General features: G+C 74.0%; 47 protein-coding genes and 1 pseudogene. 20 read left to right on the top strand and 28 right to left on the bottom strand.

The genetic code is table 11. The features are described 5' to 3' along the window. Both ABT006_RS06415 and ABT006_RS06410 read right to left on the bottom strand, forming a co-directional pair. Positions 1–1005: pseudogene (locus tag ABT006_RS06415) on the bottom strand (transposase); the annotation flags it as partial. A gap of 40 nt (positions 1006–1045) precedes the next feature. Beyond that, positions 1046–1984 (bottom strand): SatS C-terminal domain-containing protein, encoded by a 939-nt coding sequence (locus ABT006_RS06410; RefSeq protein WP_350703545.1) that lies wholly within the window; start codon positions 1982–1984, stop codon positions 1046–1048. A gap of 117 nt (positions 1985–2101) precedes the next feature. Between ABT006_RS06410 and ABT006_RS06405 the strand changes: the two genes are divergently transcribed. After that, entirely contained in the window at positions 2102–2443 is a 342-nt protein-coding gene (locus ABT006_RS06405; RefSeq protein WP_350703543.1) for a PadR family transcriptional regulator, read from the top strand. A 74-nt stretch (positions 2444–2517) separates the two neighbouring features. On the opposite strand, the gene ABT006_RS06400 is transcribed toward ABT006_RS06405, so the two are convergent. From ABT006_RS06400 to deoC, 10 genes are all read right to left on the bottom strand, one after another. Then, positions 2518–3186 (bottom strand): permease prefix domain 1-containing protein, encoded by a 669-nt coding sequence (locus ABT006_RS06400; protein WP_350703541.1) that lies wholly within the window; start codon positions 3184–3186, stop codon positions 2518–2520. A gap of 91 nt (positions 3187–3277) precedes the next feature. Continuing rightward, the gene (gene cydC / locus ABT006_RS06395; RefSeq protein WP_350703539.1) at positions 3278–5059 is read right to left on the bottom strand and encodes a thiol reductant ABC exporter subunit CydC; all 1782 of its coding nucleotides are present in this window, start codon (positions 5057–5059) and stop codon (positions 3278–3280) included. Then, positions 5056–6735 carry a thiol reductant ABC exporter subunit CydD gene (gene cydD, locus ABT006_RS06390; protein WP_350703537.1) on the bottom strand — a complete coding sequence of 560 codons (1680 nt, stop codon included), beginning with the start codon at positions 6733–6735 and terminating at the stop codon, positions 5056–5058. Before cydD ends, cydC begins: the two co-directional genes overlap by 4 nt. After that, positions 6732–7739: a cytochrome d ubiquinol oxidase subunit II gene (cydB, locus tag ABT006_RS06385; protein WP_350703535.1), complete on the bottom strand. Its 1008-nt coding sequence runs from the start codon at positions 7737–7739 to the stop codon at positions 6732–6734. Before cydB ends, cydD begins: the two co-directional genes overlap by 4 nt. Before the next feature lie 9 nt (positions 7740–7748). Beyond that, complete coding sequence (locus ABT006_RS06380) at positions 7749–8999, bottom strand: cytochrome ubiquinol oxidase subunit I (protein WP_350703534.1); 1251 nt, start codon at positions 8997–8999, stop codon at positions 7749–7751. A 136-nt stretch (positions 9000–9135) separates the two neighbouring features. Beyond that, positions 9136–10038: a M56 family metallopeptidase gene (locus ABT006_RS06375; RefSeq protein WP_350703532.1), complete on the bottom strand. Its 903-nt coding sequence runs from the start codon at positions 10036–10038 to the stop codon at positions 9136–9138. A 10-nt stretch (positions 10039–10048) separates the two neighbouring features. Beyond that, on the bottom strand, positions 10049–10513 hold the full coding sequence (locus tag ABT006_RS06370; protein ID WP_350703530.1) for a BlaI/MecI/CopY family transcriptional regulator: 465 nt from the start codon (positions 10511–10513) through the stop codon (positions 10049–10051). A gap of 202 nt (positions 10514–10715) precedes the next feature. Next, positions 10716–11540, bottom strand: coding sequence for an aldehyde dehydrogenase family protein (locus tag ABT006_RS06365; RefSeq protein WP_350703529.1), 825 nt, complete (start codon positions 11538–11540; stop codon positions 10716–10718). Beyond that, entirely contained in the window at positions 11533–12963 is a 1431-nt protein-coding gene (locus ABT006_RS06360) for an aldehyde dehydrogenase family protein (protein WP_350703527.1), read from the bottom strand. Before ABT006_RS06360 ends, ABT006_RS06365 begins: the two co-directional genes overlap by 8 nt. Positions 12964–12969: 6 nt before the next feature. Then, a complete protein-coding gene (gene deoC / locus ABT006_RS06355; protein ID WP_350703525.1) occupies positions 12970–13929 on the bottom strand; it encodes a deoxyribose-phosphate aldolase in 960 nt (319 codons plus the stop codon). Between the two features lie 134 nt (positions 13930–14063). On the opposite strand from deoC, the gene upp reads away from it, so the two are divergent. The 4 genes from upp (at position 14064) to ABT006_RS06335 (ending at position 17332) form a co-directional block, all read left to right on the top strand. Then, complete coding sequence (gene upp, locus ABT006_RS06350) at positions 14064–14696, top strand: uracil phosphoribosyltransferase (protein ID WP_334558303.1); 633 nt, start codon at positions 14064–14066, stop codon at positions 14694–14696. Positions 14697–14924: 228 nt separating this feature from the next. Continuing rightward, positions 14925–15455 (top strand): RNA polymerase sigma factor, encoded by a 531-nt coding sequence (locus ABT006_RS06345; protein WP_350703523.1) that lies wholly within the window; start codon positions 14925–14927, stop codon positions 15453–15455. Next, complete coding sequence (locus tag ABT006_RS06340) at positions 15448–16509, top strand: CU044_5270 family protein (RefSeq protein ID WP_350703521.1); 1062 nt, start codon at positions 15448–15450, stop codon at positions 16507–16509. The genes ABT006_RS06345 and ABT006_RS06340 overlap by 8 nt, the downstream gene beginning before the upstream one ends. A gap of 145 nt (positions 16510–16654) precedes the next feature. Then, complete coding sequence (locus ABT006_RS06335; RefSeq protein WP_350703520.1) at positions 16655–17332, top strand: GOLPH3/VPS74 family protein; 678 nt, start codon at positions 16655–16657, stop codon at positions 17330–17332. A 174-nt stretch (positions 17333–17506) separates the two neighbouring features. On the opposite strand, the gene ABT006_RS06330 is transcribed toward ABT006_RS06335, so the two are convergent. Next, the gene (locus ABT006_RS06330; protein WP_350703518.1) at positions 17507–19231 is read right to left on the bottom strand and encodes a phospho-sugar mutase; all 1725 of its coding nucleotides are present in this window, start codon (positions 19229–19231) and stop codon (positions 17507–17509) included. A 47-nt stretch (positions 19232–19278) separates the two neighbouring features. Beyond that, positions 19279–21432, bottom strand: a complete 2154-nt coding sequence (locus ABT006_RS06325; protein ID WP_350703516.1) for a serine/threonine-protein kinase — start codon at positions 21430–21432, stop codon at positions 19279–19281. Between the two features lie 206 nt (positions 21433–21638). Between ABT006_RS06325 and ABT006_RS06320 the strand changes: the two genes are divergently transcribed. Together ABT006_RS06320 and ABT006_RS06315 are read left to right on the top strand one after the other, a co-directional pair. Continuing rightward, positions 21639–23222, top strand: coding sequence for an acyl-CoA mutase large subunit family protein (locus tag ABT006_RS06320; protein ID WP_350685901.1), 1584 nt, complete (start codon positions 21639–21641; stop codon positions 23220–23222). Positions 23223–23861: 639 nt separating this feature from the next. Continuing rightward, positions 23862–25121 (top strand): amidohydrolase, encoded by a 1260-nt coding sequence (locus tag ABT006_RS06315; RefSeq protein WP_350685899.1) that lies wholly within the window; start codon positions 23862–23864, stop codon positions 25119–25121. On the opposite strand, the gene ABT006_RS06310 is transcribed toward ABT006_RS06315, so the two are convergent. Then, positions 25078–26055 carry a DUF4349 domain-containing protein gene (locus ABT006_RS06310; RefSeq protein ID WP_350703515.1) on the bottom strand — a complete coding sequence of 326 codons (978 nt, stop codon included), beginning with the start codon at positions 26053–26055 and terminating at the stop codon, positions 25078–25080. The genes ABT006_RS06315 and ABT006_RS06310 overlap by 44 nt on opposite strands. A 117-nt stretch (positions 26056–26172) precedes the next feature. Between ABT006_RS06310 and ABT006_RS06305 the strand changes: the two genes are divergently transcribed. From ABT006_RS06305 to ABT006_RS06290, 4 genes are all read left to right on the top strand, one after another. Further along, positions 26173–26802 (top strand): MBL fold metallo-hydrolase, encoded by a 630-nt coding sequence (locus ABT006_RS06305; RefSeq protein WP_350703514.1) that lies wholly within the window; start codon positions 26173–26175, stop codon positions 26800–26802. Positions 26803–26807: 5 nt separating this feature from the next. Beyond that, positions 26808–27758: a hypothetical protein gene (locus ABT006_RS06300; protein WP_350703513.1), complete on the top strand. Its 951-nt coding sequence runs from the start codon at positions 26808–26810 to the stop codon at positions 27756–27758. Between the two features lie 37 nt (positions 27759–27795). After that, positions 27796–28539 carry an SCO6745 family protein gene (locus ABT006_RS06295; RefSeq protein ID WP_350703511.1) on the top strand — a complete coding sequence of 248 codons (744 nt, stop codon included), beginning with the start codon at positions 27796–27798 and terminating at the stop codon, positions 28537–28539. A gap of 119 nt (positions 28540–28658) precedes the next feature. Continuing rightward, positions 28659–29621 (top strand): GNAT family N-acetyltransferase, encoded by a 963-nt coding sequence (locus ABT006_RS06290; RefSeq protein WP_350703509.1) that lies wholly within the window; start codon positions 28659–28661, stop codon positions 29619–29621. Between the two features lie 91 nt (positions 29622–29712). On the opposite strand, the gene ABT006_RS06285 is transcribed toward ABT006_RS06290, so the two are convergent. Continuing rightward, positions 29713–30168 (bottom strand): gamma-glutamylcyclotransferase, encoded by a 456-nt coding sequence (locus ABT006_RS06285; RefSeq protein ID WP_350703507.1) that lies wholly within the window; start codon positions 30166–30168, stop codon positions 29713–29715. Between the two features lie 106 nt (positions 30169–30274). On the opposite strand from ABT006_RS06285, the gene ABT006_RS06280 reads away from it, so the two are divergent. Next, positions 30275–31678, top strand: coding sequence for an NAD(P)H-quinone dehydrogenase (locus tag ABT006_RS06280; protein WP_350703505.1), 1404 nt, complete (start codon positions 30275–30277; stop codon positions 31676–31678). On the opposite strand, the gene ABT006_RS06275 is transcribed toward ABT006_RS06280, so the two are convergent. After that, positions 31656–32303, bottom strand: coding sequence for a DUF998 domain-containing protein (locus tag ABT006_RS06275; RefSeq protein WP_350703503.1), 648 nt, complete (start codon positions 32301–32303; stop codon positions 31656–31658). The two genes, ABT006_RS06280 and ABT006_RS06275, sit on opposite strands and share 23 nt — an antisense overlap. A 90-nt stretch (positions 32304–32393) precedes the next feature. Then, a complete protein-coding gene (locus ABT006_RS06270) occupies positions 32394–33044 on the bottom strand; it encodes a DedA family protein (RefSeq protein ID WP_350703501.1) in 651 nt (216 codons plus the stop codon). Positions 33045–33591: 547 nt separating this feature from the next. Between ABT006_RS06270 and thrS the strand changes: the two genes are divergently transcribed. After that, on the top strand, positions 33592–34809 hold the full coding sequence (gene thrS, locus ABT006_RS06265; protein ID WP_350703499.1) for a threonine--tRNA ligase: 1218 nt from the start codon (positions 33592–33594) through the stop codon (positions 34807–34809). Between the two features lie 74 nt (positions 34810–34883). On the opposite strand, the gene ABT006_RS06260 is transcribed toward thrS, so the two are convergent. From ABT006_RS06260 to ABT006_RS06245, 4 genes are all read right to left on the bottom strand, one after another. Then, entirely contained in the window at positions 34884–36788 is a 1905-nt protein-coding gene (locus ABT006_RS06260; protein ID WP_466021987.1) for an ABC transporter ATP-binding protein, read from the bottom strand. A gap of 169 nt (positions 36789–36957) precedes the next feature. Next, entirely contained in the window at positions 36958–38691 is a 1734-nt protein-coding gene (locus ABT006_RS06255; protein ID WP_350703495.1) for an ABC transporter ATP-binding protein, read from the bottom strand. After that, a complete protein-coding gene (locus ABT006_RS06250) occupies positions 38685–39149 on the bottom strand; it encodes a MarR family winged helix-turn-helix transcriptional regulator (RefSeq protein WP_350703493.1) in 465 nt (154 codons plus the stop codon). Before ABT006_RS06250 ends, ABT006_RS06255 begins: the two co-directional genes overlap by 7 nt. Positions 39150–39174: 25 nt before the next feature. Then, entirely contained in the window at positions 39175–39621 is a 447-nt protein-coding gene (locus ABT006_RS06245; RefSeq protein WP_350703491.1) for a DoxX family protein, read from the bottom strand. An 86-nt stretch (positions 39622–39707) separates the two neighbouring features. On the opposite strand from ABT006_RS06245, the gene ABT006_RS06240 reads away from it, so the two are divergent. Continuing rightward, a complete protein-coding gene (locus ABT006_RS06240) occupies positions 39708–40274 on the top strand; it encodes a TetR/AcrR family transcriptional regulator (protein WP_350703490.1) in 567 nt (188 codons plus the stop codon). A gap of 18 nt (positions 40275–40292) precedes the next feature. On the opposite strand, the gene ABT006_RS06235 is transcribed toward ABT006_RS06240, so the two are convergent. Together ABT006_RS06235 and ABT006_RS06230 are read right to left on the bottom strand one after the other, a co-directional pair. Then, positions 40293–41732 (bottom strand): GuaB1 family IMP dehydrogenase-related protein, encoded by a 1440-nt coding sequence (locus ABT006_RS06235; RefSeq protein WP_350703488.1) that lies wholly within the window; start codon positions 41730–41732, stop codon positions 40293–40295. 126 nt (positions 41733–41858) lie between these two features. Continuing rightward, positions 41859–42455, bottom strand: a complete 597-nt coding sequence (locus tag ABT006_RS06230) for a LysE/ArgO family amino acid transporter (protein ID WP_350703566.1) — start codon at positions 42453–42455, stop codon at positions 41859–41861. A gap of 96 nt (positions 42456–42551) precedes the next feature. Here ABT006_RS06230 and ABT006_RS06225 point away from each other — a divergent pair, with 96 nt between their 5' ends. Next, a complete protein-coding gene (locus ABT006_RS06225) occupies positions 42552–43442 on the top strand; it encodes a LysR family transcriptional regulator ArgP (protein WP_350703486.1) in 891 nt (296 codons plus the stop codon). 197 nt (positions 43443–43639) lie between these two features. Here the strand turns inward: ABT006_RS06225 and ABT006_RS06220 are convergent, their stop codons facing one another. Further along, the gene (locus tag ABT006_RS06220) at positions 43640–45391 is read right to left on the bottom strand and encodes an acetyl/propionyl/methylcrotonyl-CoA carboxylase subunit alpha (protein ID WP_350703484.1); all 1752 of its coding nucleotides are present in this window, start codon (positions 45389–45391) and stop codon (positions 43640–43642) included. Between the two features lie 132 nt (positions 45392–45523). On the opposite strand from ABT006_RS06220, the gene ABT006_RS06215 reads away from it, so the two are divergent. From ABT006_RS06215 to ABT006_RS06200, 4 genes are all read left to right on the top strand, one after another. Then, entirely contained in the window at positions 45524–46150 is a 627-nt protein-coding gene (locus tag ABT006_RS06215; RefSeq protein ID WP_350703482.1) for a PadR family transcriptional regulator, read from the top strand. Between the two features lie 132 nt (positions 46151–46282). Next, positions 46283–47242, top strand: coding sequence for an ATP-binding cassette domain-containing protein (locus ABT006_RS06210; protein ID WP_350703480.1), 960 nt, complete (start codon positions 46283–46285; stop codon positions 47240–47242). 20 nt (positions 47243–47262) lie between these two features. Then, positions 47263–48018, top strand: a complete 756-nt coding sequence (locus tag ABT006_RS06205) for an ABC transporter permease (protein ID WP_350703478.1) — start codon at positions 47263–47265, stop codon at positions 48016–48018. A gap of 89 nt (positions 48019–48107) precedes the next feature. Beyond that, positions 48108–49364 carry an MFS transporter gene (locus tag ABT006_RS06200; protein WP_350703476.1) on the top strand — a complete coding sequence of 419 codons (1257 nt, stop codon included), beginning with the start codon at positions 48108–48110 and terminating at the stop codon, positions 49362–49364. Between the two features lie 69 nt (positions 49365–49433). On the opposite strand, the gene ABT006_RS06195 is transcribed toward ABT006_RS06200, so the two are convergent. Both ABT006_RS06195 and ABT006_RS06190 read right to left on the bottom strand, forming a co-directional pair. Further along, entirely contained in the window at positions 49434–50087 is a 654-nt protein-coding gene (locus tag ABT006_RS06195) for an O-methyltransferase (RefSeq protein ID WP_350703474.1), read from the bottom strand. A 10-nt stretch (positions 50088–50097) separates the two neighbouring features. Continuing rightward, a complete protein-coding gene (locus ABT006_RS06190) occupies positions 50098–50742 on the bottom strand; it encodes a Maf family protein (RefSeq protein WP_502890868.1) in 645 nt (214 codons plus the stop codon). 111 nt (positions 50743–50853) lie between these two features. Between ABT006_RS06190 and ABT006_RS06185 the strand changes: the two genes are divergently transcribed. Then, positions 50854–51255 (top strand): hypothetical protein, encoded by a 402-nt coding sequence (locus ABT006_RS06185; protein WP_350703470.1) that lies wholly within the window; start codon positions 50854–50856, stop codon positions 51253–51255. Positions 51256–51299: 44 nt separating this feature from the next. On the opposite strand, the gene mycP is transcribed toward ABT006_RS06185, so the two are convergent. Next, entirely contained in the window at positions 51300–52445 is a 1146-nt protein-coding gene (gene mycP, locus ABT006_RS06180) for a type VII secretion-associated serine protease mycosin (RefSeq protein ID WP_502890867.1), read from the bottom strand. Positions 52446–53187: the final 742 nt, after the last annotated feature.

Raw genomic sequence — 53187 nt, 5'->3', positions numbered from 1 at the left:
CCCCGGGGGCCCCGGGGCCCCGGGGGGGGGGGGGGGGGGGGGGCGCCGCCCCCCCCCCCCCCCGCCCCCCCGCCCCCCCCCCCCACGTCCGGGGGCCGCCGCGGCGGGCGTGCCCGTGCGGGCGTTGAGCGCGCCGACCAGGGCCTCGCAGCCGGCGTCGCACGCCCGGACGGAGGCGACGGCCTGCCGCACGGTCTCCGCCACGGCGGAGGTGAGGACGCGGTTGACCGTGGCGCGCCGCGGCGTCTCGCTGATGGCGACCCGCAGGGCGGTCACAGCGTCGGTGAGCTCCTCGGCGCCCGCGACCCCGTCGGCCGCGAGCCGCGCCGCGATCGCGTCGGCAGCGACCGGAACCTCGCGGCCGCTGAGCATGCCCGGCTCGGGCAGCGCGTCCAGGACGGCCAGCGAGACCGGCTCGGCCGGGTCCGGGTACGCGCGTAACGCGGCCGGGTAGAGCTCGCGGAGCACCTCGCGCAGCGCGACGGCGGCGGAGTGCCGCCCGCTGGCCAGCGCGGCGTGCGCGGCGAGCACCTGCTTGTATCCGGCGAGGTCCCGGGGGGTCGGGAGGGTGACGGCGGAGAGCGCGCCGGCCTGCAGGGCGCGGGCCAGGCCGACGGCGCGCCGCTCGGCCGGGGGCGACTGCATCTCCTCCAGGGAGTCGTCGTCGGCGAACCGCTCGGCGAAGTCGTCGACGGAGTCGTCGTCGGCGATCGCCAGGGGGCGACCCGCGGCGCTGAGCAGCGAGGTGACCGTGTGGTCGTCGCTGTCGGCGGCGATCGCCGCACCGCTCGGCCCGCCCGACCGCTCCACGAGCAGCGCGACCAGCTGGGCGTAGCCAGCCGGGTCGTCGCCGATCTCGCAGACATGCAGCAGACGGCCTGCGTCGTCGACCACAGCGGACGTCAGCGCCGATCCGGCCGAAGCCGGTCGGTCGGCCGGATCCGCCGAGGCCAGACCGCAGTACACGCGCACGAGCGCCACGGCGTCGTCCTCCTCCCGGGACACAAGGCTTTCTCTGCCAGAGACTGATGCTCCCCGTAAAGGGTCAGTCGCGCCAGTCCACGACCGCAGAGATCTTGCCGACAATGGTGCGCCAACCCAGACTTGCGGTTTGTGCCCCGATTTTCTTCAGCCGCCGACGGCCGAAGAACCCACCGACGCCGCCGTCGACCGTGGCGCGCAGCGCCTCGTCCAGGTCGTCCAGGCTGGAACCGGCGGAGAGCATGTCCAGCACCGCGGGCAGGCGCAGCGCGTACGCCAGGTCACGGGCCACCTCGCCGGCCTCGATGAGCAGCGTCGGGTCCCAGGTGTCGTGCCCGCCGCGGAGGTTCTCCACCACCAGGTCGAGCTCGTAGATGTCCTCGTCCAGCGGCGCGATGTCGGCCGGCTCCACCCGTTCGGACAGCTCGCCCCAACTGTCCAGTTGGGACAGGTCGTTGGGCGCGCCGGAACGGATGAAACTGACCAGCGACTCGGGCGTCTTGAACAGCAGCAGCTTGCCGCGGTGGCTGAGGAAGACCGGGACCTCCTCGTCGCCCGCCTCGTCCTCGGCCTCGGCGGCCGCCTCGGCGTCCTCGTCGTCGGCCGTGTCGCGGCGGGCCTTGCCGTCCTCCTCGTCGCTCTCGGCGAACTCCTGGGCGACCTCCTCGTCGAGGATGACGACCGTCTCGTCGTCCTCGTCCTCCTCGACGACCTGGCGGCGGGCCAGGAACGGGTCGTCCTGGTCGCGCTCGGCGACATCGGTGGGGGTCAGTTCCCGCGCCGGCCGGTACGCCCGGAGCGTGTAGCCGGTGCCGGCGGGCAGCGCGATCTCCACCGGGTCGATCCGCAGCTCGTCCCAGAGGGCGCGGGCGGCCTCGGCCGAGACGGTTGCGGTGTCGGACTCGGCCGTGTCGTCCACGTCGTCGAGCTCGGGCTCGTCGGCGTCGGGCCGTTGGGGCGACTGGCGGGCCACGCTGACCTCCGTGTGCTTCGGGTTGCCCACCCGCCGGCGTGCGCCGCCGACGAGTGACTCTGGGCACATACCCTAGTGGGCGACTCCGGGTGACCGTGGCCGCACCCCGGTGGCGGAGCGGCCCGCCAACAAGTAGCCTCTCTACGCATGAAGGCCCAGGCGCTGCACGGACACCTCGACGCGCTGCTGCTCGCCGTGCTGGAGCAGGGCTCGATGCACGGCTACGCGATCATCGAGGCGCTGCGGAACCGCAGCGACGGCCAGCTCGACCTGCCCACCGGCACCATCTACCCGGCGCTGCGCCGTCTGGAGCGGGCCGGCCACGTGGCCAGCACCTGGAGCACCGTCAACGGGCGCGAGCGGCGGACCTACCAGCTCACCGACGCGGGGCGGCGGGCGCTGGCCGGGGAGCGGTCCGGGTGGCGCGAGTTCAGCAGCACCGTCGGCCGGTTCCTCGACACCGACGCCCCACCCACCGCGCCCGCCTGACGACGCCCCGCCCGGCCCGCCGACGGCCGGCACCGCGATCGTGGGCACCTCTGCGGGGCGGCCGGCCCGCGGGGTCAGCGGGCGGCGAGCAGCCAGGTGCGGGCGGCCCGGCCGAGCCACACGTAGCCGGCGGCGGCCGCCACGGCCCCGACGAGCATCGGCGGCCAGGTGAGCGCGCCCTCCCACAGCCCGATCGACCACGCGAAGAGGGCCGCGCCGGCCAGCACGCCGAGGGCGAGGACCCCGGTCAGCGCCGCGCCCACCGCCCGGCCGATCGCGCCGTTGCCGCGCAGCGCCCACCGGCCGGCCCCGGCCAGCAGCAGCCCGACCGCCGCCAGCACGAACGCGGCGGCCCAGATCCAGTTCACCGAGGCCGACAGCAACTGGTAGCCGGCCGGCGGGCGGGGCCCGTCGCTCCAGCTCGCCCCCCGCCAGGTGAGGTCGCCGGCGACGAACGCGAGCGCGGCCAGCCCGAGCACCCGCAGCGACAGCCCGCGCAGCGCGCCCACCGCCAGCTCCGCCTGGTAGGCCGGGGCGAGCAGCGCCGCGGAGCCGAACTCGGCCACCGCCCGGCGCTGGGCCTCCGCCGCCGGCAGCCCGTCCTCCCGGTACGCGTCGACGGCGTCCAGCAGGCCGTGCCGCGCCTCGGTCAGCAGGCCGGACTTCAGCCGGCGCGGCCCGCGCAGGCGCGCGTCCAGCTCCCGCAGCCGCTCCTCCACCATGGTCGCGTCGTCGCACCGCATGGCACCACCCTGCCACGGATGGCCGCCGGGCGGCGTCCGGGGCAACCCTGGCCCGACCCGGAGGTGGGAGCGGGGGAGGAGCGGGCCGGGCTCAGGGGCGCAGCGCCAGGTACCCGCGTTCGGCGGCCTCCTGGAGCAGCCACTGGTCCCGGTACCAGCCGGGGGCCGCGACGAGATCCGCGTGCCGGCCGCGCTGGGCCACCCGGCCGGCGTCCAGCACCACGATCTCGTCGAGGTCGGCCAGCCCGCTGAGCCGGTGGCTGATCAGCAGCACGGAGTGCCCGGCCGGGGTGGCCGCCAGCGCGGAGGCGAGCACCGCGTCGGCGGCGGCGGGGTCGAGCCCCTCGGTCGGCTCGTCGAGCACCAGCACGCCCGGCGCGGCGAGCAGCGCCCGGGCCAGCGCGAGCCGCTGCCGTTGGCCGCCGGAGAGCTGACCGCCCTCCTCGCCGACCACGGTGTCCCAGCCGTCCGGCTGCGCGCGGACCCAGTCCAGCAGCCCGGCCGCCGCCGTCGCCGCCGCCAGTTCGTCCTCGTCGGCGCCGGGCCGCCCGAGCAGCAGGTTGTCCCGCACGGTGGCGTGGAAGACGTACGCCTCGGCGAGCAGCCCGCCGACCGCGCGGGGCAGCTCCCCGGCCCGGTACGTCGACAGGTCCCGCCCGTCCAGGGTGACCCGCCCGCGCTCGGGGCGTACGGAGCCGGTGAGGACGGCGGCGAGGGTGCTCTTGCCGGCGCCGCTCGGCCCGACCACGGCCACCCGGCGGCCGGGCGGCAGCTCCAGGTCGAGCCCGTCCAGGGCGGGCGCGGCGCCCTCCCGGTAGCGCACGGTCAGCTCCTCGAACCGCACGTCGTACGGCCCGGGGCCGACCGGCGCCCCGTCGGACGTGGGCGCCTCGTCCGCCTGCTCCAGCAGGGCGGCCACCCGGGTCAGGCCGGTGCGGAGCTGGGTCCACTGCCGGGCGGCCCCGACCAGCGCCAGCGCGATCTCGACGGCGGCGAGCGTGCCGACCGCCAGTACGCCGACCAGCACCCCGTCCACGTCCGCGGCCAAGGCGGCGAGCACCACCGCGCCGGCGGTCAGCCCGGCCACCAGCACCCCGGCCGCGTCGACGGCGAACCCGGTGGCGGCGAGCCGCCGCTCCAGCCGGGCCAGGCGCCGCGCGCGTTCCCCGGCCGCGTCCAGCGCGTGCCCGGTGGCGCCGAACGCGGCCAGGTCGGCGGCGCCGTGGGTGAGGTCGACCGCGTCGGTGGCGAGCGCGCCGCGCAGCGGCGCCAGTTCGGCGCCGGCGCGCCGGGTCAGCGCGGTGGCCAGGGCGGGCAGCGCGACCCCGGCGACCAGCAGCCCGACGGCGAGCGCCCCGGCGGCGGCCGGCGAGACGAGCGCCGCCCCGCCGACCGCGACCAGGCTGACCAGGGCCGCCGCCGAGGCCGGCACCAGCACCCGCAGCAGCAGGTCCTGAACCGCCTCCACGTCCGAGACGAGCCGGCTCAGGGCGTCGCCCGAGCGCTGCCGGAGCGTCGGCCGGGCGGCGAGGCTGGCGAACACCCGGGCGCGGACGTCGGTGATCAGCCGTAGCGCGGCGTCGTGCCCGGCGAGCCGCTCGGTGTAGCGGAGCACCCCCCGGCCGACCGCCAGCGCCCGGACCGCGACGATCGCCACGGTGAGGCGGTCCAGTGGGGGCCGGCCGGCGGCGCTCATCAGGAGCCAGGTCGCGGTGGCCATCAGGGCGAGGCCGGCGAATTCGGTGGCGGCGGCGAGCAGCCCCGCGCCGAGCAGCCGGTTCAGGTACGGCCGGGCCAGTCGCAGCACGGTCCGCTCGGGGGAGCGGGCGCGGGTCTCGGCGGAGTCGCCGGGCGGCATCGGCTCGTCGGTCATCGGGTCGCCTCCCCGGCCGCCGCCGGGGTCAGCTCCGTGACCCGGCCGTCCTCGATCCGCAGGATCCGGTCCGCGTCGGCGAGCAGCGCCGGCCGGTGCGCCACCAGCAGGGCCGTCCGCCCGGCCACCAGCCGACGGGTGGCGTCGAGGACGACGGCCTCGCTCGCGGTGTCCAGCCGGGCGGTCGGCTCGTCGAGCAGCACCACCGGGGCGTCCCGCAGGAACGCGCGGGCCAGCGCGACCCGCTGCCGCTGCCCGCTGGACAGGCCGTGTCCGCGCTCGCCGAGCACGGTGGCGAGCCCGTCGGGCAGCCCGGCGACCACGTCGTCCAGGGCGGCGTCGCGCACGGCGGTGGCGAGGGCCGCGTCCGGGGTGTCGGGGGCGCCGAGCCGGATGTTGTCGGCCAGCGAGGCGGCGAAGAGGTGGGCCCGCTGCGGCACCCAGGCGACCTGGCGGCGCCAGGCGTCCAGGTCCGTGCCGGCCAGGTCCACGCCGCCGACGGTGACCCGGCCGGCGGTCGGGGCCACGAAGCCGAGCAACAGGCCGAGCAGCGTGCTCTTGCCGGCGCCGCTCGGGCCGACGACCGCGACGCGTTCGCCCGGCCGGATGGTCAGCGTGACGTCGCGCAGCGCGGTGGTCCGCTCGTACGCGACGGTCACCGACTCGAACCGGATCTCGCCCCGGCCGTCCGGCGTCGCCGCGCCCCCGCCGGGTGCGACCGGCGAGGGGGCGGCGGCCGAGAGGGTGAGTGCCTCGTCCAGCGCGGTCAGGCCCTCCATGCTGGCGTGGAACCGGCTGCCGGCCGCCCGCAGCGGCAGGTACGCCTCCGGCGTGAGCAGCAGCACCAGCAGCGCGGTCTGCAGGGTCAGGCCGCCGCCGAGCAGGCGTACGCCCACCGGCACGGCGACCAGCGCCACCGAGAGGGTGGCGACCAGTTCCAGCACCAGGGCGGAGAGGAACGCGATCCGCAGCGTCTTCATGGTCGCCACCCGGTGCCCGTCGGCCATCCGGCGGACGGCGTCGGTCTGCGCCCGGGCCCGGCCGAACGCGCGCAGCGTGGGCAGCCCGGCGACCATGTCGAGGAAGTGCCCGCCGAGCAGGGAGAGCCGCCGCCACTGCCGCTCGGTGGCGGCCTGCGCCTGCCAGCCGAGCAGCGCGCCGAAGATCGGGATCAGTGGCAGGGTGGCCGCGATGATCAGCGCCGAGCTCCAGTCGGCGACGAAGACCCGCACCAGCACGGCGACCGGCACGGTGACGCTCAGCACGAGCTGCGGCAGGTAGCCGGTGAAGTAGGCGTCCAGCGCGTCCAGCCCGCGCCCGGCCAGCGTGGCGAGCTGCCCGGCGCGCTGGCCGGCGACCCAGCCGGGGCCCTGCCGCCCGACCGCCCCCAGCAGCTCCTCGCGCAGCGCTGCCTTGACCGTCGCCGCGACCCGCGCCGACACCGTGCCCTGCGCCCAGACCAGCAGCGAGCGGGCGGCCACCGCGGCGACGAAGCCGGCCAGGGCGGGCCGGTCCAGCCGCCCGTCGAACCCGGTCGCCAGCAGGGCGGCCAGCGCGGTGGCCTGCGCTACGACCAGCCCCGCGGCCAGCACGCCGAGCAGCGCGAGCACGGCGAGGTCGCGCCGGGCCGCGGGGACCCGGCGCAGCAGACGCGGGTCGAACGGGCGGCGGTTCACCAGTACACCGGTGCCCTGCCGTCGGTCCGTCCCCGGAAAACCCACCAGCACATCGCCTGAAAGCCTAGTAGGGCCGGCAGGAGCGGCACCGTCAGCCAGCCCAGCAGCCGCAGCGTGGGCGCGCTCGCCGCCGCATCGGCCACCGTCAGGGACGCGCCGGGGTCGACCGTGGAGACCAGCGCGTAGGGCCAGAGGGTCGCGCCGACCAGCGCCACCGGCAGCGCCAGGGCCGCCCCGGTGGCGGCGAAGGCGAGCCCGGGCCGCCGCCGGCCGAGCGCCACCCGGGCCGCCAGCACCGCCGCCACCAGCAGCAACGGCAGCAGTACGCCCACCGCGGGCTGCCGCGCGGCGGCGCGTACGTCGGCGGAGAGCAGGCCGAGCGCGGTGGCCGCGCCGACGGCGACGAGCGCCACCGGGACGAGCCGGCGGGCCAGCCGCCCGACCGGCGCGGCCTCGGCGGCCGGCAGCCGGAGGGTGAGGAAGGTCGCACCGTGCAGGGCGACCAGTGCGACGACGGCGAGGCCGGTGGCGGCCACGAACGGGGTGAACAGGTGGGTCACGCCGGCGACGTGCCCGTCGGCGTGCAGCGGCACGCCCTGGAGCAGCCCGGCCAGCAGGGCGCCCCAGCCGAGCGCGGCGAGCAGGCTGCCGACGACCACGATCCGGTCCCAGCCGGCGCGGGCCCGTGGGCCGGCCGGGCGGCTGCGCAGTTGCACGCCGACGGTAACGAGGATCACCCCGGCCAGCGCGCCGACCACGGCCGGGTAGAAGCCGGAGAGCAGTTCCCCCTCCAGCACGGGGAAGGCGCCGAACAGGATGCCGACGGCGGCCACCAGCCAGACCTCGTTGCCGAGGAAGAACGGGCCGACGGCGTTCAGGGCGGCGCGGCGGCGGGCCGGGTCGGCGCCCCGGGCGAGCAGCAGGCCGACGCCGTAGTCGTAGCCGCCGAGCACCAGGTAGGTGGCGAAGAAGAGGCCGAGCAGGGCGTACCAGGCGAGTTCCACGTCGTCTCCTCAGGCGAAGGCGGGCTCGGGGCGGGGGTCGGCCGGCGGCTGCTGCGGCGGGCGGCCCAGGGCGGGGTCGTGCGCGCCCCGGGCGGCGTGCCGGGCCAGCAGGACCCAGTTGGTGACGGCGAGGGCGCCGAGCAGCAGGCTGAATCCGATCAGCGAGGCGAGCATCAGCCACGGGTCGACCGGCGACACCGCCCGGTCCACCGGCAGCAGCCCGTACGCGACCCAGGGCTGGCGGCCGACCTCGCGGGAGATCCAGCCGAGGATTACCGCGACGAACGGCAGCGGCAGGGCGAGCAGGATGATCCAGAGCGGGAAGCGCAGCCGCACGGCCCAGTCCCGCCAGAGCAGGGGGAGCAGCAACCAGAGCAGGCCGAGACCGAAGCCGATCAGGATCATGAAGCCGAGGCCGACGCTGGCCAGCACGGGCGGGCTGTAGTCGCCGGGGCCGAACCGCGCGGTCCAGTCGGCGACCAGCGCGTCCGCCGCGGGGCCCCCGCCGAACTTCGTGGGCTGCACCTGCCCGACCGGGCCGAACTGGGCGAAGCCGAAGCTCTGCACCATGCTGATCGACAGCGCCGCGGTGACCAGGCCGATCCGCAGCGAGGTGCGGAACAGCACGTAGTCCGGGGTGCGCCGGATCAGGTGCCAGGCGCTGACCGCGGCCATCAGCATCCCGCCGACCAGCAGCGCGGCGGAGACCACGTGGGCGAAGGCCATGCCGAGGCTGGGGTTGGTCAGCAGCGCGGTGAAGTCGGTGAGGTGGGCGACGCCGTCGCGCACCTCGTAGCCGACCGGGTTCTGGAGCCAGGAGTTGGCCACCATGATCCAGAACGCCGAGGCGTACGCGGTGAGCGCGACGCCCCAGAGCAGGGCGAGGTGGACGCCCTTGCGCAGCCGGTGCCAGCCGAAGATCCACATGCCGAGGAACGTCGACTCCAGGAAGAACGCGACCAGCGTCTCGATGGCCAGCGGCGCCCCGAAGACGTTGCCGACGTAGCGCGACAGGCCGCTCCAGTTCAGCCCGAACTGGAACTCCATCACGATGCCGGTGGCGATGCCGAGCACGTAGTTGATCACGTAGAGCTGGCCCCAGAAGCGGGTCAGCCGTTCGTAGACCGGCTTGCCGGTCAGCACGGCGGTGGTCTGCAACCCCACGAGCAGGGTGACCAGGCCGAGGGTGACCACCACGAACAGGAAGTGGATCGAGGTGGTGGTGGCGAACTGCAGGCGGGCGAGGAGCAGCGTGTCCATGGCCGGCTCTCCGTACTGTCGGCTCACTTGTCGTAGTGAGCCTACACGTAGGTTGCCTACGCATGACTACTACGCATTGTCGTAGAGAAGAGTGCGACAATGCGTAGTAGTTGAGGGGCGCGTCGGACGCGCCGGGTCAGCTGAGGAAGAGCGAGATCGGCAGGACGGCCAGCGTGGTGGCCACCGACAGGGCGACGGCGCCGAGCACCCGGGGCGGCCGGTCGGCGACCAGCAGGCGCTGCACCCGGACGTCCAGGTCACGGTCGCCGAGACCGAGGGCGCCGGCCGGAGTGATCCGACTTCCGGCTGCGGCGAACCGGCGCAGCGCGCGGCCCAGCGCCTCGGGGTGCGCCTCCCGGGCCTTGTCGTCGGCGCGCATCTCGACCAGCAGCGCGACCCGCTCGTGGATCCCGCGCACCCAGCCGAACCAGGGCAGCGCCCGGCAGAGCGCGGTGAACGGGAGCAGCACCAGATCGTGCCGTTCCTGGGCGTGGGCCCGCTCGTGGCTGAGCACCGCCGCCAGCTCGGCGCGGTCCAGCAGGCTGAGCGCCCCGGCGCTGACCACCACCTGCGGTTTCACCCCCGGCAGGCAGTACGCCGCCGCGCTCGGGTGGTCGAGCACGAGCGCGCCGGGCGCCGCCGGATCGTTCCGGGCCACCAGGGCGAGCAGGTCCCGGTGCCGGCGCTGGGCGCGCACCGTGTGGAGCAGGGTGCGTACGGTCGCGGTCAGCAGCACGGCGCCGATGCCGAAGCCGAAGGCGACCAGGCTCAGCTGGACGGCCCCGAGCCCGGGCGGCAGGGTGCCGTGCACCAGATCGCCGCCCAGGGCCAGCAGCGCGCTCCCGGTCGGCCGGTCGTACGGAGCCAGACCCACCGCGATCGGCAGGCCCACCTCGGAGAGGCCGAGCGCCAGCCCGATCGCCTGCCAGCAGATGATCGCGACCCGGGGGCTGCGCCACGGCCAGGTGGAGCGGGCCAGCACCTGCGCGGTCAGCAGGCAGGCCAGCATCGACGCGGCGAAGTGCAGAGCGTACGCCACGGCCGTCGCCCTACCGGTCCGCGACCTCGTCGGCGACGGGCGGGCGGACGACCCGGTCGGTCGGCGCCTCGACCCGGTCGGTCAGCTCACCCGGAGCAGCCGGCATGCCGCCGGCGGCCTCGGCGGCCAGCGCGGCGCGCAGCACCTCGGCCTCGGTGCCGGTCACCGAGTGGGCGAAGCGCACCAGCGCGGCGTCCCGGCTGCCGCCGAGGTCCAGGGCGTCGAGCATGAGCTGGGCGATGTGCGCCTCGCGGCTGGCGGCGGCCCGGTAGCGCCAGGCCCGCCCCTCCCGCTCGCGCTGCACCATGCCCTTGCCGGCCAGCCGGTCCAGCACGGTCATCACCGTGGTGTACGCCAGCTCGCGGCCGTCCAGCGCGTCGGCCACCTCGCGCACGGTGATCCCGTCCGACGTGACGGGGACCGAGTCCCACAGCACGTCCATCACCGCACGTTCGAGATCACCAAGCCGAGTCACGCCGCAATCCTACCCCTGGTAGTAGACCCGTCTCAGGCCAGCACACCCGAGCCGCCCCTCCCCGGGCAGTACACCTGAGCCCGACCCCCTCCCGCGGACCTGGCCGAAGAGGGTTTCGGGGGGAGCCCGCGCGGAGGGATCAAGCCTGACCGCCCGGAGCGGGTGGGCTCCCCCCGAAACCCCACGCGGGCCGACCGCGACCTCACACCCCCTTGGGGTGCCAGACCGTCTTCGTCTCCAGGAGGCTGGTCATCCGCGTGATCCCCGGGTCGGCGAACCAGTCGTGGTCGGCCGGGGCCGGCCGGAGCACCCGCTTCAGGTTCTCCGCCGCCCTGACCTCCAGCTCCGCCGCCAGTTCGGCGTCGGTCACCCCGGTCAGGTCGATCGCGTTGACGTCCATGTGGCTCGCCAGCGTCGGCACGGTCTCCGACAGGCGGCCGGTCAGGATGTTGACCACCCCGCCCGGCAGGTCGGAGGTGGCCAGCACCTCGGCCAGGGTCACCGCGGCCAGCGGCGCCGCCGGCGAGGCCGCCACCACGACGGTGTTGCCGGTGACGATCGCCGGGGCGATCACGCTGACCAGGCCCAGCAGCGCCGGCTGCTCCGGGGCGGCCACCGCCACCACGCCGGTGGGCTCCGGCGAGGAGAGGTTGAAGTACGGCCCGGCGACCGGGTTGGCGCCGCCGTACACCTGGGGCAGCTTGTCGGACCAGCCCGCGTACCAGACCCAGCGGTCGACCGCCGCGTCCACCTCGTCGCCGGGCACGCCGAGGGCGACGAACTGCTCGCGCCGACCCTCCAGCATCTCGGCCACCCGGTAGAGGATCTGACCCCGGTTGTACGCGGTCGCCCCGGCCCAGCCCTTCACGGCGGCGCGGGCGGCGACGACGGCGTCCCGCGCGTCCTTGCGGGAGGCCAGGGAGACATTCGAGTCCTGCACGAGATACGACCGTCCCGACTCGCTGCGCGGGAACTTCCCGCCGATGAAGAGCTTGTACGTCTTGCGTACCGCGACCCGCTCAGACATTGAGGTAGCCCTCCAGCCCGTGCCGGCCGCCCTCGCGACCGTAGCCCGACTCCTTGTAGCCGCCGAACGGCGAGGTGGGGTCGAACTTGTTGAACGTGTTGGCCCAGACCACACCGGCGCGCAGCCGGTCGGCCATCCACAGGATCCGGGAGCCCTTGTCGGTCCAGATCCCGGCCGACAGCCCGTACGGCGTGTTGTTGGCCTTCTCGACGGCCTCGGCCGGGGTGCGGAACGTCAGCACGGACAGCACCGGGCCGAAGATCTCCTCGCGGGCGATCCGGTGCGCCTGGGTGACCCCGGTGAAGATCGTCGGCGCGAACCAGAAGCCGCGCTCCGGCAGCTCGCACGGCGGCGACCAGCGCTCGGCGCCCTCGGCGGACCCGGCCTCGGACAGCTCCCGGATCCGCGCGAGCTGGGCGGCGGAGTTGATCGCGCCGATGTCGGTGTTCTTGTCCAGCGGGTCGCCGACCCGGAGCTGGGCCATCCGGCGCTTCAGCGACTCCAGCACCCGGTCGGCGACCGACTCCTGCACCAGCAGGCGGGAGCCGGCGCAGCAGACGTGGCCCTGGTTGAAGAAGATGCCGTTGACGATGCCCTCGACCGCCTGGTCGACCGGGGCGTCGTCGAAGACGATGTTGGCCGCCTTGCCGCCCAGTTCCAGGGTGAGCTTCTTGCGGGTGCCGGCCACCGCGCGGGCTATGGCCCGGCCCACCTCGGTCGAGCCGGTGAAGGCGACCTTGTCCACGCCCGGGTGCTCGACCAGCGTGCGGCCGGTGTCGCCGGCGCCCGTGACGATGTTGACCACGCCGGCGGGCAGGTCGGCCTGCTGGCAGATCTCGGCGAAGAGCAGGGCGGTCAGCGGGGTGGTCTCGGCCGGCTTCAGCACCACGGTGTTGCCGGCCGCGAGCGCCGGGGCGATCTTCCAGGCCAGCATCAGCAGCGGGAAGTTCCACGGGATGACCTGCGCGGCCACGCCCAGCGGGCGCGGGCTCGGCCCGAAGCCGGCGTGCTCCAGCTTGTCGGCCCAGCCGGCGTAGTAGAAGAAGTGGGCCGCGACGAGCGGGATGTCGACGTCGCGGGACTCCTTGATCGGCTTGCCGTTGTCCAGCGACTCCAGCACGGCCAGCTCGCGGGAGCGCTCCTGGATGATCCGGGCGATCCGGAACAGGTACTTGGCCCGGTCCCGGCCCGGCATCGGACCCCAGACCTTCTCGTACGACTGCCGGGCGGCGCGGACGGCGCGGTCCACGTCCTGCGCGCCGGCCTCGGCGACCTCGGCGAGCACCTCCTCGGAGGCCGGGTTGATCGACTTGAAGCTGCCGCCGTCGGTCGGGTCGACGAACTTCCCGTCGACGAAGAGCCCGTACGAGGGCTTGATGTCCACCACCGAGCGGGACTCGGGGGCGGGTGCGTATTCGAACATCGGCTCTCAGTCCAGGGTGAAGTAGTCGGGACCGGAGTAGGTGCCGGTCGTCAGCTTGGTGCGCTGCATGAGCAGGTCGTTGAGCAGGCTGGAGGCGCCGAACCGGAACCAGTCCGGGTCCAGCCAGTCCGCGCCGACGGTCTCGTTGACCATCACCAGGTACTTGATCGCGTCCTTGGTGGTCTTGATGCCGCCGGCCGGCTTCACGCCGACCTGCCGGCCGGTGGCGGCGCGGAAGTCGCGGACCGCCTCCAGCATCACCAGGGTCACCGGCGGGGTGGCGGCCACCGGGACCTTGCCGGTGGAGGTCTTGATGAAGTCGCCGCCGGCCAGCATCGCCAGCCAGGAGGCGCGGCGCACGTTGTCGTACGTGGCCAGCTCGCCGGTCTCCAGGATCACCTTGAGGTGGGCGTCCCCGCAGGCTTCCTTGGTGGCCACGATCTCGTCGTAGACCTCCTTGTAGCGGCCGGCCAGGAACGCGCCCCGGTTGATCACCATGTCGATCTCGTCGGCGCCGGCCGCGACGGCGGCCCGGGTGTCGGCGAGCTTGACCTCCAGCGGCGCCTGACCCGACGGGAACGCGGTCGCCACGCTGGCCAGGTGCACGCCCGAGTCGCGCAGCACCTCGGCGACGTGCGGGACCATCGAGGGGTAGACGCAGACCGCCCCGACGTGCGGGCAGGACGGGTCGGCCGGGTCGGGGCGCAGCGCCTTGGCGGCCAGCGCCCGCACCTTGCCGGGGGTGTCGGCCCCCTCCAGGGTGGTCAGGTCGACCATCCGGATCGCCAGGTCGATGGCCTGTGCCTTGGCGGTGGTCTTGATGGAGCGGGTGCCGAGCTGTGCCGCCCGCTGCTCCGCGCCGACCTGGTCCACGCCGGGCAGGCCGTGCAGGAAGGTCCGCAGAGCGGTCTCGGATCGTCCCAGCTCGGAGAGTTCCGACCGGGCCGACGTCGCTGTCGCCGTCATACCTCGAAGTCTACGCATCCGACCGATGCGTGATCTTGGTCACGGTGCCGTCGGTCGATCCGGGTGGTGAGCGACGTCGCTGCTCCGCCCGCACTCGCAGTGCGGGCGCGGGCGGACCGGTAGGTTGAGCGATCGTGGACGTACACGTCATTGACCATCCGCTCGCCCAGTCGCGGCTGACCGCCATGCGGGACGCGCGCACCGACTCCTCCTCGTTCCGGGCGGCGCTGCACGAACTCACCACCATGCTGGTGTACGAGGCCGCGCGCTCGTTCCCGATCGAGAAGTACCCGGTGCAGACCCCCGTCACCGGCACCGAGGGCACCCGGCTGGCGAACCCGCCGCTGCTGGTGCCGGTGCTGCGGGCCGGCCTGGGGATGGCCGACGCCGCGCTCGGCCTGCTGCCGGAGTCGTCGATGGGCTTCGTCGGCCTGGCCCGCGACGAGGAGACGTACGAGCCGCGCGCCTACATGGAGTCGCTGCCCCGGGACCTGAGCGGCCTGCCGGTGCTGGTGCTCGACCCGATGCTCGCCACCGGCGGCTCGCTGGAGCACTGCTGCCGGCTGCTGGCCGACCGGGGCTGCACCGACATCACCGTGCTCTGCGTGCTCGCCGCGCCCGTCGGCATCGAGCGGCTGGAGCGCTCCGGCCTGCCGCTGCGCCTGGTCACCGCCTCGATCGACGAGGGCCTCAACGACCGGATGTTCATCGTGCCGGGCCTCGGCGACGCCGGCGACCGCCAGTTCGGCGGCATGCCCCGCTTCTAGGCGGAGCCCTCACGCCACGCCACACCACCCGCCCCGGCGCCGCCGGGGCGGGTGCCCCGGCCGACAGGCCGTCCCACCCGGTCGGTGACCCTCCACCCCGGCCGACAGGCCGTCCCGCCCCGGCCGGTGACCTTTCCGCCCCGGCTGCCGGTAACGATCCGCCCCGCCCGCGACACATACCTGGTGTCCCTGTCAGGAACTGCGGTCGGGAGATCGATAGTGAAACCCGTGGGTGAGCGGGGCGAGGGCTGGTTCACCGGCCTCTACGCCGCGCACTACCCGGACATCGTCAGGTATGGCCTGCGCCGGCTTCCCGATGCCGACGCGGCGGCCGAACTCGCCCAGGACGTGTTCGTCGTCGTCTGGCGGCGGCGCGGCGAGGTGCCCGAACGCGCTCTTCCGTGGCTCTACGCAGTCGCGCGTCACGTGGTGGCGAACCGGTGGCGGTCCCGGCGCGACGGTCCGAGCCTGCTCCCGCTCGCCGAGGCGGACCACGTACCGGCACGAGTCGTCGAGCCCGACGCCGTCGCGCCGGTGCTCGACCTGCACCGGGCGCTGCGCACGCTGCCCGAAGCCGACCAGGAGATCCTCCGGCTGGTCGGCTGGGAGGACCTGAGCGTCGCCGATGCCGCCGTCGTACTGGGCTGTACCCGGTCCGCCGCCGCCGTGCGGCTCTACCGGGCCCGGCGCCGACTGCGCTCCGCCCTGGCCGCCCCCACCCCCGCCCGCGACGCCCGGCCGGCGTCCGCCCATGTCTGAGAGGAGCACCATGCACACCAAGCAGCAGATCCGGGATCTTCTGGGCCCGGCCGACCCGGCGCGCGACGCCGTCGTACCGCCGTCGCCCCTCACCGCCCGCGACCTGATCCTCCGCGCGGAGGACGCGACCGCCATTCCGGCCGGGCCGGTACGGCGGGCCGCGCCCCGGCGCACCGTGCTGGTCGGCGCAGCCGCCGCGGTTGCCGCGCTCGGCTCCGCCGGGGTGGCGCAGGTGCTGCGGGACGGGCCCGTGCCCGTCACCCCGGCACCCGCGCAGCCGGTCGCCGGGACCGTGCTTCAGCCGGTGTCCTACGAGATCGCCGCCGCCGAACCGGCCGGGCGGCACCTGCGGGCGCTCGCCGCGCGCATCGTGGACGCACCACACGAAGGCGCCGCCGGCCGCTACTCGTACCACCACACCAAGTCCTGGGGTGGCGCGGCGATGATGTCGCCCGAGGGCCACATGATGAGCTTCGTGCAGGAACGCCGTGAATGGGTGGCGGACGACGGCCGCCGCTGGCAGGACGCCAAGCCCCTGGACGTCGAGTTCCCCGACGCGGCGTCCCGGGAATACTTCTCCACACGGCCACAGCCGCGCAGTGCCAACCCCTCGGCCACCAGGCCGCCGCAGGGGATCCAGGAGATCCCACGCGCCCCGGAGGGCAGGCCGTTGCCGGCCGACCGGGCGGAACTCGCGCGCTGGCTCGGGACCGGGAAGCCGGCGGGCGAGCTGGCCATGCGCACGTACCACCTCTACAGCAGCTACCTGGTGCCGCGGCGGACCCGGGCCGACCTCCTCACCATCCTGGCGGAGAAGCCCGGCTTCGTGTGGCGCGGCCGGGTCGTCGACCGGGCCGGCCGCCAGGGCGTGGCCGTCACCGCCGACCTCGTCCCACCGTCGGGGCAGACCCCGCAGCGGGCGCAGATGCTGCTGGTCTTCCACCCGTCGACCGGCGAACTGCTCGCGTACGAATACCTGGAGACGGCCCCGATGCGCCGCGTGCTGCACTACCTGCTCATGCTCGACGCCCGTCGCACCGACACGGTGAGCTGACCGACCGTCCGCCCCGCCGGGGCGGTCGGGGCGCGTGGCCCCGACCGCCCCGGCCTGCGGCGACGGCGAGGCGCACGGACGCGGCGGCGCGCCATCGACGTCGAGTGGGTGCGCGGAATGCGCGCACCCGCTAGCGTCTCCGGCCATGACTGGTGTTGCTCTCGCCGAAGAGCTGCTTCTCCTCGCGTACGACGACGAGACCGGCAAGGCGACCATGCCGCGGATCAGCCTCGACCTGGGAATGGCCGCCGCGGTACTGATCGAACTGGCCCTGGCCGGGCGGATCGTCTACTCCGAGGGGGCCCTGACGGTGGCCGACCCGACGCCCACCGGCGAGCCGCTCGTCGACGGGGTCCTCGCCCGCATCGCCGCCGACACCCCGCACAGCCCGTCGTCCTGGGTGCAGCGGCTGCGGCACGGCCTGCGCGACAAGATCCTCGACGCCCTGTGCACCCAGGGCGTGGTGCGGGACGTCGACGAGACCGAGCTGGGCTTCATCCACGTGCACCGCTACCCGACGGTGGATCCCGCCGTCGAGGCGGACACCCGGCGCCGGCTCGCCGAGGCGCTGGCCGACGGGCAGCTCCCCGACGAGCGGACCGCCGCCCTGGCCACCCTGGTCGCGGTGCTGCGGATGGAGCCGGCCCTGGGCCTGACCGGCGACGCGGCAGGGGAGGCCCGCCGCCGCCTGGAGGAGATCGCCGGCGGAGCCGGCTTCTCCGGCAACGTCAGCCTCGACGACTCGGTCGTCCGCCCCTCGGTGGGCCTGGTCGTGGCCGCCCTGGGCAGCGCGGTGGACGCCGCCCTCGGCCCGCGCCGCTGACACGACGCGCACGCCAGCGGCGCTGCCCGCGCCGCTGACGCCACGCGCACGCCCCGATCCGACACCACCCCCGGCCCCTTCGCTCTGCTTCAACCCACGCAACACGGGTGGTGCGTTTCCGTCGCGTCGGTGAAGCAGAGCAAAGGGCGCAGGGGCGGGTGCCCGGAAGCCCGATCAGAGACCGAGAGCGGCCGCGATCTCCGCGCGGAGGGCCGCGACGGCCTCCGCGGCCCGGGCGCGGGCCGCGGCGACGTCGCCGTCCGCCACCGGCTCCACCACCTCCAGGTACGCCTTCAGCTTCGGCTCGGTGCCGGACGGCCGGATCACCACCCGCGCGGCCCCGGTGCGCAGGATCACCACGTCCGCCTCGGGGAGCAGGTCCTGCGCCTCCGTGACCGGGTGGCCGAGCAGCGCGGTCGGCGTCGCGGCGCGGATCCGGGCCATGGCGTCGGCGATCACCCGCAGGTCGTCCACCCGCACCGAGAGCTGGTCGGTGTGGTGCACGCCGAACTCGGCGGCCAGCTCGTCCAGCCGGTCGGTCAGGGTGCGTCCCTGCGTCTTCAGCCCGGCGGCCAGCTCGGCCACCGTCAGCGCGGCGGTGATGCCGTCCTTGTCGCGGACGTGCTCCGGGGCGACGCAGTAGCCGAGCGCCTCCTCGTAGCCGTAGACCAGCGGTTCGGCCCCGCCGCCGGCCCGCACGATCCACTTGAACCCGGTCAGCGTCTCGTCGTAGGGCAGGCCCCGGGCGGCGCACATGGCCCGCAGCAGGGACGACGACACGATCGTGGTGGCGTACAGGCCGGTGACGCCGCGCCGCATCAGGTGGTCGGCCAGCAGCACGCCCACCTCGTCACCGCGCAGCATCCGCCAGCCGGGCCGGTCGGCGGCCGGCTCCGTGGGACCGGCGACCTCGCCGCGGGCGCTCGCCGCCGGGCCGGTGTCCCGGACGACCACCGCGCAGCGGTCCGCGTCCGGGTCGTTGGCGATGGCGATGTCCGCGCCGGTCGACTCGGCGAGGGCGACCAGCCGGTCCACCGCCCCCGGCTCCTCGGGGTTGGGGAAGGAGACGGTCGGGAACGCCGGGTCCGGCTCCGCCTGCTCGGGCACCACCCCCGGCACCGGGAAGCCGGCCCGGGCGAAGGCCGCGGTGAGCACCGCCGCCCCCACCCCGTGCAGCGGCGTGTACGCCACGGCCAGCTCGCGCGGCCCGTCCGGGTCGATCACCGCAGTGGCCCGCTCCACGTAGGAGGCCACCAGGTCGTCGCCGAGCACCTGCCCGGCCGGGCCGAGCGGCACCTCGGCCAGCGGGCCGACCGACCGGATCGCGGCCTCGATGCCGGCGTCGGCCGGCGGCACGATCTGCGCGCCCGCCCCGAGCGCCCCGCCCAGCTCCGCGCCGAGGTAGACCTTGTAGCCGTTGTCCTGCGGCGGGTTGTGGCTGGCGGTCACCATCACCCCGGCGACCGCCCCGAGGTGCCGCACCGCGTACGCGAGCACCGGGGTGGGCAGCGGGCGGGGGAGCAGCAGCGCCGGGCGCCCCGCGCCGGTGGCGACCTGGGCCGTCCGCTCGGCGAACTGCCGGGAGCCGTGCCGGGCGTCGTACCCGATCACCAGCGGGCCGGTGCCGCCCTGGGCCGCGAGCCAGGCGACCAGCCCGGCGGCGGCCTGGGTGACCACCGCGAGGTTCATCCCGTTCGGACCGGCGCGCAGCGGGCCGCGTAGCCCGGCGGTGCCGAAGGTCAACGGGCCGGCGAACCGGTCGGCCAGCTCCGGGGCGCTCGCCGGCAGGCGGTCGAGCACCGCCCGCAGCTCGTCCCGGCTGGCCGGGTCGGGGTCGTCGTCGAGCCAGCGCCGTGCTTGCTCGCGAATGTCGTCGATGTCAGTGGTTTCCGCCGGCATGCCTCTTGATAGCACGCCGGCGGATCACCGCTTGTCTTCCCCTGCGATCAGCCGGCGTCGGTGAGCTGGAACGTCTTCACCATCTCGTCGAAGATCGGCTTGCTCTCGGCGAACTTGGCGTCGGTGGAGGTGAGGTAGAACGAGTACGACTTGCCGTCGTGGACCACGCCGCGCCAGACGCCGTGCCGCTTGGCCTCGCCCTCGCCGCAGGTGTACTCGAACTCGGCCGCCTGCTTGCCGACCCACTCCATCTCGTTCATGGCGAGCTGGGCGTACGGCTTCGCGCAGGACTTGGAGCGGTTCTTCAGACCGTCCTCGGCGACCTCGGCCCAGCGGATCGAGGTGGTGCGGAAGTCCTCCACGAGGATCCGCACCTTGCGGCCCTCGTCCTCCGGGTCGACGTAGTCGACCCAGTTGCCGGCGCTCTTGCGCTCCCAGCCCTGCGGCACCATGACCCGCACGCCCTTGCCGGAGTGCTCCTTCATCTCGGGCGCGCCGGCCGGGGCCGCCGTGGTCGGGGCGGCCTGCGGGACGGTCGGCGCGTCGTCGCCGCCGGTGAACAGGACGACCGCCCCGATCAGCAGCACCACGGCCAGGCCGCCGGCGGCGGCGAGCTGCACCTTGCGGGGCCAGCCCTTGACGGTGCCGACGACCTGGTTGCCGATCGCGCCCACCCGGCCGCCGAGCCCGCCGCCGGGACCGCCCGCGGCCGGCGCGGTGGCGGGGGTCGCCCAGGGCTGCCCGGTGCCCGGCACCGACCACTGGCCCCCGCCGTACGTGCCGCCGAGGTGCTGCGTGGCCTCCGGCGGGCCGCCGAAGACGGGGGCGCCCACGCCCACCCGCTGGGTGGCGTCCGGCTGCCCGAAGGCGGGCGCGCCGGTCCCCATCCGCTGGGTGGCGTCCGGCTGCCCGCCGAACCCGACCAGGCCGGCCGCGTTGGTGCGCAGCTGCTGGGTGGCGTCGGAGCCGGCGACCTGCGGCGTGGCCTCGGGGCCGCCGTAGGTGCGGCCGGCCGGCGTGGGGGTGACCGGGGCCGGCATCGCGCCGGTGGGGGTGTGCAGCGGCCCGGCCAGCGCGTCGGCGCTGGTGTCCTCCATCGCGGTGGGGCTGGCGGGGAGGGCGGCCTGCGCGGGGCGCTCGCCCCGGCGCAGCGCGGCCAGCCGGTCGGTGAGCGACTCGCCGGGGTTGAGCATCGCCCGGCCGCCGATCTGCCCGGTCGGCTTCGGCTGCTCGGGCTGGGCGGCCGGCGGGGCGGGCAGCGGCCGCTGCTGCACCGGCACGACCGAGTACGGGTCGGTCATCGAGTTCACCGCGGCGGCGTTGCTGGTCAGCGGGCCGGCGAGCAGCTCGCGCAGCATCGCCCGGGCGGTGTGCACGTCGAGGCGGCGGGCCGGGTCCTTCTCCAGCAGGCCCATCAGCACCCGGGTCAGCGGCCCGCTGCGCTGCGGCGGGGCGGGCGGGTCCTCGACCACCGCGTGCATGGTCTCGATCGGGTCGCCCTTGTCGAACGGGGGCCGCCCCTCCACCGCCGTGTAGAGCGTGACGCCCAGCGAGAACAGGTCGCTCGGCGGGCCGAACTCCTGGCCCATCGCCCGCTCCGGGGAGATGAAGTGCGGCGAGCCGAGCACCATCCCGGGGGTGGTGAGCTGCACGTCGGTGGGCATCCGGGCCACGCCGAAGTCGGTCAGCACGCAGCGGCCGTCGGCGCAGATCAGGACGTTGGCCGGCTTGACGTCGCGGTGCAGCACGCCGATCGCGTGCGCCACCTCCAGCGCGCCGAGCAGCGCTATGCCGATCTTGGCGACCACCCGCTGCGCGACCGGCCCGTCCTCGATCACCATGTCGGCGAGGCTGCGGGCGTCGAGCAGCTCCATCACGATCCAGGGTCGGCCGCCCTCGGTGACCACGTCGTAGACCTGCACGACGGCCGGGTGCTGGATCGCGGCCGCCGCGCGGGCCTCGCGCAGGGTGCGCTCGTACATGGCGTCGCGGTCGCTGGGGGCCAGACCCGGGGGCAGGACGACCTCCTTGACGGCGACGTCCCGCCGCAGGAGCGTGTCTGTGGCACGCCAGACCGTGCCCATGCCGCCGTTGCCCACCGCGGAACGCAGCGAGTAACGACCACCGATGGTCGTGCCGGGGGTCGCGCGTCCGTTGGGGGGACTGACTGGTCCGCCGCTCCACGTCGGGATCTGAGTCACAGAAAAGCCACCGGGGGAAATCGAGGGGGGCTGGGACACAACTCCCCTATCTTGCTGGTTCCGACGCCCGATGCGAAACCCGACGCGACGGACGTTTACCGAACTGGACCATACGTGCCCTGACGTTCACCTCTCGTCGATGTCCACGGGTCGGGTGTGCGCTATCCCTCACCCGCCGACGCCGTCGCGCGTCCTACCATCCGCTAATGAGCGAACGGCGGTCAAGCGAGTCCGGTTTCCCGATCAAGGGCGTCTACACGGCCGCCGACCTTCCGGAGGACCTGGACTCCCGGCTGGGCGGCCCGGGCGAGTTCCCGTACACGCGGGGGGTCTACCCCACCATGTACACCTCCCGCCCCTGGACGATGCGCCAGTACGCCGGCTTCGGCACCGCCACCGAGTCCAACGCGCGGTACCACCAGTTGTTGCGGGCCGGCACGATGGGCCTCTCGGTCGCCTTCGACCTGCCGACGCAGATGGGCTACGACTCCGACGACCCGATCGCGCACGGCGAGGTGGGCAAGGTCGGGGTGGCCATCGACTCGATCGAGGACATGCGGCTGCTCTTCGACGGCATCCCGCTGGACAAGGTCTCCACGTCGATGACCATCAACGCGCCCGGCTCGGTGCTGCTCCTGCTCTACCAGCTCGTGGCCGAGGAGAACGGCGTCCCCGGCACGGCGCTGAACGGCACGATCCAGAACGACATCCTCAAGGAGTACATCGCCCGGGGGACGTACATCTTCCCGCCGAAGCCCTCGCTGCGGCTGGTCGCCGACACCTTCGGCTACTGCCGCAAGGAGGTGCCGAAGTGGAACACCATCTCCATCTCCGGCTACCACATGGCCGAGGCCGGCGCGACGCCCGCGCAGGAGATCGCGTTCACCCTGGCCAACGGCGTCGAGTACGTCCGGGCCGCGCTCGCGGCGGGGCTGGCCGTGGACGACTTCGCACCCCGGTTGTCGTTCTTCTTCGTCGCCCGCACCACGCTGCTGGAGGAGGTGGCGAAGTTCCGGGCCGCCCGGCGGATCTGGGCCCGGCTGATGCGCGACGACTTCGGCGCCAAGGACCCGAAGTCGATGATGCTGCGCTTCCACACCCAGACGGCGGGCGTGCAGCTCACCGCCCAGCAGCCCGAGGTGAACCTGGTCCGGGTGGCGGTGCAGGGGCTCGGCGCGGTGCTCGGCGGCACGCAGTCGCTGCACACCAACAGCTTCGACGAGGCCATCGCGCTGCCCACCGAGAAGGCGGCCCGGCTGGCGCTGCGCACCCAGCAGGTGCTGGCGTACGAGACCGACCTGACCGCCACCGTCGACCCCTTCGCCGGCTCGTACGTGGTGGAGGCGATGACCGCCGAGATCGAGGCGGCGGCGACCGAGCTGATGGACCGGGTCTTCGACCACGGTTCGGCGGTCGACGCCATCGAGGCGGGCTTCCAGAAGCGGGAGATCGAGCAGTCCGCGTACCGGATCGCGCAGGAGATCGACTCCGGCGAGCGGGTGGTGGTGGGCCTCAACCGGTTCGCCATCGACGAGGAGGAGCCGTACGAGCCGCTGCGGGTCGACCCGGCGATCGAGGCGGCGCAGGCCGAGCGGCTGGCCCGACTGCGCGCCGAGCGGGACGCGGGCGCGGTCGAGCGGGCGCTGGCGGAGCTGCGCGCCGCCGCCGAGGGCACGGAGAACGTGCTCTACCCGATGAAGGAGGCGCTGCGGGCCCGCGCCACCGTCGGCGAGGTCTGCGGCACCCTGCGCCAGGTGTGGGGGTTGCACCGCCCGGCCGACCGCTTCTGAACGCTTCCGACCTGACCGGCCGTCGGCCGTTCCGGCGGATCCCGCAGGCCGGTCGGTCGGAGCGTTTTCGCAGGTCGCACCGCATGCCGGGCGAGCGCTACAGTCAGAGTCAGTTCCCGTCGCCGATCGGCGACGCAGACCGCGGGAGCAGGCCCGGCGACGCCGCCGGAGGGGCTTCCGCGTACGGCGGGGCGGCGTGGCCCACCGGTCACGGCGGTTGCCGGAGGGGTTCGGGGGTATCCCGACGGGGTGGACCCGGACGCACACGGTGTGCGGTCGTTCCGTGCTCGGTCGTGTGACCGTCTTCGGAGCCTCGCCGCCGACAGCGGTCGCGTAATTGTCGGAGTGTCAGTTCACCGGACCGACTAATGCGACAATTCGGAACGACGGCTCCCGAGATCGGCGTCGATTTGGTGACGACCGGGTCGGTTACGCGGTGTAGGAGGTGTGGGGCAGATGACGGCGTTCGAACGCGATCTACCTGCTGTCCCGCAGATCTACGAACGCTCCCAGCAGGGCATTCGTGACGCTGCGCGCTCTGATCATCACCGGAACGACGTTGCGCAGCGTCACCGCCGGAGGTCTAGGCTGTCTGCTGTTCCTGATGATCCATCCATCTCTAGTGAACGAGAATTCGACGTGACGAGTGCGTTGACGCTGCCGACCGGCAGCCAGCTGGCGTCGTCCTGGCCGGAGGCGCCGTCCGGGTCCCAGCCCCTGCCGTTCGAGCTGGACCACCTGCTCGCCCTCCGGGTGCCCGGGCTGATCGCCACCCGCCGTCACCTCCACTCGCATCCGGAACTCTCCGGCGAGGAGTTCGAGACGGCCGCCCTGATCGCCCGGGAGCTGTCCCTGGCGGGGCTGAGCCCGCGACTGCTCCCCAAGGGCAACGGGGTCATCTGCGACATCGACGGCCGCCCCGACGGCCCGGTGGTCGCGCTGCGCGCCGACATCGACGCGCTGCCGCTGACCGATTCGAAGGACGTGCCGTACCGCTCCACCGTGGACGGCGTCTGCCACGCCTGCGGCCACGACGTGCACACCACCGTCATGCTCGGCGTCGGCATGCTGCTGGCGCAGCTCGCCGACCTCGGCGAGCTGCCCGGCCGGGTCCGGCTGATCTTCCAGCCGGCCGAGGAGATCCTGCCCTGTGGCTCGCTGGAGGTCATCGAGGCCGGCGGCCTCGACGACGTGGTGCAGATCTTCGCGCTGCACTGCGACCCGAACCAGCCGGTCGGCAAGGTCGGCCTGCGGGTCGGCCCGATCACCGCCGCCGCCGACAACGTCACCGTCCGGCTCACCGGCCCCGGCGGGCACACCGCCCGACCGCACCTGACCGTCGACCTGGTCGACGCGCTGGGCCGCCTGATCACCGAGGTGCCGGCCCTGGTCAGCCGCCGGGTGCCGGCCAACAGCGGGCTGCTGCTGGTGTTCGGCCACGCCTCGGCCGGCACCCGTTACAACGTCATCCCCTCCGAGGCGTGCGCCTCCGGCACCCTGCGGGTGATGGACCGCGACACCTGGGAGCTGGCCCCCAAGATCGTGGGTCAGGTCGTCCGCGACGTCATCGCGCCGACCGGGGCCACCGTCGACCTGGAATACCTGCGCGGTCGCCCCCCGGTCAGCAACGACTCGCGGGCGATCCAGATCCTGACCGCCGCCACCGCCGCCGCGCTCGGGCCGGAGGGCATCGCCGAGACCCCGCAGAGCATGGGCGGCGAGGACTTCTCCTGGTACCTGGAGTACGTCCCCGGCGCGCTCGCCCGGCTCGGCGTGGGCCGCTCCGGCCCGAACGTGGACCTGCACCGCGCCTCGTTCGACGTCGACGAGCGGGCCATCCCGGTCGGCGTGCGGCTCATGGTCCAGACCGCGCTGCGGGCACTGGCGGCGGCGCGGTAGGCAGCGGCGCCGCCGGCCCGGCCGGCGTCACCGGCGGCGGGCCCCTGCGCCGCCGCCGGCGCAGCACCACCAACAGCACCGCCAGCGGTACGCCGAACACCAGCAGCCACGGCAGCACCGCGCCCAGCACGGTCAGCAGGACGGTCATCGAGGTGAGGAAGACCGTCCAGCCGCCCTTGAGCCCGACCAGGAAGCCGATCTCGGTCTCCTCGTCGGTGGTGCTGACGTCCGGCCCGACCAGCGACACGGTGATCGTGGACAGGCTGGTCAGGTCCGTCAACCGCTCCTTCTTCGCCTCCAGCGAGGCCAGGTCGGCCTCCCGGCGGGACAGCTCGTTCTCCAGCGACACCAGGTCCGTGATCGTGGTGGCCCGGGCCAGCAGCCGCCGGGCGCTCTCCACCCGGGCGCGCTGGGTGGTGATCCGGGCGTCCAGGTCGACCATCTGCTCGGTGACGTCCTCGGTGTCGATCTCCCGCCGCTCCTGCCGGCCCAGCTTCGCCAACTCGTCGACGACCCCGTAGAACTTCGCCGCTGGCACCCGCAGCTCCAGCTGTGCCGTCGCGTCGGCATCGGCGCTGCGCCGCCGGTCGCCGCCGACGAAGCCGCCGGCTGCCGTCACGGTGGCGATCGCGCTCCGCGCGGCGGCGTCCACATCGTCCACCTTCACCCGCATCGTGCCGGTGTAGATGATGGACCGCTGGTCGACCCGCAGGTCCGGCGCGCCCGCGCCGCCGCCCTGCTCGGCCTGCCCGCCGCCCTGGTCCGCCCCGCCGCCGGCCCGGCCCTTGTCCGCCGGGGCGGCCTGCGGCGCGCTGACGGCCGAGTCGTTGCTCCCGCCCGAGTCGCCGCTGCCGCAGGCCGCCAACCCCAGCAGCGCGACCAGCGCGGCGGCCGTCAGCCGTACGCCCCGACGCCGTCGTTCCCGTCCGTCCATCCCGGCTCCCCTCGTCCTCGCCCCCGTGTGGGGCGATACGTCAGACGCGGCGCGCCAACACGCCGGTTCCGGCAGACTGCGCTCAGGACATCACGATTCGATAATCTTGGAGTCACGATGCACATCACCAAGTACGCCCACTCCTGCGTCCGGGTGGAGCACGACGGGGGAGTGCTCGTCGTCGATCCGGGCGTGTTCAGCGAGCCCGCGGCGCTCGACGGGGCGGACGCGGTGCTGATCACCCACGAGCATCCCGACCACGTGCACGTCGAGGCGGTCACCCGGCAGCTCGACCGGCGTCCGTTCCGCATCCACGGCCCGGCCGCCCTCGCCGGCACCCTGGGCGACGCGGCCGAGGCGCTCGACCCGGTCCAGCCCGGACAGTCGTTCACGGCCGCCGGGGTGCCGGTACGCGCCTACGGCGGCCGGCACGCCGTGATCCACCCCGACATCCCGGTGGTGGACAACCTGGCCTATCTGATCGGCGACGTGGTCTACCACCCCGGGGACAGCCTGGTCGTCCCGGAGGACGTGCAGGTCGACACGCTCTTCCTGCCGATCCACGCCCCGTGGACGAAGTTCTCCGAGTCGTTGGACTTCCTCCGCGCCGTCGCCCCGCGCCGGGCGTACGCGCTGCACGACGGGCTGCTCAACGACCACGGGCTCGGCGTCCTGAACAGCAACTTCACCCGGCTCTCCGAGGTCGACTACCGCCGGCTCGAACCGGGCACGCGAATCGACGCCTGACGGCGATGCCCGGCCCGCCCCGAGAGCTGCTGCACCGGCTCTACACCACCCCGCCGGACCGGTTCGTCGCGATCCGCGACGAGGCCGCCGCCGAGGCGCGCCGGGCCGGCGACCCGAAGACCGCCCGGGAGATCGCCCGGCTGCGTCGCCCCACCGTGGCCGCCTGGCTGGTCAACCTGCTCGCCATCCGCCGCCCCGAGCTGGTCGCCGACCTGGCCCAGCTCGCCGAGGCGCTGCGGTCCGCCCAGCGCGAACTGCGCGGGCCCCGGCTGCGGGAGCTGTCCGCCCAGCGGCGGGCGGTGGTCGGCGCGCTCGTCGCCGAGGTGCGCAAGCTGGCGGCCGAGGCCGAGGGGGCGCCGTCGGCCGGGAAGCTGCCGCTGGCCGAGGTGGAGGGCACCCTCAACGCCGCGCTCTCCGACACCGAGGTCGCCGAGCAGGTCCGCTCCGGCCGGCTGCTGCGGGCCGCCAACTACGCCGGGTTCGGGGAGGTTCCCCGCCCGCAGTTGCGCCTGGTGACCGGCGGCGAGGAGCCGGAACCGGAGCCCCGGCCCGAGCCGGCCGGGAAGCGGAAGGCCGGCGCCGACCGGGCCGCCCTCCGCGCCGAGCAGGCGGAACGAGCGGCCCGGGCGGAACGGGCCCGCCGGCGGCGGGCGCTGGAGAAGGAGCTGGCGAAGGCGCGTACCGACCAGGAACGGGCCGAGGCGGAGCTGGCCGACGCGACGGCGGCCGAGCGCGACGGCGCCGCCGCCCTGGACGCGATCGAGGCGGAGCTGGCCGAGCTGGAGCGGCGGCGGGCCGTCGCCGAGCAGGACCTGAGCCGGGCGAAGCTCGCCCGCCGCGGGGCGGAACGGACGGCCACCGCCGCCCGCCGCCGCGCCGGCGAGGTCGAGGCGGCGGTCGAGGCCCTCGACGCCGAAGAGGGGGATGCCGAGCCGGGCGACGACGCGGCAGACTGACCCCCGTGGAGGGACGGGTCGACCCGGGAACGGACGGATGACGCCGGAGCAGGTCGCCGCGGCCAGCAAGCCCGTGGTGCTCGAACTCGGTGACGCGTTCACCCGCTGCCCGGCCACCCTGCGCCGGGCCCGGCTGCTCGGGATCTCCGGCTGGGCGTTCTACGTCACCGGCCGGGCCGGCGCCCTCGGGGACGTCCGGGCCGAGACGGTCGCCGCCGCCCTCGGCTTCCTCGCTCCCGACGCGGTCGCCGACGGATGGGACGCGGCCCTGCGCACCGTCCGGCCGGTCGAGGTGGCCGCCGCCACCCTCGCCGAGTGCTGCCGCTGGGGCGACGAGCACCTCGACGCCCTCCCCGGGGCGGGTCGGCTCGCGGCGCTGCTCGGCCGGGCCGTCGAGGCGGCGGACGCCAGCGGCATGCCGCTCTTCGCCGCGTGGCGGGCGATGCCGGTGCCGGAGCGCACCGCCGGCGCCCGGGCGGCCGTCGGCCTGCGCCTGCTCCGGGAGCACTTCGCCGGGGCGTACCTGCTCGCCGTCCGGGCCGGCGGGATGACTCCGCTGGAGGCCGTGCTCGCCGGGCCGGAGGGGGAGGCGGGCGCGGTGGCCTGCGGCTGGCAACCGCCGTACCCGCCGGTCGGGCCGCTGGTCCGGCGGCGCCTCTGGGCCGAAGCGGTGACCGACCGGTTGGTCTCGCCGGCGTTCGCGGCACTCGGCCCGGCGGACGGCGCCGAGCTGGTGGACCTGCTCTTCGCGACCCGGGCCCACCTGGCGGGCCGGGGCTGAGCCCGGTTCCGCCCGCACCCCGGACCGGTACGGGCCGACGCCCGGCGCCCGGCCGGCGTGACCTGGGGCCGCGCGAAATTCGGCGGCGTTCCGGCGCCCCGCCTGTCAGGATCGCCCCCGTGACTCTCCCCGCCGGCTGGCACGCCCGCCGCCCCACCCTGGACGACGTCCCGGCGATCCTGGCCGTGGTGCACGCCGCCGACACCTTCGCCGTCGGCTACCCCGACTTCGACGCCGAGGACGTCACGGCCGCGCTGACCGCGCCGTTCTTCGACCCGGCGCGCGACTCGTGGCTGGTCACCGACCCGGAGGGCGTGGTCGTGGCCTGGGCGACGCTGGACAACCCGACCGGCGTGGGGCGCGAGTTCGTCGAGGTGTACGTGGACCCGGAGCGCGGCGCCGACGTGCGTGCGCCGCTGCTCGCCCGGCAGCTCGACCGCGTCGCCGAACGCGCCGCCGAGCGGGGTGTGCCGGCGATGACCGTCCGCACCGCCGGTTTCGCCCCCGAGACGCGTTGGGCGGCGGAGCTGGCCGAGGCCGGGTTCACCCTCGCCAAGCGGTACGTGCGGATGCGCCGGCCGCTGGCCGGGCTGCCCGCCGAGCCGCCGCCCCCGCCCGGGGTGACCGTCCGCCCGCTGCGCGGCGACGACGAGGCCGACCTGCGCGAGTTCCACCGGATCTTCGACATCGCGTTCCGGGACACTCCGGACTACGAGCCGGTCGGGTTCGACCGCTGGCGGCAGCAGGTCGCCCAGCACGGCACCACCTGGGACGAGTGGTTCGTCGCCGAGGTCGACGGGGTACGGGCCGGCGTGCTCCAGTCCTCGGACCAGGCGCTGGAGCAGAACGAGGGCTTCGTACGCAGCCTGTCGGTGCTGCCGGCGTACCGGCGGCGGGGGGTGGGGGCGGCGCTGCTGTGGCGGGCCTTCACCGTCTATTCCACCAAGGGCCGGGAGTCCGCCGGGCTGGGCGTGGACCTGACCAACCCGACCGCCCCGGTCACGCTCTACCGCTCCGTGGGGCTGCGCGAGGTGCGCTGGACCGACATGTACGAGTTGGTCGTTCCCGCCACGGGTGTGTGATTGACGACCCCGGCCGGGGCCGGATCGTGGCGACGGTCCGCCCGGTAGCAGACTGGGGGCCGTGGGAAACGCGCTGGGCCGACGAGCCGCGTCAGGCAGACGCGGTGCCGGTGGGGCGGGACCGCAGATCGGTGACGTAGTCGTCCGGCGCGCCCGCCTTCTCGGCGGCGTTCGCGATCTCCGACAGGTACCACGAGGTGGGCAGGCCGCCCTCGTAGCCGTCGAAGACGTAGACCCACGCGGTCACGTCCCCGTCGAGGGTGGAGACGCGCACGTGCAGCTTGCGGTACGTGCCGGCGGTCACCCCCTCGATCTCGTCGAGCTGGGCGGCGTCGTAGGGGTGGATGTCGTAGAGCGCCACGAACACCCGGTCGCCGGGGGACTCGACGACGGTGCTGACCGCGCCCTCCCAGCCGATCACGTCCTCGCCCGCGAAGGTGAGCCGCCAGCCTTCCAGCCAGCCGGTGCCCACCATCGGCGAATGCGGGCAGTAGGCGCGCATGCGGGCGGGGTCGAGGTTTGAGCCGTAGGCGGCGTAATGACGCACGGCGATGACGATAGCCCGCCCGCCGGGTGGGGGAGAATACGACGGTGCGTGTCGGACGCGTTCGGGAGAAGAAAGTCACTGTGAGCACTGACGAAGGGCGAGCGCTGTGAGCCGGATCGTGATCATCGGCGGCGGACCGGCGGGCTACGAGGCCGCCCTGGTCGCCGCGCAGCTTGACGCCGACGTCACCGTCGTCGAGGCCGAGGGCGCCGGCGGGGCCTGCGTGCTCTCCGACTGCGTCCCGTCGAAGACCTTCATCGCCAGCTCCGAGGTGGTGACCGGCTACCGGGACACCGAGGAGTTCGGGGTGCACTCCGACGGGCTGGAGGCCGTCACCGTCGACGCCCGGGCGGTGCACGAGCGGGTCAAGCGCCTCGCGCTGGCCCAGTCCGCCGACATCCACGCCAAGCTGGTCAAGGCGGGGGTGACCTTCGTCGCGGGCACCGCCCGGCTCGGCGAGGACACGCTCGGCCACACCCACCGCGTGGTCGTCACCCCGGCCGACGGCGGCGGGGAACAGGCGATCGACGCGTCGACCGTGCTGATCGCCACCGGCGCCACCCCGCGCCAACTGCCCACCGCCGTACCCGACGGCGAGCGCATCCTGACCTGGCGCCAGGTGTACGACCTGCCGGAGCTGCCCGAGCACCTGGTCGTGGTCGGTTCCGGCGTCACGGGCGCCGAGTTCGCCAGCGCCTACCTCGCGATGGGCGTCCAGGTGACCCTGGTCTCCAGCCGCGACCGGGTGATGCCGCACGAGGACGCCGACGCGGCGATGGCCATCGAGCGGGTCTTCCGCAACCGGGGCATGAGCATCCTGAACAACTCCCGGGCCGACGCCGTGCGCCGCACCGCCGACGGGGTGGAGGTCGAGCTCTCCGACGGCCGGAAGGTGTCCGGCTCGCACGCGCTGATCGCGGTCGGCTCGATCCCCAACACCGCCGACCTGGGCCTGGCCGAGTACGGCGTCGAGCTGGCCCGGGGCGGGTACGTCACCGTCGACCGGGTCTCCCGCACCAACGTGCCCGGCATCTACGCCGCCGGCGACTGCACCGGCGTGCTGCCGCTGGCCAGCGTCGCCGCCATGCAGGGCCGGATCGCGATGTGGCACGCGCTCGGCGAGGCCGTCCGGCCGCTGCGGCTGCGTACCGTCGCGGCGAACGTGTTCACCGACCCGGAGCTGGCCACCGTCGGCGTCTCGCAGGACGAGGTCGACGCGGGCAAGGTGCCGGCCCGGCAGGTCATGCTGCCGCTGGACGGCAACGCCCGCGCGAAGATGGACGGCCTCGCCGACGGCTTCGTCAAGCTCTTCTGCCGACCGGCGAGCGGCCAGGTGATCGGCGGCGTGGTGGTGGCGCCGAAGGCGAGCGAGCTGATCCTGCCGATCACCATGGCGGTGGAGAACAACCTCACGGTCAACGAGCTGGCCCAGACCATCACGATCTACCCGAGCCTGTCCGGCTCGGTCACCGAGGCCGCCCGCCAGCTCATGCTCCACGAGCTGGAGTGACCCGGCCGCCCGGGAGGTCGGCCGTGGGCGACCGGCGGAGCAGGGTGACCGCGACGACGGCGAGCACGGCGACCTCGGCGAGGATCAGCAGCCGCTCGACCAGCCCGAGCAGCAGCCGGTCGCCCGGGTAGGCCGACCAGACCATCGCCGCGGCGAGGGCCAGGCTGACCAGGGTGAGCCCGCGGACCGCGCGGGCGACGGCCGGCAGCCGGGCCGCGAGCAGCCAGCCGGCGAGCGGCAGCGCCAGGAAGGCGACCACCGAGGCGTACCGGTGGACGTAGGCGGCGGTGTCCATGGGCAGGCCGGGCTCGTTCGTCGGCACGACCGCGGCCAGCAGCAGCCCGCCGATCCAGGCGGCCAGGAGCAGCTCGGCGGCCCGCCCCGGGCGGGCGGCGGGGGAGCGGTGCGCGCGCCGCAGGGCGGGCAGGAGCACGGCGGTGGCCGCGGCGAGCACGACCATGGCCGCGTCGATCATGCCGCCGCGGTCGGAGACCGCGAAGTCGCTGACGGTCAGTGCCCAGGGGTCCAGGTCGTCGTTCACCTCGACGTGGCCGATCACGGCGAGCAGCGCCGCCACGGCGATCCCGCCGAGGGCCAGCAGTCCACTGTTCCGGGTACCAGGCATGCCTCAGCCTGTCCCGCCGGGGACCCCAGACGGATCCGGGCGGGCCACCGAGATCGGTCCCGGGGACCACCCCTAGGCGGCCGGGGTGGGTCAGTCCGCCCCGGGAACGTCCGCCCGCGCCCCGACGACGACCGGCACCGCCGGATCCGGCCCGGCCGCCCGCCGGGCGCCGACGACGGTCATGGCCCAGCCCGCCGCCGCGAACCCGGCCGCCGCCACCGCCGCGATCACCGCCAGCCGCCACGCCGACTCGGTCAGCGCCGTCCCGCCCAGGTGCCCGACCAGCCCGCCGTACGTCGCCCAGCCCAGCGCCGCCAGGCCCTCGTAGAGCAGGAACAGCCGGTACGGGTACCGGCTGCGGCCGGCCGAGAAGCAGGCCGCCATCCGGCCGCCCGGCACGAAGCGGCAGAGCAGGATGACGAGCGGGCCGGGCCGGCGCAGCCCCTGGGTGACCCGGCTGGCGACCCGTCGGGCCCGGCCCGGCGCGACGTCGCGCGGCGGCCGGCGGTCGGGTGCGCCCCGCCCGAGCAGGTAGCAGGCGAGGTCTCCGGCGAAGACGCCGAGCGCGCCGACGGCGATGGTCACCGGCAGGTTCAGCCCGCCGTACACGGTCAGGGCGCCGCTGGTGATCATGACGACCTGGGTGGGGATCACCGGGACGAAGGCGTCGGCGATCAGCAGCCCGAGCAGCGCGAGGTACGCCCAGGTCGGCGACGCGACCTCAGTGAGTAGTTCGGGCACCACTGCCACCTCGCCGGATGGGGCCGATCGGTGTGTCGAGCCTGACGGCGTGTCCGGCGTCACCGGGCACGGCCCTGGCTCGTGGTGACCGCCGACACGGCAGGGCTACCCGGGACCAACGAGCGGGCGTCGGCGAAGGTGACGCGACGGCGTACCGCCGAGGGTCGGCGGATCGGCGTCGGTCGGCGTACCGTTGTCGGCGCGCGGCCCCACCACCGTCGGGTCCCCCGTTCTCGACGACCGGGCCGCCGCGGGCCGCCGGCAGGTCCCGTGCCGGCGGCCCGCCCCCGTTCCGCGGGCCGTCCGCTCCCGCGACCCCGGGCAGGGCGCGAGGTGCCGCGCCGCCCGCGAAAAACCGGCTGCCGCCCCCGCGCGGGCGGGCGTACCGTCGCCGCATGAGCGGTGCGGTGCTGACGACGACGCCGGGAGACCCCGGCGCGCCGCACTGACCTGACCGTCGACGAGGCCCCGGGGCGATCCGCCCCGGGGCCTCGTGGCGTCCGGTGACCGGGTCGCTTCCGGGTCGTACCCGATCAAGGAGCGCGACATGATCGACCACCGCAGGCTCGGCCGGGAGCTGGACCTGTTCGTCTCCGACCCACTGGCCGGCGCCGGACTGCCGCTCTGGCTGCCGGCCGGTGCCGCCGCCCGGCACGCCGTCGAGGAGTACGTCCGCGACCTGGAGCGCCGGGCCGGCTACCGGCACGTGCACACCCCGCCGCTGGGCAAACGGGAGCTGTTCGAGCTCTCCGGCCACCTCGGCTACTTCGCCGACGACATGTTCCCCCCGATGCGGCTCTCCGCCGACGACGAGTTCGTGTTGCGCCCGGCGCTCTGCCCGCACCACGCCCTCGTCTACCGGGCCCGGGGCCGCTCCTACCGGGAACTGCCGCTGCGGATCGCCGAGCTGGGCGGCATGTACCGGGCCGAGCGCTCGGGGGTGCTCGGCGGGCTGTCCCGGGTGCGGGCCATCTCGCTCAACGACGCGCACAACTTCTGCGCCTTGGAGCAGGTGGGCGAGGAGGTGGCGGAGATCCTCCGGCTGATCCGCGAGGCGCACGCCGCGCTCGGCGTACGGCCGGCGGGGTTCCGGCTGTCGCTGCGGGGGCCGGGGGAGAAGTACGTCGGGGACGACGAGCAGTGGGCGCGGGCCGAGGAACTGCTCCGCGCCGCGCTCGACGGGGTGGAGTTCACCGAGGCCCCGGGGGAGGCGGCGTTCTACGGGCCGAAGATCGACATCCAGGTGTTGGACGCCGCCGGGCGGGAGTCCACCCTCTCCACCGTCCAGCTCGACTTCGACAAGCCGGAGCGGTTCGACCTGTCGTACACCGACCCGACCGGGGGGCGGCGTCGACCGGTGATGGTGCACCGCAGCCTCGTCGGCAGCATGGAGCGGCTGTTCGCGTACCTGATCGAGGTGCACGAGGGCGCCTTCCCCGCCTGGTACGCCCCGGTGCAGCTGGTCGTGTTGCCGGTCGGGGACGACCAGGCCGGGGCGGCGGCCCGGCTCGCCCGGAACGCGCTCGCGGCGGGGCTGCGGGTCGAGGTGGAGTCGGCCGGCTCGCTGGGTGCCCGCATCCGCGACGCCGCCCGCGCCCGGGTCCCGTACGCCGCCGTGATCGGCCCCCGCGAGGCGGCCGAGGGCGACGTCTCGCTGCGCCTGCGCGGCGGCCGCGCCCTGGACCCGATGCCCGCCGCCGACGCCCTCCGGCTGATCGGCGCGGTCGTGGCCGGGCGCGGCGCGACCCTCCTCCCGGCGCACTGAGCCTCCGCCCGGCCCCGGCCCCGTCGCCCGGCCGCTCGTCGCGGCCGGGCGGTCTGTCGTCACGGCGACCACCGTCACAGCGACGCGGGCTCGGGGTCGGGCCGGGCGGCGGCGGTGAACTGCGACCGGTACAGCCGGTGGTACGCGCCCCGCGCGGCCAGCAGTTCGTCGTGCGTGCCCTGCTCCACGATCCGGCCGTCCTCCATCATCAGGATCAGGTCGGCGTCGCGGATGGTGGAGAGCCGGTGCGCGATGACGAAGCTGGTGCGGTCCGAGCGCAGGGCGGCCATCGCCCGCTGGAGCAGCACCTCGGTGCGGGTGTCCACGGAGCTGGTCGCCTCGTCCAGGATCAGCAGCGACGGCTCGGCGAGGAACGCCCGGGCGATGGTGATGAGCTGCTTCTCGCCGGCGCTGACGTTGCTGCCCTCCTCGTCGATCACCGTGTCGTAGCCGTCGGGGAGGCTGCGCACGAACCGGTCCACGAAGGTCGCCCGGGCCGCGGCCAGGATCTCCTCCTCGGTCGCGTCCGGCCGGCCGTAGGCGATGTTGTCGCGGATGGTGCCGCCGAAGAGCCAGGTGTCCTGGAGCACCATCCCGACCCGGCCGCGCAGGTCGTCGCGGCGCATCGTGGTGATGTCCACGCCGTCCAGGGTGATCCGGCCGGCGTCCAGCTCGTAGAAGCGCATGACCAGGTTGACCAGGGTGGTCTTGCCGGCCCCGGTCGGCCCGACGATGGCGACGGTGTGCCCGGGCTCGGCGACCAGCGACAGGTCCTCGATCAGCGGCTTGTCCGGGGCGTACCGGAAGGAGACGTGCTGGAACTCGACGCGGCCGTGCGGGTCGGTCACCCGGGCCGGCTCGGCCGGGTCGGGGCTCTGCTCCTCGGCGTCGAGCACCGCGAAGACCCGCTCGGCGGAGGCCACCCCGGACTGGAGCAGGTTCGCCATCGAGGCGACCTGGGTGAGCGGCTGGGTGAACTGCCGGGAGTACTGGATGAACGCCTGCACGTCGCCGAGGCTCATCGACCCCGACGCCACCCGCAGGCCGCCGACCACGGCGATCGCCACGTAGCTGAGGTTCCCGACGAACATCATCGCCGGCATGATGATCCCGGAGACGAACTGGGCGCCGAAGCTGGCCCGGAACAGCTCCTCGTTCTTGGCGGTGAAGGCGGCCTCCACCTCGCGCTGCCGGCCGAAGACCTTGACCAGCTCGTGGCCGGTGAACGCCTCCTCGATCTGGCCGTTCAGCTCGCCGGTGTGCGTCCACTGGGCGATGAACTGCGCCTGCGACCGCTTGGCGATCGCGCCGGTGACGACGACCGACACCGGCACCGCGACCAGCGCCACCAGGGCCAGCAACGGCGAGATCCAGAACATCATGGCCAGCACGCCGACCACGGTGAGCAGCGAGGTGAGCAACTGGCTCAGGGTCTGCTGGAGGCTGGTCGAGATGTTGTCGATGTCGTTGGTGACCCGGCTGAGCAGCTCGCCGCGGGGCTGCCGGTCGAAGTAGGGCAGCGGCAGCCGGTTGAGCTTGTCCTCCACGTCGGCGCGCAGCCGCAGCACGGTCCGCTGCACCACGCCGGTGAGCAGCCAGCCCTGCCACCACATCAGCGCGCTGGCCGCCAGGTAGAGGCCGAGCGCCAGCAGCAGCACCCGCGCCAGCGCGGCGAAGTCGATGCCCACGCCGGGCACCACGTCCATCCGCGCGAGCATGTCGGCGAAGCTGTCGTTGCCGGCCGCCCGGGCCGCGGCCACCGCCTGGTCGGCGGTGGTGCCCGCCGGCAGCTGCCGGCCGATCACCCCGGTGAAGATCAGGTCGGTGGCGTGCCCGAGCACCTTCGGCCCGACCACGCTCAGCCCGACGCTGACCACCGCCAGCGCGATCACCGCGACGAGCGCGAGGCGGTCCGGGCGCAGCCGGCGCAGCAGCCGCCGGGCCGACGGCCCGAAGTTCATCGACCGCTCGGCGGGCATCCCGGCCCCCGCCCACGGCGGGCCGCCACGCTGCCCGCCGCTCGGCAGCCGCTTCGGCGTCCGCGCGTCGGCGGCCGGCTTCTGCTGTGGTACGGCGCTCACGCGGCCACCTCGCTCCGCTCGGCGGCGGCGCGAGGCGCCACGCTGCTGTGCCCGATGGTTCGCTTGCTCACGCCGCCACCCCCGCCGTGTTCTGCGACGCCACGATCTCGGCGTACGTCGGGCAGGTGTCCAGCAACTCGTCGTGTCGGCCCATCCCGACCACGCCCCCGTCCTCCAACACGATGATCTGGTCGGCCTCGACGATCGTGGAGACCCGCTGCGCCACGATCACCACGGCGGCGTCCGCGGTGACCGGCCGCAGCGCCGCCCGCAGCCGCGCGTCGGTGCCGAGGTCGAGCGCGGAGAAGGAGTCGTCGAAGAGGTAGATCTCCGGCCGGCGCACCAGGGCCCGGGCGATCGCGAGCCGCTGCCGCTGCCCGCCGGAGACGTTCGTGCCGCCCTGCGCGATCGGCGACGCCAGCCCCTCGGGCATCGCCTCGACGAAGTCCCGCGCCTGGGCGATCTCCAGCGCGTCCCAGAGTTCTGCGTCGGTCGCGTCCGGGTTGCCGTAGCGCAGGTTGCTCGCCACCGTCCCGGTGAACAGGTAGGGCTTCTGCGGCACCAGCCCGATCCGGCGCCACAGCTCGTCCGGCGCCAGGTCGCGGACGTCGACGCCGTCGACCAGCACGGTGCCGGCGGTCACGTCGACCAGCCGGGGGACGAGCGTCAGCAGCGTGGTCTTGCCCGCGCCGGTGCTGCCGATGACCGCCGTGGTGGTCCCCGGCGTCACCCGGAAGGACACGTCCCGCAACACCGGTGCGGCGGCCCCCGGATACCGGAACGACACGTCGCGCAGCTCCAGCTCGCCGCGCGTGGACACCTCGGTGACCGGGCGGGGCGCCGGCACCACCGAGGAGTCGGTGTCCAGCACCTCGACGATCCGCTCCGCGCAGACCGCCGCGCGGGGCACCATCATCAGCATGAAGGTGGCCATCATGACGGCCATCAGGATCTGCATCAGGTACTGCAGGAAGGCGGTGAGGGCGCCGACCTGGATCGCCCCGGCGTCGACGCGCTGGGCGCCGAACCAGAGCACCGCGACGCTGGAGACGTTGAGCACCAGCATCACCACGGGTAAGATCAACGCCATCAGGCGGCCGGTGCGCAGGGCGGTCGCGGTGAGGTCGGCGTTCGCGGTGGCGAAGCGCTCCGTCTCGTACGGCTCCCGGACGAACGCCCGGACCACCCGGATGCCGGTGATCTGCTCCCGCAGCACCCGGTTGACCGAGTCGATCCGGGTCTGCATGAGCCGGAAGCCCGGCACCATCCGCCGGATGATCAGCCCCAGGGCGACGGCCAGCACGGGCACGCTGACCAGCATCAGCCAGGAGAGCCCGAGATCCTCGCGCAGCGCCATCACCACGCCGCCGACGCTCATGATCGGCGCGGCGACCAGCATGGTGCAGCTCATCAGCACGAGCATCTGCACCTGCTGCACGTCGTTGGTGTTGCGGGTGATCAGCGAGGGCGCGCCGAACCGGGCCACCTCGCGGGCGGAGAAGCGGTTCACGTGCCCGAACACCGCCGCCCGCACGTCCCGGCCGAAGCCCATCGCGGTGCGTGCGCCGAGGTAGACGGCGGCGACGGAACAGACGATCTGCACCAGGCTGACCGCGAGCATCCACCCGCCGGTGCGCGTGATGTAGTCGGTGTCGCCCCGCGCCACGCCGAGGTCGATGATGTCGGCGTTGAGACTGGGCAGGTAGAGCGACGCCATCGTGCCGACGAACTGGAGCAGCAGCACCGCCGCCAGTGCCCGGCGGTAGGGGCGCAGGTGTGTGCGCAGCAGCCGGATCAACATGCCGGAGCCCCTTCCGGCGTGCCGGCGTCCCCGCTGCCGATGACCTCCAGGAGGAACTGGCGGATCACCTCCGCCTTCGCCGGGTCGGCGTCGACCGAGGTCAGCGGAGCGCCGGACCGGATCACGGCGGTCAGCGCGTCGATCCGGGCCTGGCCGGCCGGGGTGATCGCGATCCGGATGCTGCGCCGGTCGGCCTCGTCGCGCTGCCGCTCGACCAGGCCGTCGCGTTCCAGCGTGTCCACGATGCCGGTGAGGGTGGCCGGCCGGACGAAGCAGTGGTCGGCCACCGTGCGGTGCGGCAGCTCGCCGTGTTCGGCGAGGGTCATCAGGGTGGCCATCCCGGCCTGGGTGAGCCCGTGTTCCTCGGCGAGGTAGCGGTTCCACCGCTGCCCGGTGACGTGCCCGGCGACCACGAGCAGTCGCCCGAGGGGCACGTCCCGCAGCTCGATCAGTTTCATGGTGGCTAGATTAGCCCCCTGAACGTCAGGCCCCAAACGAAATTGCGAGGGCCGCGCCGACGAAGAGGACCTGTTCCGCCGTCCGTGGCCCCAGAGGGGTCGCCGGTCGGCCCCCGAGGGTCAGCCCGCGCCGCACCGCCGAGACGTTCGCCGGGAACATGGCCAGCATCAACAGGGCCAGCCCGGCCGCGGCCCAGCGGGCGGTCGCCGGCACGAGCAGCCCGGCCGCGCCCACCAGTTCCAGCACCCCGGTGACCGTGACCAGCAGGTCGGGTCGGGGGAGGACGGGCGGCACCATCGCGATCATGTCCGACCGGTAGGTGGCGGCGAAGTGTGCGAGGCCGGTCACCACGAACATCAGCGCCAGCCCCACCCGCAGCGCGGGGTGCCAGCCGTCGAGCGCGGCCACGCCGGCCAGGCCGGCCAGCCGGGCGAGCGCGGTGCCGGCCACGAGCGCGATCAGCGGAGCCATCGATACCTCCCGAGCGGGGTGAACTTGTCGCCGACAAGATTGCGCCCCGAGGTGGCATCTTGTCAATGGCAAGATAGGATCGCGGCATGACCGGAACACGCGGCTACCACCACGGCGACCTGCGTCGCGCCCTGCTCACGGCGGCGGTGTCGGTGATCGAGGAGTCCGGCCCCGGGGCGCTGAGCCTGCGCGACCTGGCCCGCCGGGCCGGCGTATCGCACGCCGCCCCGGCGCACCACTTCGGCGACAAGGCCGGCCTGCTCACCGCCCTCGCCGCCGAGGGCTTCGACCTGCTCGCCGAGGCGTTGGGCGGCGCGGAGGACCTGCTGGACAGCGGCGTCGCGTACGTCGACTTCGCCGTCCGGCACCGCGCGCACTTCGAGGTGATGTTCCGCCCGGACCTCTACCGGGCCGACGCCGACGACGTGGCGGCGGCCCGCCGGCGCGCCGGCGACGCGCTGCACGCCGGGGTCGCCGGGCTGCCCCAGGGACGCCCGACGGCGGAGGATCCGCAGGGCGACGCGCTCGCCGCCTGGTCGATCGTGCACGGCTTCGCCACGCTCTGGCTCGCCGGCGCGCTGCCGGAGCGGGTGGGCGACGACCCCCGGGCCGCCGCCCGCGAGGTCATCCGACGCCTCTTCCCCGAGGAGTGACGGCCGGCGGGGGCCGTCTCACCAGCTCGTGGGCAGCGGCATCCCCTCGGTGTAGCCGGCCGTGCTCTGCACGCCGACGACGGCCCGCTCGTGGAACTCCGCCAGGTCCCGGGCGCCGGCGTAGGTGAAGGCGCTGCGCACCCCGGCGATGATCTCGTCGATCAGGTCCTCCACGCCGGGGCGGGCCGGGTCCAGGTACATCCGGGCCGAGGAGATGCCCTCCTCGAAGACCGCCTTGCGGGCCCGGTCGTACGCGCTGTCGTCGGCCGTCCGCGCGCTGACCGCCCGCGCCGACGCCATCCCGAAGCTCTCCTTGTAGCGCCGGCCGTCGGCGGCGGTGTAGAGGTCGCCGGGGGACTCGTAGGTGCCGGCGAACCAGGAGCCGATCATCACGTTCGACGCGCCGGCGGCCAGGGCCAGCGCCACGTCCCGCGGGTGCCGTACGCCGCCGTCGGCCCAGACGTGCCGGCCGAGCTGACGGGCCGCCGCGGCGCAGTCGAGCACGGCGGAGAACTGCGGCCGGCCCACCCCGGTCATCATCCGGGTGGTGCACATCGCACCCGGGCCGACGCCCACCTTGACGATGTCGGCGCCCGCCTCCACCAGGTCGCGTACGCCCTCGGCGGTCACCACGTTGCCGGCGGCGACCGGGACCGCCGGGTCCAGCGCGCGGACGGCCCGCAGCGCGGAGATCATCCGGTCCTGGTGACCGTGCGCGGTGTCCACGACCAGCGTGTCCACCCCGGCATCCAGCAGCGCCGCCGCCTTGCCGGTCACGTCGCCGTTGATGCCGACGGCGGCGGCGATGCGCAGCCGGCCCCGGTCGTCCACCGCCGGCTTGTAGAGGGTCGCCCGCAGCGCGCCCTGCCGGGTCAGCACCCCGACGAGGCGGCCCTCGGCGTCGACCACCGGGGCGAGCCGGCGCCGGCCGGCCGAGAGCCGGTCGAAGCCCGTACGCGGATCCGCGTCGGCCGGCACGGTGTGCAGCTCGGTGGACATCACGTGCCGGAGCTGGGCGAAGCGGTCCACGCCCACGGTGTCCGCCTCGGTCACCACGCCCAGCGGCCGGCCCTCGTCGTCGATCACCACCACGGCGCCGTGCGACCGCTTCGGCAGCAGGTGGATCGCGTCCCCGACGGTGTCGGTCGGGCCGAGCGTGATCGCGGTGTCGTGCACCAGGTGCCGCCGCTTGACCCAGGCGACGACGTTCGCCACCACCTCGATCGGGATGTCCTGCGGGATGACCGCGATCGCGCCGCGCCGGGCGACCGTCTCGGCCATCCGGCGGCCGGACACCGCGGTCATGTTCGACACGACCAGCGGGATGGTGGTGCCCGTGCCGTCGCTGGTGGCCAGGTCGACGTCGAGCCGCGAGCCCACCTCGGAGCGGGCCGGCGCCATGAAGACGTCGTTGTAGGTCAGGTCGTGCGCGGGAACCGCGCCGTGTAGGAACCGCACCCCGCCATCATTCCCGCCGGCCGCCGTCCGCGCCCCCGGTGGTCGCCGAAAACACCCCCGGCCGGGCGTCGCCGGAGACCGCCAGCTCGGCCAGGAAGAGGTCGCGAGCGGCCCGGCGTCGCCGGGTCAGCCGAGCAGCAGCCCGGCCGCGAGCGCGGTCATCACGAGGGCGATCGCACCGTCGACGACCCGCCAGGCCGTCGGGCGGGCCAGCACGGGCGCGAGCCGGTGGGCGGCGGCGCCGATGGTGGTGAACCAGACCGCGCTGGCGAGCGCCGCGCCCGCGCCGAAGACCCAGTGGTGCGGGTGCTGGCGGGCCACCCCGCCGAGCAGGAGGACGGTGTCGAGGTACACGTGCGGGTTGAGATAGGTGAAGGCGAGGCAGGCCAGCAGCGTCGCCCCGAGCGTGGCCGGCGGCCGGTCGGCGGGGGAGAGCGCGCCGGGGCGCAGCGCGCGGCGGGCGGCCAGCACGGCGTACCCGAGCAGGAACGCGGCCCCCAGCCAGCGGACGGCGGTCAGGACGGTGGGGTGCTCCGCCGTGGCGGTGCCCATCCCGGCGATGCCGACCGTGATCAGCAGCGCGTCGGAGGCGGCGCACACGGCGACCACGGGCAGGACGTGCTCCCGGCGCAGGCCCTGCCGCAGGACGAAGGCGTTCTGCGCGCCGATGGCGGCGATGAGCGCGATCGAGAGGGAGAAGCCGGCGGCGGCGGAACCTGTCACGGAGCTGCTGAGGATGTCGGGCACGAGCCGAGGCTACGAGGCGCAGCCGATGCAGCCCAGCTAAAGATTCTCACGGGAGATAAGCTCAGCTTCATCATGCTTGACTCCACGCAGCTCCGGACGTTCGCCGCGGTGGTCCGCGAGGGCAGCTTCGAGGCGGCCGCGCAGGCGCTGCACGTCACCCCGTCGGCCGTCAGCCAGCGGATGAAGGCGTTGGAGCAGACCGTCGGGCAGGTGCTGGTCCGCCGCACGAAGCCGTGCCAGGCCACCGACGCGGGCCGGCCGCTGCTGCGGCTCGCCGGCCAGGTGGCCCTGCTGGAACGGGAGGCGTTGGACGCCGCCCGCCCGCCGACGGTCGGCGGGCCCGCCCCCAGCCGGGTGACCATCGTGGCGAACGGCGACTCGCTCGGCACCTGGTTCGTCGGCGCCCTGGCGCGGCTGCCCGCCGAGCTGGCGCTCCTGTTCGACGTCCGCCGGGACGACGAGGACCACACGGCGGAGCTGATCCGCGACGGCACGGCGATGGCCGCGGTGACCGCGCAGCGCGAGGCCGTGCAGGGCTGCCGGGTGGAGCGGCTGGGCGCGATGCGGTACGTCGCGCTGGCCGGGACGGGGTTCGCGGCCCGCCACTTCCCCGACGGCCCCACCGAGGCCGCCCTCGCGACGGCGCCGATGATGGCGTTCGACCGCAAGGACCAGCTCCAGCACCGGTTCGCCCGCACCGTGACCCGGCGTCGGATCGCCCCGCCGGTCCACTACGTCCCGTCCTTCGACGGCTTCAACGAGGCGGTGCGGCTGGGCCTGGGGTGGGGGATGGTGCCGGAGCGGATCGCCCGTGCCGACATCGCGGCCGGGCGCTGTGTCGACATCGGTGCCGGGCGTCACCTGGACCGCCCGCTGTACTGGCAGCACTGGCGGGTGGACTCCACCACGCTGGACGCGCTGACCGCCGCCGTCCGGGCGGTCGCCGGCACCGAGCTGCGCTGACGCCGGTGCCGCCGTCGGCACCGAGCTGCGTCGACGCGCCGACGTCGGGCTGCGCCGACGCGCCGACGTCGGGCTGCGCCGACGCGCCGACGTCGGGCTGCGCCGACGCGCCGACGTCGGGCGGTCGCCGGCAGCGAGCTGCGCCGCCCGCCGACGGCACCTGGCCGTCCTTGCGACGGCCCGCCGGCGGGGAAGGATCAGGCGATCGTGCAGATCGCCGCGCCGGCGGAGATGACGGCGCCGACCTCGGCGGCGAGGCCGCTGACCGTGCCCGCCTTGTGCGCGTGCAGCGGCTGCTCCATCTTCATCGCCTCCAGCACCACGACCAGGTCGCCCTCGGCGACGGTGTCCCCGTCGGCGACCGCGATCTTGACGATGGTGCCCTGCATGGGCGAGGTGAGCGCGTCGCCGCTGACGGCGGCGCCGGCCTTGGCCGTGCCGCCCCGGCGGGCCGGCTTGCGGGCGGCGGGCGCGGCGGCGGCCGTACCCCCGCCGAGGCCGGCGGGGAGGCTGACCTCCAGCCGCTTGCCGCCGACCTCGACCACGACGGTCTCGCGCTCGGCCGGCGCCTCGGCGGTGTCGGCGGCGGCGGTGAACGGCGGGACGGTGTTGTCGAACTCGGTCTCGATCCACCGGGTGTGCACGGTGAACGGCTCGGCGGTGAACGCCTCGTCGCGGATGACCAGCCGGTGGAACGGCAGCGCGGTGGCCATGCCCTCGACGACCATCTCGTCCAGCGCCCGGCGGGCCCGCTCCAGCGCCTCGGTGCGCGTCTCGCCGGTGATGATCACCTTGGCCAGCAGCGAGTCGAAGTTGCCGCCGATCACGTCGCCGGCCGAGATGCCGGTGTCGACCCGGACGCCGGGGCCGGTGGGCAGCCGCAGCGCGGTGACCGTGCCGGGGGCGGGCAGGAAGTTGCGGCCCGGGTCCTCGCCGTTGATCCGGAACTCGATGGAGTGCCCGCGCGGCGTCGGGTCCTCGGTGAACCGCAGCTTCTCGCCGTCGGCGATCCGGAACTGCTCGCGGACCAGGTCGATGCCGGCGGTCTCCTCGGTGACCGGGTGCTCGACCTGGAGACGGGTGTTGACCTCCAGGAAGGAGATGGTGCCGTCGGCGCCGACCAGGTATTCCACCGTGCCGGCGCCGTGGTAGCCGGCCTCCCGGCAGATCGCCTTGGCGCTGTCGTGGATCTGGGCGCGCTGCGCGTCGGTGAGGAACGGCGCCGGGGCCTCCTCGACCAGCTTCTGGTGCCGGCGCTGGAGCGAGCAGTCGCGGGTGCCGACCACGATCACGTTGCCGTGCTGGTCGGCCAGCACCTGCGCCTCGACGTGGCGGGGCTTGTCGAGGTAGCGCTCGACGAAGCACTCGCCCCGGCCGAACGCGGCGACCGCCTCGCGGGTGGCCGACTCGAACAGGTGGGGGATCTCCTCCATCGTGCGGGCCACCTTGAGCCCGCGCCCGCCGCCGCCGAAGGCGGCCTTGATGGCGACCGGCAGGCCGTGGTCGACGGCGAACGCCATCACCTCGTCCGGGTTGGCCACCGGGTCGGGGGTGCCGGGCACCAGGGGGGCGCCGGCGCGCTGGGCGATGTGCCGGGCGGTCACCTTGTCGCCGAGGTCGCGGATCGCCTGCGGGGTGGGGCCGATCCAGGTCAGCCCGGCGTCGATGACGGCCTGGGCGAAGTCGGCGTTCTCGGCGAGGAACCCGTAGCCGGGGTGGACGGCGTCGGCGTCGGCCTTGGCGGCGACCGCCAGCAGCTTGTCGATGCGCAGGTACGTCTCGGTCGCGGAGTCCCCGCCGAGCGCGTACGCCTCGTCGGCCAGCGTGGCGTGCAGGGCGTCCCGGTCGGAGTCCGCGTAGACGGCGACGCTGCCCAGACCGGCGTCGCGGCAGGCGCGGATGACGCGGACGGCGATCTCGCCGCGGTTGGCGATGAGTACCTTGCGCACCTTGGGGGCTCCTCCCGGGAGGTTACTGACCGGGAGTGTATCGGCCACCCTGAGGACCCTAACGATCGCTCAGTGTGGGATGCCGCACTGTCACGTCGCGCCCTAGTCAAACTTGCTTATTACGCTTGCCGGATGTCTGCCACGCGAATGATGATCCTCGGGTTGGTGCGCTGGATGCAGCCCGTGCACGGCTACGACGTGCGCCGGGAACTGCTCAGTTGGAACGCCGACAGGTGGGCCAACGTGCAGCCCGGCTCGATCTACCACGCCCTGCGAAAGCTGACCGCGGAGGGCCTGCTGCGCGAGGTGGCCACCGAGCAGGTGGGCGCCCGGCCGGCGCGAACCACCTACGAGGTCACCGCCAAGGGCGAGGACGAGTTCGAGTCGCTGCTGCGCGGGCACTGGTGGCAGTTGCACGAGCCGCCGGACCCGTTCGCGGCGGCGTTCTCGTTCCTGCCCGCGCTGCCCCGCGAGGAGGCGTCGGCGGCCCTGCGCAATCGGGCGAACCTGCTGCGCGCCGGCGTCGAGTCGATGCGCGCGGCGCTGGCCTCCGACTGGATGCGCAACTCCAAGCCGGTGCACGTCGGGTGGATGTTCGAACTCTGGGCCGCGCGGGCGGAGGCCGAGGTCGGCTGGTGCGAACGGATCGCCGAACGCATCGATTCCGGTGTGTCGTACCTGCCTGATGGGCTGGTCGGGGCGGAGGGTTGGAGCGGGTGGTCCGACGGCGAGACCACCCCTTGCGACGCAACCGAATAATCAAGATTGACCACTGAAGCTATATCGCGTTAGCCTGCTCGCGGCGCGACGGGGGGAGCACGCCGTCCGGCGTCGTCCCCGAGGGACAGACCAGGTGGCCGGTCGCACCGGCCCGGACGACCAGGAGCAGAGATGATCGAGACCAGAGGGCTGCGGAAGTCGTTCCGCTCCCGGGAGGGTCGCCAGACGAGGACCGTCGACGCGGTGCGCGGGGTCGACCTGGAGGTCGCCGCGGGGGAGATCTTCGGTTTCCTCGGCCCCAACGGCGCTGGCAAGACCACCACCCTGCGGATGCTGGCGACCCTGATCGAGCCGGACGGCGGCGAGGCCACCATCGCCGGGGCCGACCTGCGCAAGGACCCGGCCGAGGTGCGCCGCCGCATCGGCTACGTCGCCCAGGGCGGCAGCACCTGGGACGAGTCGACCGCCCGCGAGGAGTTGGTCCTCCAGGCCCGGATGTACGGCATCGGCAAGGCCGAGGCGCAGCGGCGCGCCGTCCGCGCCCTCGACGCCTTCCAGCTCACCGAGTACGCGGACCGCAAGTGCAAGACCTACTCGGGCGGCCAGCGGCGACGGGTGGAGATCGCCCTCGGCATCATCCACGAGCCGAAGATCGTCTTCCTGGACGAGCCGACCAGCGGCCTCGACCCGCAGAGCCGCGCGCACATGTGGGACGAGATCCGCCGGCTGCGCGCCGACGGCATGACCGTCTTCATCACCACGCACTACCTCGACGAGGCCGACGCGCTCTGCGACCGGATCGCGATCATGGATCACGGCGAGGTGGTCGCGGAGGGCACCCCGGCGGGCCTCAAGCGCGAGATCTCCGGCGACGTGGTGCTGGTCGGGCTGGACGCGGCGGCCACCCCGCAGGCCGCGAAGCTGCTCGACAGCGAGCCGTACGTCAACAAGCTGGAGACCGTCGAGGAGGGCGGCCTGCGGCTCTACGTCGACGAGGGCGCGACCGCCATCCCGCAGATCCTGCGCCGCGTCGACACGGCGGGCCTCACGCTCGACTCCATCGAGCTGCACCGGCCCAGCCTCGACGACGTCTTCCTCACCAAGACCGGCCGCTCGCTGCGCGAGTCCTGACCCCAGACCGGAGAGACCGCATGAAACTCGCCCGTGACACCTGGCTGATCTTCCAACGCCAGCTCCAGCTGCTGCTGCGCAACCCCGTCTGGGTCTTCGTCGGCATCTTCCAGCCGGTGATGTACCTGCTGCTGTTCGCCCCGCTGCTCAAGCCGGCCCTGAACGCCCCCACCCAGGCGGAGGCCTACAAGATCTTCGTGCCCGGCCTGCTGGTGCTGCTGGCCATCTTCGGCGGCCTGTTCCAGGGCTTCGGCCTGATCGCCGAGCTGCGCGCCGGCGTCATCGAACGATCCCGGGTCACCCCGGTCAGCCGGCTCGCCCTGCTGCTCGGCCGCTCCCTGCGCGACGTGGTGTCGCTGATCGTGCAGGCGGTCATCATCACCCTGCTCGCGCTCCTGTTCGACCTGCGCGTCTTCATCGTCGACCTGCTCCTGGCGTACCTCATGCTCGCCCTGATCGCGCTGATGACCTCGGCCGTCTCCTACGGCGTCGCGCTCAAGGTCAAGAGTGAGGACGCGCTGGCCCCGCTGATGAACACCGTGGCGCAGCCGGTGCTGCTGCTCTCCGGCATCCTGCTGCCGCTCACGTTCGCCCCCGGCTGGCTCCAGGGCATCGCCGAGTGGAACCCGTTCTCCTGGGCCGTCGACGGCACCCGCGCCCTCTTCAACGGCGACCTCGGCGACGACAAGGTCTGGCAGGGGCTCGGCATCATCGCGGTGCTCGCCGCGGCCGGCGTCGTCTGGGCGGCCCGGCAGTTCGCGCGCACCGTCCGCTGAACAGCCGGGCACCGCGACAGCGCGGCGCTCCCGGAGACCTGCGTCGCACTGCGGTGGGGCACCGGCCGGACGCTTGTACCGTAAGGCCGGTGCCCCGCCTCACCCGTGACCGGATCACCTGGCTGACCTACGCCCAGCTGGGCCTGTGGGGTTTCTTCCTCTACGGATTCGGGCCGGTCGTGCCGCTGCTCCGCGACGAACAGGGCACCTCGGCCGCCGTCGCCGGCCTGCACAGCACCGGCATCGCCGTCGGCGCGCTGGCCGGCGGGGCGCTCTTCGCGCCGCTGGCCCGCCGGGTCGGCCGTGGCGGTGCCATCTGGACCGGGCTGGCCGGGGTGGCGCTCGGCGTCACCGCACTCGGCACCCTGCGGGCACTGCCTGCCACGATCACCGCCGTCGCGGTGATCGCCACCTTCGGCATGCTGGTGATCAGCGGCGTGTCGGTGGTGCTCACCGACCGGCACGGCACCGGTGCGCCGGCCGCGCTGACCGAGGCCAACGCCGCCTGCGCCGGCATGGGCATCCTCGCCCCGCTGGTCATCGGCACCAGCGTCGACGCCGGCTGGGGCTGGCGGCCCGTGATGGCCGTCGAGGCCGGCCTGATCGCGCTGGTCGCGCTCGCCGCCGTGACCTTCCGCGTACGCCTGCCGCGCGCCGCCCCCGCTGCGGCTGCCGGGGACCCCCCGGCCGGTGAGCCGGCCGACAGCGACCCGCCTGCCGGTGCGCGCCGGGCTGCTCCCGTCGCCGGGGCCGCGCGGCGGCTGCCCCCGACGTACTGGATCGCCTGGGTGCTGATGGCGGTCACCGGCTCGATCGAGGTCTGCCTGTCCCTCTGGACCGCCGACGTGCTCCGCTCGCACGCCGGAATGGCGGCTGGCGCCGCCTCGGCCGCCGTCGCGGCGATCGTCTGCGGCATGTTCGTCGGCCGGCTCGTCGGGGGCCGGTTCGCGTTGCGGTACCGGCCGGTGCCGCTGCTGCTGGCCGCGCTGGGTGTGTCGCTGGCCGGGTTCGCGCTGTTCTGGGTCGCCCCGGTCGGCTGGCTCGCGGTCGCCGGCCTCGTCGTGCTCGGCCTCGGCAACGCGCTGCACTACCCGCTGGCCATCTCGATCGCGCTCGCCGTCGCCGGGCCGGCGGCGGACCGGGCGGCCGGCTGGGCGTCGTACTCGATGGGGGTCGGCTTCGGGATCGCGCCGGTCGCGCTCGGCTGGGTGGCCGACGGGGTGGGGCCGCACCTGGCGTTCCTGCTGCTGCCGGGCTTCATCGCGGCAGCCGCGCTGCTCACCGCCCGCCTGGGCCGCGCCCTACGCCCGGCCCCCGACGAGGTCCGGGCCCCGGCCCCCGTCTGACCCCTTCGGGCACCGGATACGAAATGGCCCCTCCAGGGGCCGTTCCAAGATCGCGCAGGGGCGGGGCGGTCAGCGCACCCGGGCCAGCGTCAGGCCGTCAGCGACCGGGAGCATCACCGCGTCCACCCGGACGTCGGCGAGCACCTCGTCGTTGAACGCGGCGATGGCCCGGTCGTCGGCGTTCTGCGGGGCGATCACCCGGCCGCCGCGCAGCACGTTGTCGACCGCGATCACCCCGCCGGGACGCATCCGAGGCACCAGCTCCGCCCAGTAGACCGGATACCCGATCTTGTCCGCGTCGATGAACGCGAAGTCGAGATGACGTTCGTGGGGCAGCTCGCGCAGCGTGTCGCCGGCCGGGCCGATGCGCAGCTCGATGCGATCCGCCACGCCGGCGCGGGCCCAGTACCGCCGGGCGATGCCCGTGAACTCCTCGGAGATGTCGAAGCAGGTCAGCCGCCCACCCTCGGGCAGCCCCCGGGCGATCGCCAGCGAGGAGAGGCCGGTGAAGGTGCCCACCTCCACGGCCTGCCGGACGCCGAGCAGCCGGGTGAGGAAGGTCAGGAACGCGGCCTGCTCCGGCGCGACCTGCATCTGTGCGTCGTCCGGCAGGGCGGCGCGGGTCTCCTCGGCCAGGTCCCGCATGATCTCGTCCGGCGGCGACCCGTGCGTCACCAGGTACGCGTGCAGTTCCGACGTGAGCGGGATCGACTTCGTGGTCATGAACGGGACGCTAGCCGAGCGGTTCGACCGACTGGTTGCCGGGCGCGACCTTCGTCCACAGATCGGTGATTCGCAGATCCAGCTCGGCCAGGAGGCGGCGCAGCATCGGCAGCGAGAGCCCGATGACGGTGCTCGGGTCGCCCTCGATCCGCTCCACGAACGGCCCGCCCAGCCCGTCGATCGTGAAGGCACCGGCCACCGCCAGCGGCTCGCCGCTGCCCACGTACGTGGCGATCTCGTCGTCGCTGACGTCGGCGAAGTGCACGACGGTGGAGGCGACCGCCTCGGCCCGACGCCCCGTCACGATGTCGATGAGGCAGTGCCCACTGTGCAGCACGCCGCTGCGCCCGCGCATGCGCTGCCAGCGCCGGGTGGCGTCCGCCGCGTCGGCCGGCTTGCCGAGGATCTCCCCGCCGAAGGCCAGCACCGAATCGCACCCGATCACCAGCGTCCGCTGGTCGTCGGTCGGCCGGAGCCGGGTGAGGACCGCCTCCGCTTTCAACCGGGCCAGTTCCAGGCAGAGATCCTCAGCCCGCTCGGTGACCACCAGGGACTCGTCGACGCCGCTGACCAGCACGTCCGGTTCGATCCCGGCGGCCTGGAGAATCTTGCGGCGGGCGGGGCTCGCCGAGGCGAGCACGAGGCGGAGCGGCATCGTTTCTGGCACGTCGCCGACGTTACCGGCTGATCCTCGGCAACGGCGGCTCCGGTGGGATGTGCCGGGTTCCGATCGGGAAGGGACGGCTCGCACCATGAGCCCCGACCAGTGACCGTGATTGATATCGTCGCCGCCATGAGACGGCCGTGGCGAGTTGCACTCCGGCTGCGTCCACGACCGGTTTCCGACGAGGAACGCGCGCAGGCTATCGAGGACTACCGTAGAGCGGTGCTGGTCCTTCAGCACAACGCCTACCGCAATCTCCAGTCCGCGATAGCGAATGCAGCGATCATGGGCGGGTTCCTCGCCGGCTGGAAGCTGCTCCTCGGCGAGGTCCCACGCGCGGCTCTCGCCGCTGCCGGGATCTGTGTCGTGGGTGGAGCGCTGGGTATCTGCTACTACGGCGTGCGTGACCGTCCCCTCGGTCGGCGGCTGTTGGTCGCTTCCGTCGCGTTCACCGTGCTGGGCCTAGGCGCTCTGGTGCTGTCGAAGTGGATCGGTGGTAACTGAACAAGAGCGCTTCCATGCTGTGACCGTCGGTCGTGGAAGGCGGGTCAGCGGCTCATGCGGGGTGGAGGGTCGTCGCCACGGCGGCGATGACGGTTGAACAGCACCCACGCCCCGGCGGCAGCAACGATCACGCCAAGGGTGAGCAGGCCGCGAGTCGTCGCCCCACTGTCTCCGTCGTCGACGGGCTCCGCGACCGCTGTCGTGGTCGGGACAGTGTGGGGTGCGGGGGTCGCCGTTGCCGACTCGAAACCCAGTGGCGGCACGTCCGCCGTCAACGCCGCCACCAAGTCGATGACCCCGTAGCCGTACTCGTCGTCCCGCCCCGGCGGACCCTTGTCGATCGCAGTGGCGGTAAGCCGGTGCGCCACCTCCGATGCCGGGAGGTACGGATACTTCGCTCTGATCAGCGCGGCAGCGCCAGCGACGATCGCCGTGGAGTCCGATGTGCCTGTGCCTTTGCGATACTTGCCGTCGATACTCGTGCTGTAGATATCGACTGCCGGAGCAACCACGTCGATTTCGGGTCCTGTAACCGATATTGCTGCATGGCGTCCGGCTCGATCTATCCCGCCAACGGCGATTACGCCCGGCTCTCTGGCTGGGTATGCGACCGTTTGATCTGAGGGAACGTTGCCGGACCCGGCAACTACTACAACGTCGGATGCAAGCGCCCTTCTAACTGCCTGCGTGAGACGAGGACTGCTGCCGCCTCCGCTCGATATGCTGATTATTCGTGCACCTTTGCCCACTGCATATTCAATGCTTTGGGCCAGCACGTCCGGATCGCCCTCGCCGCTCGGCGGCGAATCGGCTATTGGCAGTATCTTTGTTTTGGGCGCGATGCCGAGGGCGCCGGTGTTGCCCTGGCCGTGTGCCGCGATGAGGCCGGCCATGCCAGTGCCGTGACCGTTTCGGTCGCGTCGGCCGTCACCGCTGCCGCCGGAGATCATGTCTATGCCAGATAGCAAGTTCTGCCGTAAGTCGGGATGCGGGTCGACGCCAGTGTCTGGCAACGCGACCGTGACCCCTTGGCCTTGAGTGATGCGATGCGCGGACGCTACATCAAGAAAATCCAAGTGCCATTGGTTGCTGCGTATTTTGATTTCCTTGGGTGTCGGCGCAGTAATTGCGGAAGTGGCCAGTGCTGGCTGCATTGGTAGGAGTGGTGCAAGTAGTAGCAGTGATGCCAGCGCCCGCGATGTGATGCTAAATCTCACCGGTTCAAGCCGATGGCCGGGCCAGGGTCGATTGGGCCTTCCTCGTTTGGCGGGCGGACGATAGGGGGGACGCCCTGATCCGTCTCCCACGGGTGATCTGGGTCCCAGTGATGAGGTTCCTCGTTGCTCCCCTCACGACGCTCAGGTCGACCCAGCATCCCGCTCGCACCGCTCATGCTGCTTGCGTTACCAAAAGGAGTGCCGCCGATGGGAGGCATGCCATGCGCCGCGAAGCCTCGACCGCCGCCGGGGCGAGACCCCGCAGCACCCGTCGGTGCGGTACCAGCGCCGCCGCCACCGATTACGCCACCGATCGGGTTCACTCGTCTCGGCTGGCTGTTGGCGGTACCTGGCTGGCCAATCCCCATCCCGGGCGGTCCCCCGATCAACCCCCCAGTAGGCATCGATCGGGGTTGTGTGGATGGTGCCGCATTCGGCTGCGTGCCTCCTCCGAAAACCGGCCGCCCTATTTGGCCGGACTGGCCGCCTAGTGGCCTAGACACACTCGGCCGGTTTGGCGGCGTCGGCAGCGGTGGGGGCGTTCCAACACCCGGGGATGCGGCTGGCGGTACAGGAGACGTTCCCGTGTTAGCTGGTGAAGGTGCCAATCCGGTGCCAGTTCCGCCCAAAATAGGGCCGAGGCCGGGTGCGCTCGGTGTTGCCACCGGCCGAGCGGTCGAGGCTGGCCGGTGCGCCGAGGGGGTACTGGCTGTCG

This window comes from Micromonospora sp. NPDC002717, assembly GCF_040295705.1.
Lineage (GTDB): Bacteria > Actinomycetota > Actinomycetes > Mycobacteriales > Micromonosporaceae > Micromonospora.
The sequence above is the reverse complement of the archived record's forward strand: the minus strand, read 5'-3'. Positions and strand labels throughout refer to the sequence as shown.

Coding starts and splice junctions, on each gene's coding strand:
- ABT006_RS06250 (WP_350703493.1), bottom strand. CDS start 39,149: ATGAAACTGATCGAGCTGCGGGACGTGCCCCTCGGGCGACTGCTCGTG.
- ABT006_RS06300 (WP_350703513.1), top strand. CDS start 26,808: ATGCCCGGCCCGCCCCGAGAGCTGCTGCACCGGCTCTACACCACCCCG.
- ABT006_RS06240 (WP_350703490.1), top strand. CDS start 39,708: ATGACCGGAACACGCGGCTACCACCACGGCGACCTGCGTCGCGCCCTG.
- ABT006_RS06335 (WP_350703520.1), top strand. CDS start 16,655: ATGACTGGTGTTGCTCTCGCCGAAGAGCTGCTTCTCCTCGCGTACGAC.
- ABT006_RS06365 (WP_350703529.1), bottom strand. CDS start 11,540: ATGTCTGAGCGGGTCGCGGTACGCAAGACGTACAAGCTCTTCATCGGC.
- deoC (WP_350703525.1), bottom strand. CDS start 13,929: ATGACGGCGACAGCGACGTCGGCCCGGTCGGAACTCTCCGAGCTGGGA.
- thrS (WP_350703499.1), top strand. CDS start 33,592: ATGATCGACCACCGCAGGCTCGGCCGGGAGCTGGACCTGTTCGTCTCC.
- ABT006_RS06330 (WP_350703518.1), bottom strand. CDS start 19,231: ATGCCGGCGGAAACCACTGACATCGACGACATTCGCGAGCAAGCACGG.
- ABT006_RS06215 (WP_350703482.1), top strand. CDS start 45,524: ATGTCTGCCACGCGAATGATGATCCTCGGGTTGGTGCGCTGGATGCAG.
- ABT006_RS06405 (WP_350703543.1), top strand. CDS start 2,102: ATGAAGGCCCAGGCGCTGCACGGACACCTCGACGCGCTGCTGCTCGCC.
- ABT006_RS06360 (WP_350703527.1), bottom strand. CDS start 12,963: ATGTTCGAATACGCACCCGCCCCCGAGTCCCGCTCGGTGGTGGACATC.
- ABT006_RS06195 (WP_350703474.1), bottom strand. CDS start 50,087: ATGACCACGAAGTCGATCCCGCTCACGTCGGAACTGCACGCGTACCTG.
- ABT006_RS06245 (WP_350703491.1), bottom strand. CDS start 39,621: ATGGCTCCGCTGATCGCGCTCGTGGCCGGCACCGCGCTCGCCCGGCTG.
- ABT006_RS06340 (WP_350703521.1), top strand. CDS start 15,448: ATGTCTGAGAGGAGCACCATGCACACCAAGCAGCAGATCCGGGATCTT.
- ABT006_RS06305 (WP_350703514.1), top strand. CDS start 26,173: ATGCACATCACCAAGTACGCCCACTCCTGCGTCCGGGTGGAGCACGAC.
- ABT006_RS06310 (WP_350703515.1), bottom strand. CDS start 26,055: ATGGACGGACGGGAACGACGGCGTCGGGGCGTACGGCTGACGGCCGCC.
- ABT006_RS06190 (WP_502890868.1), bottom strand. CDS start 50,742: ATGCCGCTCCGCCTCGTGCTCGCCTCGGCGAGCCCCGCCCGCCGCAAG.
- ABT006_RS06400 (WP_350703541.1), bottom strand. CDS start 3,186: ATGCGGTGCGACGACGCGACCATGGTGGAGGAGCGGCTGCGGGAGCTG.
- ABT006_RS06255 (WP_350703495.1), bottom strand. CDS start 38,691: ATGTTGATCCGGCTGCTGCGCACACACCTGCGCCCCTACCGCCGGGCA.
- ABT006_RS06320 (WP_350685901.1), top strand. CDS start 21,639: ATGAGCGAACGGCGGTCAAGCGAGTCCGGTTTCCCGATCAAGGGCGTC.
- ABT006_RS06295 (WP_350703511.1), top strand. CDS start 27,796: ATGACGCCGGAGCAGGTCGCCGCGGCCAGCAAGCCCGTGGTGCTCGAA.
- cydC (WP_350703539.1), bottom strand. CDS start 5,059: ATGACCGACGAGCCGATGCCGCCCGGCGACTCCGCCGAGACCCGCGCC.
- ABT006_RS06210 (WP_350703480.1), top strand. CDS start 46,283: ATGATCGAGACCAGAGGGCTGCGGAAGTCGTTCCGCTCCCGGGAGGGT.
- ABT006_RS06225 (WP_350703486.1), top strand. CDS start 42,552: ATGCTTGACTCCACGCAGCTCCGGACGTTCGCCGCGGTGGTCCGCGAG.
- ABT006_RS06380 (WP_350703534.1), bottom strand. CDS start 8,999: ATGGACACGCTGCTCCTCGCCCGCCTGCAGTTCGCCACCACCACCTCG.
- ABT006_RS06205 (WP_350703478.1), top strand. CDS start 47,263: ATGAAACTCGCCCGTGACACCTGGCTGATCTTCCAACGCCAGCTCCAG.
- ABT006_RS06260 (WP_466021987.1), bottom strand. CDS start 36,788: ATGCCCGCCGAGCGGTCGATGAACTTCGGGCCGTCGGCCCGGCGGCTG.
- ABT006_RS06275 (WP_350703503.1), bottom strand. CDS start 32,303: ATGCCTGGTACCCGGAACAGTGGACTGCTGGCCCTCGGCGGGATCGCC.